The following is a 55,424-nucleotide window of genomic DNA, read 5'->3' as shown; positions in this document are numbered from 1 at the left end:
ACGGGGCGTCGCTCTCCTCGGTGCTGGAGTTCGCCGGTTGCGAGGTCACCCGCGAGTACTACATCAACGACGCAGGCCGGCAGATGGACATCCTCGCGCTGTCGACCTGGCTGCGCTACCTCGCGCAGTTCGGCATCGAGATCGACTTCCCGCCGAACGCCTACCAGGGCGGCTACGTGATCGAGATGGCGAAGGAGCTGCGCGAAGGCCATCAGGACCGCTTCGCCAAGGTTTCCGCCGCGCAGATCCTCGAAGGCGCCCCCGGCCTGCCCGCCGCCGAGCGCAAGGACGACGAGGCGAAGAACCAGCGTGAAGAGCACCTCGACGTGCTGATCGCCAACGCCAAGCGCCTGCTCGGCGAGGACTACCACTGGGTGCACGGCTTCGCGCTCAACGAGCAGCTGGGCGACGGTCGCGAGGACCTCGAAGAGTTCGGCGTGCATTTCGACAAGTGGTTCTCCGAGAAGAGCCTGTTCGACACGGGACTGGTCGAGCGTGCGGTCACCGAGCTCGAAAAGCACGGCCACATCTATATGCAGGACGGCGCCAAGTGGTTCCGCTCGACCGCCTTCGGCGACGAGAAGGACCGCGTCGTGCAGCGCGACAACGGCCTCTACACCTACTTCGCGTCGGACATCGCCTACCACCTGAACAAGTACGAGCGCGGCTTCGACCGCATCATCGACATCTGGGGCGCAGACCACCACGGCTACATCCCGCGCGTGAAGGGTGCGCTCGCCGCGCTCGGCCTGCCGCCCGAGAAGCTCGAAGTGTCGCTGGTGCAATTCGCCGTGCTGTACCGGAACGGCCAGAAGGCGTCGATGTCGACCCGTTCAGGCGAGTTCGTCACGCTGCGCGACCTGCGCCGCGAAGTCGGCAACGATGCCTGTCGCTTCTTCTACGTGCTGCGGAAGAGCGACCAGCATCTCGACTTCGACCTCGATCTCGCCAAGAGCCAGAGCAACGAGAACCCGGTGTATTACGTCCAGTACGCGCATGCCCGCGTGTGTTCGGTGCTGCAGCAATGGGGCGGCGACGTCGCCCAGCTGCCGGCGGCCGATCTCGCCCGCCTCGAGAACGAGCGCGAGCTCGCACTGTGCGCGCGCCTCGGCATCTTCCCGGAACTCATCCAGAACGCTGCCGCCGACTACGCGCCGCATCAGATCGCCTTCTACCTGAAGGATCTCGCCGGCGAGTTCCACAGCTGGTACAACGCCGAGCGCATGCTCGTCGAGGACGAGGGCCTGCGGCTCGCGCGCCTCGCGCTCGCCGCGGCGATCCGCCAGGTGCTCGTCACCGGCCTCGCGCTGCTCGGCGTGTCCGCGCCGCAATCGATGTAATTGCAGTCGCTGTAATTTTCGGAGAATGCCGTGAGTCGTGACCACAAGCCCCGCCAGCAAAGCCGTCAACCCGCGAAGAGCCGCGGCGGCGTTCTCGTGGGGATCTTCATCGGGCTGGTGCTGGGAGCGCTGTTCGCGGCCGCGGCCGCGTGGTACTTCACACGCAAGTCTCCGTTCCAGGTGCCGCAGTCGCCCGCGCCGGTCGCGAGCCGCCCGCAGGCCGTGGAGCCGCCGCCTCCAGCCTCGCTGCCGGGCAAGCCGGGCGATCGCCCGGTCCAGAAGCCGGACTTCGAGTTCTACAAGATCCTGCCGCAGGGCGAGGGCGCGCCGACCGAGTCGCGCCCCGCTCCGCAGGCCGCTCCCGCCGTCGCCGAAAAGCTCTACCTGCAGGTGGGGGCCTTCGAGAACCCGGCGGAGGCGGACAACCTCAAGGCGAAGCTCGCGCTCAACGGCATCGAGGCTAGCGTGCAACGGGCGCAGATCCCCGATGGACGCACGGTGCATCGCGTGCGCGTCGGCCCCTTCACGAAGCCTGAAGACATGAATCCCGTGCGCACGCGGCTCAACGAGGCGGGCGTCACGGCGAGCGTCGTGAAGGCCAATCCTTGATCGTTTGTCATCGCTGCGATATTTATCTGAGCTCGACGGAACCTGCAGCGGCGGCCGCCGTCTGAGTTCCGTCCATACATTCCGGAGCATTGCATGAATCGTCGTGTCGCACTGAAGCAGCTTTCCGCGCTGGCCGCGCTGTCCCTCGTCGGCGGCGTGAGCCATGCCCAGCAAGAGCAGTTCAAGACCCTGTCGGCGAAGATCCCGACCGAAGCGCCGGGCAAGGTCGAGGTGATCGAGTTCTTCTCCTATGGCTGCCCCCACTGCAACGACTTCGAACCGCTGCTGAGCCGCTGGTCGAAGGCGCTGCCGGCCGACGTGAATTTCATGAAGGTGCCGGTCACCTTCAACCGCCAGCAATGGACGGTGCTCGCCCGCCTGTACTACACGCTCGAGGCGATGGGCGAAGCGAACAAGCTGAGCCCGGCCGTGTTCGCCGCGATCCACGAGCAGCACCGCAAGCTCGACCAGGAAGACGGGCTCTTCGAGTGGGTCGGCAGCGTCACCGACGCCAAGCGCTTCACCGAGACCTACAAGTCCTTCGGCGTGCAGTCGCGCCTGCAGCGTGCGACCCAACTCGCCGCGGCCTACCGCGTGGACGGCGTGCCGATGATGGCGGTCGATGGCCGCTTCGTGACCTCTGCGTCGCAGACCGGCGGCTACGACCAGATGCTGAAGGTTGTCGATCAGCTGATCGCCCGCTCGCGCACCGAAAAGGGCCGCAGCTGAGCGGCTCGTCGCGCGCAGGCTCCGGTCTGCGCGTCTTCCTGACCGGCGCCTCCAGCGGCCTGGGCGAAGCCTTCGCCCGGCATTACGCGCAGCGCGGCGCAAGCCTCGGGCTCGTCGCGCGGCGCGGTGACGCGCTCGCCGGGCTCACGGCCTCCCTGCCAGGAGAGCATCTGGCCTTGCCCGCCGACGTCGGCGATGCAGCGGCGCTTGCCGCCGCAGCCGAGGCTTATATCGCGCGCTTCGGCGTGCCCGACATCGTCATCGCCAACGCCGGCGTCTCGGTCGGCACCCTGACCGAATACCCCGAAGACCTCTCCGCCTTCGACCGCGTGCTGCGCACCAACGTCAGCGGCATGGTCGCGAGCTTCCAGCCTTTCGTCGCGGCGATGCGCGAGCGCGGTGCTGGGCGGCTCGTCGGCATCGCGTCGGTCGCGGGCATTCGCGGCCTGCCTGGTGCGGGCGCCTATAGCGCATCGAAGGCCGCCGCGATCGCCTATCTCGAAAGCCTGCGGGTCGAACTGCACGGTACGGGCGTGCGCGTCGTGACGCTCGCGCCCGGCTACATCGAGACGCCGATGACCGCGATCAACCCCTATCCGATGCCCTTCATCCTGCCGGCCGCGGAGGCCGCGCGCCGGATGGCGAAGATCATCGACGCCGGCCGCGGCTACGCTGTCGTGCCGTGGCAGATGGGCGTCGTCGCGCGCTTGCTGCGCGTGCTGCCGAACCCGGTCTTCGACGCCGTGTTCGCACGCGCCGGCCGCAAGCCGCGCGGGCTGCCGCTCTGAGCTGACCGCTCGCCGGCGGCGAGCAGGCCGCTGCGCGTGTCGTGGGCCACCGACAATCGTCGCTGCTCATTTATGATGTGCTCTTCTCTCTGTCGGCTGGAGTCGCATATGAGCGGCGAAAACGAAGTCCTTGAGCGGCGGAAGCGCCAGCGGTTCATCGCACGGCGCGATGGTGCCCCCTGTTTCTGGGTGAGCTTCGGCGGCGAACGTCTGCCGGTGCTCGATCTTTCCCTCGAAGGTTTCGCCGTGCCGGCCGCGACGCCGCCCGAGGCGAACCGCAAGTTCGATTTCGTGCTGCATTGCGACGGCGTCGTCGAAGCCGTGCGCGGGCAGGCGCGTGTCGTCAATTTCCTGGCCTCGGCATCGGGCGGGCAGGCCGGCTGCCTGTTCGACGGCTTCGATGGCGAGGGCGAGGCGCGTCTGCAGGCTTGGCTCAGCGAGCATGTTCAGGCGGTCTCTGCCTTGCCGGTGACCGAGGACGAAGCCGCCGACATCGTCACGGGGCCGTCGCTGGTCTAAGCGCTCCCAAGTCTTCCCGCGCGCCGCCGGATTTGCCTCTTCCGCCGCCGCGTTTATGCGCGTATGTTGTGCCCCATAACATGGGGCAGCGTTTTTCGGCGCTTCCGGGTGTCGTGCGCTTTGCCCGATAACGGCGGAGACAGCCATGACGATACGCCATCCGGTCACGGAAGCCGCGAGCCACGACGCGGTCCTGGAGCTGATCAACACTCGCCTGCCACCCGAGCAGGCGGCGGTCGTCGGGCCGTTCGCGCAGCGCTGGTTCAGCCAGGTCGCGCCCGAGGATCTCGCCGACCGCGCCGTCGACGACCTGTACGGCGCAGTGCTCAGCCACTGGCAGTTCGTACGCAAGCACCGCGGCGGCACGCGCCTGCGCGTGTATAACCCCAAGCTCGAGGAGCACGGCTGGGAATCGACCCATACGGTGGTCGAGATCGTCAATGACGACATGCCTTTCCTCGTCGACTCGATCGCGATGGAGGTCAACCGCCAGGGCCTGACCCTGCACCTGATCATCCATCCGGTGATGTGCATCGTGCGCGATGCCGAGGGGCTGTACCAGCGTCTCGCGGAGGATCCCGGCGATCGCGAAGGGCGTTACGAGTCGATCATCCACGTCGAAGTCGACCGCCGCACCGACGCGGAGGACCTGGAGGCATTGCGCCGCGGGATCGAACACGTGCTCGCCGATGTGCGCGCGGCCGTCACCGACTGGCCGGCGATGCAGCAGCGTGTGGCGGACATCATCGCTGAGATCGAGCAGAACCCGCCGCCCGTGCCTGCCGAGGAAATCGAGGAGACGGCCGACTTCCTGAAGTGGCTGATGGACGACAATCTCGTCCTGCTCGGTTGCCGCGACTACGACCTGACGACCCCGGCCGAAGGCGAGCCCGAGTTGCGCATCCTCCCCGGTTCGGGCCTCGGCCTGCTGCGCGAGAAGCCCGGTGAAGGCCCGTCGCGTTCCTTCGGCGCCTTGCCGGCGCAGCTCAAGACGACCTTGCCGAATCTGCCGGTGCTGCTCACAGTGACGAAGTCGAACACGCGCTCGACCGTGCATCGCGGCGGCTATATCGACCGCTTCAGCATCAAGCGTTTCTGCGCGAACGGCAAGGTGTGCGGCGAGCATCGCGTGATCGGGCTCCTCGCGTCGACCGCCTACAGCACGAGCCCCAAGCTGATCCCCTTCCTGCGCCGCAAGGTGAACGCCGTCATCTCGCGTGCCGGCCTGATGCCGAAGAGCCACGCGGCGAAGGAGCTGCTGACCATCCTTGAACGCTACCCGCGCGACGAGCTCTTCCAGATCGGTGCCGACGAACTCTTCCATCAGGCGATGGGCATCCTGCGCCTTGGAGAGCGCCAGCGCACGCGGCTTTTCGTGCGCTGCGACCCTTTCGCCCGCTTCGTCTCCTGCCTGATCTACGTCCCGCGCGAGCACTACAACACCGACCAGCGGCTGCGCATGCAGGCGGTGCTGATGGAAGCCTTCAACGGTTCCAGCTCGGATTTCGACGTGCAGTTTTCCGAGTCGGCGCTCGCCCGCATCCTGATCATCGTGCGTACCCGCGACTCGGTGATCCCGCCCTTCGAGGTCTATGAGCTCGAACAGCGTCTCGTGCGCGCGACCCGCCGCTGGGAGGACGAGCTGCACCGCGTGCTGCTCGAACACTGCGGCGAGGAACGCGGCATGGAGCTCTTGCGCCGTTATGGCAACGGCTTCCCCGCCGGTTACCGCGAGGAATATTCGCCGCGCGTCGCCGTGTTCGACATCGAGCAGATGGAGTCGATCGTCGACGACCGCCTCGCGATGAGCCTCTACATCCCGCTCGAAGCGCCGCCGGGACGGCTCAACTTCAAGATCTACCGCGTCGGCGCGCCGGTGCCGCTGTCGCAGAGCCTGCCGATGCTCGAACGTATGGGCGTGAAGGTGATCGACGAGCGGCCGTCGGAGATTTCGCGCCAGGACGGGCGCTGCGTGTGGATTCACGATTTCGGGCTGGCCTATGTCGGCGCCGAGGAACTCGACATCGACACGCTGCGGCCGCTCTTCCACGACGCCTTCCTGCGCGCGTGGCGGGGCGAGGTCGAGAGCGACGACTTCAACCGCCTGACGCTGCTCGCGGGGCTGACTTGGCGTCAGATCTCGGTGATCCGCGCCTACGCGAAGTACCTCAAGCAGGCCGCCTTCACCTTCAGCCAGGCCTACATGGAGCAGACGCTCGCGGCCCACCCGCGGCTCGCGCGCCAGTTGATCGAGCTCTTCGAACTGCGCTTCGATCCCGCCCGCGAGGAAGCGCGTTCGGGCCACGCCGCGACACTGATCGCCGGCATCGACGATGCGCTCAACAACGTCGCGAACCTCGACGAGGACCGCATCCTGCGGCAGTTCCTCGCGATGGTGCGGGCGACGCTGCGCACGAACTACTACCAGCGCGACGCGGAAGGGCAGATCAAGCCCTACCTGTCGTTCAAGTTCGACCCGAAGCGCATCCCGAATCTGCCGCAGCCGCTGCCGATGTTCGAGATCTTCGTCTATTCGCCGCGCTTCGAGGGCGTGCATCTGCGCGGCGGCAAGGTCGCCCGCGGCGGCCTGCGCTGGTCGGACCGCATGGAGGATTACCGTACCGAGATCCTCGGGCTCGTGAAGGCGCAGATCGTCAAGAACGCGGTGATCGTGCCGGTGGGCTCGAAGGGCGGCTTCGTCGTCAAGAATCCGCCGCCGGCGATCGACCGCGAAGCGGTGATGGCCGAAGGCATCGCGTGCTACCGGCTCTATCTGCACGGCTTGCTCGATCTCACCGACAACCTCGTGCAGGGGCAGGTCGTGCCGCCCGTCGATGTGGTGCGCCACGACGCCGACGACCCCTACCTCGTCGTCGCCGCCGACAAGGGCACGGCGAGCTTCTCCGACTACGCCAATGCGGTCGCCGCCGAATACGGCTTCTGGCTCGGCGACGCCTTCGCGTCAGGCGGCTCGGCCGGCTACGACCACAAGAAGATGGCGATCACCGCGCGCGGCGCCTGGGAGTCCGTCAAGCGCCACTTCCGCGAGATGGGGCACGACACGCAGACGAAGCCCTTCACCGTCGTCGGCGTCGGCGACATGTCGGGCGACGTGTTCGGAAACGGCATGCTGCAGTCGCGTCAGATCCGGCTGCTCGCGGCCTTCGATCACCGCCACATCTTCATCGACCCCGATCCCGACCCGGAAGTCTCCTTCCGCGAGCGCGAGCGCCTCTTCGCGCTGCCGCGCTCGTCGTGGAACGACTACGACAAGAGCCTGATCTCGGAAGGGGGCGGTGTGTGGCCGCGCAGCGCGAAGTCGATCGCGGTGTCGTCGCAGGCGCGCGCGATGCTGGGCATCGAGAGCGAGTCGCTGCCGCCGTCCGAGCTGATGCACGCGATCCTGTGCGCATCGGTCGATCTGCTCTACAACGGCGGTATCGGCACCTACGTCAAAGCGACGAACGAGACCGATGCCGCGGTCGGCGACCGCGCCAACGACGCGTTGCGCGTCAACGGCGCCGAGCTGCGCTGCCGCGTCGTCGCCGAAGGCGGGAACCTCGGCCTGACGCAGCTCGGGCGCATCGAATACGCGTTGAAGGGCGGCCGGGTCAACACCGACGCGATCGACAACTCGGGCGGCGTCGATTGCTCGGACCACGAGGTCAACATCAAGATCCTGTTGAACAGCGTGATCGCCGAGGGAGAGCTCACCGGCAAGCAGCGCGACGCGCTGCTCGTCGAGATGACCGACGAGGTCGCGGCGCTCGTGTTGCGGGACAACTACGCGCAGACCCAGGTGTTGTCCGTGACCCGCGCGCGCGGCGCGGCGCTGCTCGACGAGCAGGCGGACTTCATCCGTCGCCTCAGTATCGCCGGCCGCCTCAACCGCAAACTCGAATTCCTGCCGATGGACGACGAGATCGCTCATCGCGCGGCCGCGAAGATCGGCCTCGTCACGCCGGAACTCGCGGTGCTGCTCGCCTACAGCAAGATCGAGCTCTTCGACGAGGTGCTCGCCTCGGACGTGCCGGAAGATCCGTACATCTGCACGGCGCTGTCGCGCTACTTCCCGCAGCCGCTGCGCGAGCGCTTTGCCGCCCATATAGCGCAGCACGCGCTCCGCCGGGAGATCATCTCGACGCACGTCATCAACAGCATGATCAACCGCGTCGGCCCGACCTTCGTCAGCCGTCTGCAGAGCGAGGCAGGCGCATCCCCGGCGGATATCGTGCGCGCCTACATGGCGACGCGCGAAGTCTTCGGGCTGGTGCCGACCTGGCGCGCGATCGAGGCGCTCGACAATCTCGTCGAGGACAGCGTGCAGACGGCGATGATCAACGACTGCAACCGTCTCGTAGTGCGCGGTACGTTCTGGTTCCTGCGCCATCGCGAATGGATCGCCGACCTGCAGGCGACGCTCGCCTACTTCTCGCCGGGCGTCACGGCGCTGTCCGAGCACCTGCATCGGCTGGTGTCGGACGACTACCGCGCGCAGCTGGATGCGATGGCGGGGCGCTACGTCGAACGCGGGGTGCCGGAGGCGCTCGCGCGGCGCATCGCGTCGCTGGACGAGTTGTACTCGGCGCTCGATCTCGTCGAAATCGTGGCCGACACCGGGCGGCCCGAAGCGACCGTCGCGGCGGTGTATTTCACCCTCGGCGGGCATCTCGACCTCTACTGGCTCGGCGCCCAGATCGCGGCCCTGCCGGCCGACACGCGCTGGCAGGCGCTCGCGCGCGGGGCGCTGCGGGTCGACCTGTCGCACCTCGCGCGCGAACTGGCCGCCAACACGCTCAAGCTCTCGCCCTCGCTCACCGAGCCCGAGGCGCTGCTGACGGCGTGGGAGGCAAGCCGAGCGTTGCAGATCGACCGCTACCGCCACCTGCTCGCCGACGTGAAGTCAGCGCCGACGATCGAGATGTCGATGCTGTCGGTGCTGTTGCGCGAGCTGCGAGGAATGGCCTGAGCGAAGCGCCCGCGCGTCAGCGGGCGTCTTCGCTTGTAGCGGGACTGCATTCGAGACTGCAGTCGCAACCGCTGCCGGCCGAAATCCAGCGCCGCGCGAGCCGCCCGAAGAGCCCCGTCCCGCTCGCGGGCGCGCAGCGATAGCGCCGCGCGCCCGCATCCCAGCGCAAGGACGGGCAAGGGCCGCGGCGGCGCCGGTGCAGCAGCAGCCCCACGGGGCAGAGCGAATACGCACAGCACACCCCACAGCCGTTGCAAGCCGTTCCGAGCTCGGGTTTGAGCGGCGCTTCGGCGTGGAGATGGATGACGTGCTGTGGCATCGGTAGCGGATCAGTGGCGGAGCCGTGCGCGGCAGGGCATAGGAGAATTCTCCTATGCCCTTTGCCTGTCGTCTGTTTCTTGTCGTGTCGTAATACACGAATTCTACTGAGGATTTTCCCTAGACTGGCCTCGCGTCACAGAGCACGGAGCCCGGCGTGAGGCTTCGGCGTGAAACGCAATGCCGGAGGGGGAGCAATGAAAACAAGCCGAATCATCACTTCTGCAGCGCTTCTGACAGCGCTGATCTCCGGTCACGCCGCTGCGGCTCCAGTCACCGTGACGCTCACCGATGGCTCGTGGGACCTCGGCAGCGGCTGGGGCGCCGCCTGCGCGAGCGCAGCCTGCGACGGCTCGCATACCCAGCTGAACGTAGACTGGAGCGTCGACAGCGCCCTGGCCGGCACGAGCTTCCTTCTGAATCAGGTCGGCGACAAGCAGACACTGCGCTTCGGCGGCTCGCTCTTCGCCGAAGAAGACGGTTCCATCGCGGGCTCGGAAATCGACAACCTCGGACTCGCGGCCTTCCTGCACTTCAGCTCGCCGACGCTGGGCCTGACCAACAACACCGCCATCGTTTCGGCGACCGTGGGCCTTCTCAAGGACACGGGGCGGCTGAACCAGGACCTCGAAATCAGCTTCAACTCCGTCTTGCTCAATTTCGCCTCGGGCGGCGAGATCGGCATCGACTTCTCGCCGATCACCTGGAATTGCCAGGGGACGGCTCACTGCACATACAGCAAGCCCGTCGCTCAGTGGATCGACGCGACCTTCACGCTGCTGCGCGACGCGCAGCCCGTGTCGGGGACGGTCGATACGCCCGCCCAGCTGCCGACCTCGGTTCCCGAGCCGTCTTCCGTCGCGCTGCTTGCCGCGGGGCTCGTCGGGCTCGGGTTGAGCCGGCGCAAGATGCTAATCACCGTCCCGCGCTTCGCCTGAAGCGCGCCTGATCCGCCGCTCCGAGCGGCCTGGGGAGAGCCCTCGCGGCGGATCAGGCAAGGGCGGGCCAGAACGCCTATCATCCGGTTTTGCCCATCCCCCACGTTGCGCCCGATGTCCCTCGCCTCATCGCTCGAACTCCTCGCCCCCGCACGCAACCTCGAATCCGGCATCGCCGCGATCGAACACGGTGCGGACGCCGTCTACATCGGCGGCCCGTCCTTCGGCGCACGGGCGGCCGCGGGCAACAGCATCGCCGATATCGCGGCACTCGCCGAACACGCCCACCGCTACTCCGCGCGCGTGCTGCTCGCGCTCAACACTATCCTGCGCGACGACGAACTGGAGGGCGCGCGCCGCCTCGTGTGGCAGGCCTTTGAAGCCGGTGTCGATGCGCTGATCGTGCAGGACATGGGCCTGCTCGAACTCGACTTGCCGCCGATCCAGTTGCACGCGAGCACCCAATGCGACATCCGCACGCCGCAGAAGGCGCGCTTCCTGCAGGACGTCGGCTTCTCGCAGATCGTGCTCGCGCGCGAACTCGACCTCGCGGAGATCAGCGCAGTGGCCGCCGCGACCGATCGCGAGCGCTGCGCCCTCGAATTCTTCGTCCACGGTGCGCTGTGCGTGAGTTTCTCCGGCCAATGCACGATCAGCCACGCCTTCACCGGTCGCAGCGCGAACCGCGGCGAATGCTCGCAGATGTGCCGCCTGCCGTGGACGCTGAAGGACCCGGCGGGCAACACGCTCTCCGAGCGACGCCACCTGTTGTCGATGAAGGACAACGACCAGAGCGCGAACCTCGAGGCGTTGATCGACGCCGGCATCGGCTCGTTCAAGATCGAGGGGCGGCTGAAGGATCTCGCCTACGTCAAGAACGTCACCGCGCACTACCGGAAGGAGCTCGACGCGATCCTGGAACGCCGCCCGGAACTCGCGCGCAGCTCGGCCGGGCGCTCGACCTTCAGCTTCGAACCGCGCCCCGAGAAGACCTTCCACCGCGGCAGCACGGACTACTTCGTCAACGGCCGCCACGGCGATATCGGTTCCTTCGAGTCGCCGAAATTCGTCGGCGCGCCGATCGGACGCGTCGTGCGCGCGCAGGGCCGGATTCTCGTCGCCGAAGTCGCCGAGGCACTGGGCAACGGCGACGGCCTCGCGTGGTTCGATGCGGCGGGAGACTTGCAGGGCGGGCGCGTGAATCGTGTCGAGGGTGAGAAGGTGACCTTGTCGGAGTTCGCCAAAGGCCTCGTGCCCGGCGCGACGCTCTACCGCAACCTCGACCACGCCTTCGAGAAGCAGCTCGCGGGCCGCAGCGCCGAGCGCCGCCTGCAACTCCGGATGAGACTGTCGGAGACGGTCGACGGCCTGCAGCTCGACCTCAGCGACGAAAGCGGCGTTTCGGCGAGTGCGCGCATCGCCTGCGACAAGGCCGAGGCGCGCGACCCCGAGCGGGCCGCGACGACGCTGCACGACGCGCTGTGCAAGCTCGGCAACACGATGTTCGCGTGCGAGCCCCATGACGTCGAACTCGCGACGGCGCAAGCGTGGTTCGTGCCGATGGCGCAGCTCAATGCGCTGCGCCGGGCAGGCGTCGACGCGCTTCTCGTCGCGCGCATCGCGGCCTGGCAGCGCCCGCCGCGGGCCGTGCCGGTCGAGCCGCCCGCAGCTTATCCCGATACCACGCTGAACTACCTCGGCAACGTCTTCAACGACGCCGCGCGGGCCTTCTATCGCCGCCATGGCGTCGAACTCATCGAAGACGCCTTCGAGGCCAACCGCGAGAGCGGGCTCGTGTCGCTGATGATCACGAAGCACTGCGTGCGCTACAGCTTCAACCTGTGCCCGAAGCAGGTCAAAGGCATCCGTCCCGAGCCGATGACGCTGTGGCAGGAGCGCACGGAGGAGGGCACGGTCGTGCGCGAGCCGCTGACGCTGCGCTTCGATTGCAAGCGCTGCGAGATGCACGTGGTTGGCCGCCGCGTCGGGGGCCGGGGGCGCAAGGCTCCGCGCCCCTGAACGTCCTGCCGGACGCCTCTTACAGCTCGACCTGCGTGCCGAGCTCGACGACGCGGTTCGGCGGCAGGTGGAAGTAATCCGCTGCGCTGCCCGCGTTGCGGAACATGAACATGAAGAGCTTCTCACGCCAGCGCGGCAGCGAGCGGCTCGTGCGCGACACGATCGATTCGCGGCCGAGGAAGAAGGACGTCTCCATCAGATTGAACGGCAGCCCCTGCGCCTTGCATAGTTCGAGGGCGGCCGGGATGTCGGGGTCGTCGGTGAAGCCGAACGTCACGCGGACGCGGTAGAAGCCATAGTCGAGTTCCTCGACCTTCACCCGGTCCCGCTCGGGCACGCGCGACACGTCGGCCGTCTCGGCCTTCACCAGCACGACGCGTTCGTGCAGGACCTTGTTGTGCACGAGGTTGTGCAGCAGCGCGCGCGGCACCCCGTCCAGCCAGGTCGTCATGAAGACCGAGGTGCCCTGTACGCGCGGCGGCGGGCTTGTGAACATCGACCGAATGAAGAGGTTCAGCGGCATCGTGTCGATGCGGATGCGCGCATTGACCAACCCCCGTCCGCGCTTCCAGGTGGTCAGCAAGGTGAAGATGATGCCGCCGATCATCAACGGGAACCAGCCGCCGGCGACGATCTTGACGGTCGTCGCCGAGAAGAAGGCGAGGTCCACGGTCAGGAACACGACGAGGAACAACGCCGCCTTGCCGAGCGGCCAGTTCCACAGCCCGCGGATCACGACGAAGGCGAGCACGGTGTCGATCATCATCGTCATCGTTACCGCGATGCCGTAGGCCGAGGCCAGCGCGCTCGACGAGCGGAAGCCCGCGACCAGCGCGATCACCGCGCCGAGCAGCATCCAGTTGATGCCCGGCACGTAGATCTGGCCCATCTCGCGCTCGGAGGTGAAGATCGTGTGCATCCGCGGCGAGTAGCCGAGCTGCATCGCCTGACGCGTCAGCGAGAAGGCGCCCGAGATCACGGCCTGGCTCGCGATGATCGTCGCGAGCGTCGCCATGCCGACCATCGGATAGACGAGTTCGTCCGGCACCAGCATGTAGAAGGGGTTGCGGATGTTGTCCGGATGGTCGAGGATCAGCGCGCCCTGGCCGAGGTAGTTCAGGTACAGCGACGGGAACACGACCGCGAACCACGCGAGCTTGATCGGACGGCGGCCGAAGTGGCCCATGTCCGCGTAGAGCGCCTCGCCGCCGGTGATCGCGAGCACGACGGCGCCGAGCGCGAGCCAGCCGATCAGCGGGTTGCCCGTGAAGAAGCGCAGCGCCCACACCGGGTTCAGCGCGCCGAGAATCTCGGGGTGCAGGCGGATGCCGGAGATGCCCAGCACGGCGAGCAGCAGGAACCAGCACACCATCACGGGTCCGAAGATCGCGCCGACCTTGCTCGTGCCGTGCCGCTGCATCATGAAGAGGCCGACCAGCACGGTCATCGCGACCGGCAACACGTAGGGCTGGAAGGCCGGCGTCGCCACTTCGAGACCTTCGACCGCCGACAGCACCGAGATCGCCGGCGTGATCATCCCGTCGCCGTAGAAGAGCGCGGCGCCGAAGACGCCCAGCGAGGACAGCAGCCACGCGCTACGCCCCTCGGGCACGACCCGCAGCGCGAGCGACGTGAGCGCCATGATGCCGCCCTCGCCGCGGTTGTCCGCGCGGGTGATGAAGATCACGTACTTCGCCGACACGACCAGCATCAGCGCCCAGAACACCAGCGACAGGATCCCGTAGACGTTTGCCGGGGTGACCGGCACCGCATGGGGACCGCTGAAGACCTCCTTCAGCGTGTAGAGCGGGCTGGTACCGATGTCGCCGTAGACCACGCCGATTGCCGCCATTGCCATTGTGGTGAGACTGGCGGGCGCGTGGGCCGAAATTTCCGAGCTAGAGTGATTCGCACGTTCCGCGCTGTGCACGAATGCTCCCGGGTGATCGATGCGGGCCGCTAGCTTACTGCAGTGCAACAGATCGCAACACAAGAATTTAACTTTAGTCGTATCCCCTTGCACACCTTGCATCGGATTCTCGGCGAAGCTGCGCACGGGGGCGGCGCACAGCCTAAAATCGCCTTCCGACCATCATGACGCGTTTGCCCATGGACCGCCCCATCTTGCCCGAAGCCGCCGCCGATGCCGCCATCACCGATGCCGCCGGCAACCAGCATCGCCGTGCCGAAGGCGAGGTCCGTATCGTCAGTCTCGTTCCCTCGTTGACCGAGCTGCTGTGCGAGCTTGGGCTCGCCGAGCGCCTCGTCGGGCGCACGGGTTTCTGCATCCATCCGCGCGAGACGCTGAAGCCGATCCGGAAAATCGGCGGTACCAAGGACGTGAAGCGCGATGTCGTGCGCGACCTCGCGCCGACGCACCTGATCGTGAATATCGACGAAAACCGGCGCGAAACCGTCGAGGAGTTCGCTGCCTTCATCCCCAACATCATCGTCACCCATCCCTGCCGCCCTGAGGATAACTTCGAGCTGTTCCGGCTCTTCGGTCATGTATTCGGCTGCGAAGAGGCGGCGTCGCGCCTTGCGGCCGAGCTGGAAGCGTCCCTCGCCGCCGCTGCGACCGTCGCCCGCGCGCTGCCGCCCGAACGGGTGCTCTACCTCATCTGGCGTGCGCCCTGGATGAGCGTGTCGCGCGACACCTACATCTCGGCGATGCTGCGTGCGGTGGGCTGGGAAACGTTGCCTGCCGATGCGGCGTCGCGCTACCCGGAGATCGACTGGTCGGCACGCTGGATCGGAGAGGTCGCGCGCGTCTTCCTGTCGAGCGAACCCTACGCCTTCCGCGAGCGCCATCTCGACGAGGTGGCAGCGCTTTCCGGCCGGCCAGCTGCGCTGATCGACGGCGAGATGGCGTCCTGGTATGGCAGCCGGGCAACAGCGGGCTTGCGTTATCTTGCCGAGCTGCGCGTGCGCCTCGCTGGGGCTAGCGCGACAGTGGGTTCATAGGGCGCATTGGGCGAGAACCGTAACGCCCGAACACGCGCGATCTAGCCGGCGATCTGCAACGCGACTGCGTGCGGCTGCGCCGTCAGGCTGGCGTTGAGGGTTTCCGGCGTCAGGATTGCGAACAGTGGTCGCACGAGCCGATGGCGGTTCAGGCGCAGCAGTGCCTTGTCGCGGCTGACGAGGTGGGTCGCGCGCCCGTCGCGGGCGATTTCGAGGAATTTCTGGTCGTCCCGATCGCGGCAGGTGGGCAGCGCGGAGATGTCCTCTGCATCCGTGGCCGGGGTCGCGTCGCCACCCATCGCGTCGGTCGTCGTCACTCGCGCGGAATAGGCGGCGAGCAGCTCCGCCTGCCGTGCGGGCTCGATGCCGAACTGGCGATAGGCCAGCACGTGGCGCAACTCGTCGAGCGCATCGGCACGCGCGACCAGCGTCGGCCGCATGTCCTCGATCATGCGGCGCAGCGACTCAAGCCGCGGGTCCTCGAAGAACCACAAGGCCATCACCGTGTTGGTGTCGAGTACGAGGCGCAGGGAAGACGGAGGAACGGTCATGAAGAGAGCAGGGCAAGGTGGAGGAGGGAGCGTCAACGCAAACGAGGGGGCAGGGCCCCCTCGTTCTCAGTCTGCCGGAACGGCGATCAGGCCGCTGCCGACGTCGTATCCAGACGCATCTTGACGAAGGAGCCCGGCGCCTCTTCGAGGACCTTCAGCTTGCCCTTGGCGGGATCGCGTGCGTCGACCTGCTCGGGATCGTGGGCGGTGACCCACTGCTGCCAGTCGGTCCACCACGAACCGGCTTGCTGCTGGGCGCCTTCGAACCACTTGTCGGCGCTGTCCGGCAGCTTCGCGGCCGGGTTGAGCCAGTAGCCGTACTTGTTCGCGGCCGGCGGGTTGACGATGCCGGCGATGTGGCCCGAGCCGCCGAGCACGAAGCGCACCGGACCGCCGAAGTTGGTCGCGCCGATGTAGGTGCTCTTCCACGGGGCGATGTGGTCTTCGAGCGTCGAGATGAAGTAGCACGGAACCTTGATCTTGCCGAGGTCGATCGGCACGCCGTCGATCTCGATGCCGCCCGGCTGGGCCAGCAGGTTCTGCATGTACAGCGCGCGCAGGTAGAAGCTGTGCATCTTCGCCGGCATGCGCGTGGAGTCGGAGTTCCAGTACAGCAGATCGAACGGGAACGGGTCCTTGCCCATCAGGTAGTTGTTCACCACGAAGGACCAGATCAGGTCGTTGGCGCGCAGCATGTTGAAGGTGCCGGCCATCTCCGAGCCTTCCAGGTAGCCGCGCTCGAACATTTTCTTCTCGAGGCTGGTGACCTGGCCTTCGTCGATGAAGACGCCCAGTTCGCCCGGCTCCGAGAAATCCGTCATCGTCGTGAAGAAGGTCGCTGCGGCGATCCGCTTCTGCTTCTTGCCTGCGAGGTAGGCGAGCGTCGTCGCGAGCAGCGTGCCGCCGAGGCAGTAGCCGCAGGCGTTCACTTCCTTCTCGCCGGTCTGCTTCTCGATCGCGTCGAGCGCAGCGACCACGCCTTCGGTCACATAAGAGTCGAAGGTCTTCTCGGCCTGGCGCTCGTCGGGGTTCACCCACGAGATCACGAACACCGTATGGCCCTGGTCCACGCACCACTTGATGTAAGAGTTCTTCTCGCGCAGGTCGAGGATGTAGAACTTGTTGATCCACGGCGGAACGATCAGCAGCGGACGCTTGAGCGCCTTGCCGGTCGTCGGCGTGTACTGGACCAGCTGCATCATGTCGGTCTGGAACACGACCTTGCCCGGAGTCGTCGCGACGTTGCGGCCGAGCTCGAAGGCGGTCGTGTCGGTCATCTTGACGCGCAGCTGACCACCGCCGTCTTCCATGTCGCGCAGCAGGTTGTTGAGACCCTTGATCAGGTTTTGGCCGTTGCTCTTGACCGTCTCGCGGAACACTTCCGGGTTGGTCAGCGCAAAGTTCGACGGCGACAGCGCGTCGATGTACTGGCGGGTGTAGAAGTTGACCTTCTTCTGCGTCTGCTCGTCGAGGCCGTCGACGCAGCACACGGTGTCATGCACGTGGCGCGCGGCGATCAGGTAGGACTGCTTGACGAAGTCGAACAGGAAGTGTTCTTCCCACTGTTCGTCCTTGAAGCGCTTGTCGCTCTTCTCCGGTTCGGCGATGGGCGTGCCGTGCATGCCCATCACGCGCAGCATCGAATGCTGCCATAGCGAGAAGTAGTCCCAGACGAGGTTCATCTGCGACTGGGCGAGCTTGTAGGGGTTCGCGAGCAGCTTGGCCATCATGTCCATGAAGGCCTGGGCGATGCCCAGCTCGTCGCTAGGGGTCGCGACACCCTTCTTCAGCTGGCGTTGCACGTGATCGCTGATCAGGTGGGAGGCGCGCTGTGCAACTTCGGCGTAAGTCTTCGCGACTTCCTGGGGGTCGGGCAGTTCCGGGAACACGGTCTCGGGGGTGGGTGCAGCCATTTTGTAACTAGCTCCTGTTATTCAAGCGGATCTTCGTGCAAATCGGATGATGCCGTCCTGTCCCGCCACCTTGCGCGCTTCGTCGCGTGCAACGAGGTAGTTCAGGTGGGCAATCGCCTCTCCCATGGCGAACATCACCTGGTGCGTGTCCAGTTCGCGGGGGAACAGCGTCGATAGCAGCTCTCCCGCGCTGCGCGGGGTGCCAATCTCACCCAGCAACGCGTCACAACGTTCACGGTGGTGCGCTTCGAGTTGTGCAATGCGCGCACGAATGCCCCGGAACGGATGACCATGCGATGGTAGCACGAGCGTGTCGTCGGGCAAGTCCTTGAAGCGTTGTAATGAATCAAGAAACCAGCCCAGCGGGTCGTCATTCGGCGTTGCAGCATAAACGCTAACATTGGTCGAGATCCGCGGCAGCAGCATGTCGCCCGAAATGAGTACTCCAAGCGTCTCGCAATACAGGCTTGCATGCTCGGGTGCATGGCCGTATCCGACGATCACGCGCCAATCGTTGCCGCCGATGCGCAGCACGCTGCCGTCGAAGAGGCGGTGGTAGGTCGATGGCAGCGCCGGCACGCCGCGCCGGTAGCCGTTGCCGCGCTCATGGAGCGCTTCGAGGCGCGTGTCGTCCAGTCCGTTGGAGCGGAACTGCTCGATCATGTCTGCGACCCCGCTGCCAGGCATCTGGTTCCAGATCGCGTGGCCTGCCAGGAATTCCCCCTGGGTCATGGTGATCGGCGCGTCGTCGCGCTTCGCGAGCCAGCTTGCGAGTCCAAGGTGGTCCGGGTGGCAGTGGGTGACGACGATGCGCGACAGCGGACGGGTGTCGCGGACGAGGATCGTTTCCCAGTGCGCGCGGACCGGATCGAGACCGAAGCCGGTGTCGACGACGGTGCGGGCTTCGCCGTCGTCGAGCAGCCAGAGGTTGATGTGGTCGAGCGCGAACGGCAGGGGCATGCGGATCCAGCCGACGCCCGGCGCGACGGAACGGACCTCACCGCCCGCGGGCACGCCGTCGAAGGGGTAGGTGAGCGTGTTGGGGGCTGCTGCGGAAGCTTGTGTCATCTATCGCCTCGTTGGGGAAGGGCGGTTCGGGCAATTGGGACGATTGCCCAAAACCTGCAATTCTGTTTAACTTTTTGGTCCGGTCGGCGCTAACGCCGGCGATCATTGGTTGGACAACAACGGTTTTACTTCGAGCATCAGGCAATGGCAAGCGAACAAACCTATTCGATCACCCAGCTCGCGCGCGAGTTCGACGTCACCCCGCGCGCGATCCGCTTCTACGAGGACCAGGGGCTGCTCAAGCCCGCGCGCTCCGGGCGGACGCGGGTGTATTCCAAGGCCGACCGCACCCGCCTGAAACTCACGCTGCGCGGCAAGCGCCTCGGGCTGTCGCTGGCGCAGATCAAGGAGCTGCTCGAAATGCACGGCGGCGTGCGCAACTCGGCCCCGCAGCTGCGGCAGTTCCTGCTCGTGCTGGCCGAGCGGCGCGCGGCGCTGGAGCAGCAGCGCGAAGACATCGTCGGCCTGCTGTCGGAGATCGATTCCCTTGAAAAGCAATGTTCCGAACTCCTCGGGCATGACCCCGGGCGGGCAGCCGAGGAACGCGCGGAAGTCGTCCGTCAGGCCCGAACGGGGGCTTGATTTTTTTGCTCGTTAGTTTACGTTGACGTAAACGTAATCAAAATCAAAAATACGTGCAACAGGAGACGCGATGAGACACGAAGAGCCGGTTTTCCAGCCGCGTGACGAGGGCTACGCCGAGCGCGTGCGGGCGAGCTTCGACCTGCAGCAGGCGATGACGCTGATCGAGGCGGAACTGGCAGTCGTGGATCCGGGCTACGTGGAAATCCATCTGCCGTACAAGTCGCAGATCACCCAGCAGCACGGGTTCATCCACGGCGGCGTGGTCGGGATGATCGCGGATTCGGCGGCCGGTTACGCGGCCAATACGCTGACGCCCGCGGACGCGAGCGTGCTGACGGTCGAGTACAAGCTCAACCTGCTCGCACCGGCCGACGGCGAGCGGCTCGTCGCCCGCGGCGAGGTGATCAAACCGGGGCGCACGCTGCTGATCACGCGTGCGGAGGTGTTCGCGGTGAAGCACGAGCAATGGACGCTATGCGCCGTGATGCAGCAGACGATCATGGCGATGCACGGGAAGAAGGAACGAGTCGGTTGAGGGCTGGCGGCAGAGCCGGCGGTCGGTGAAGCGCGCGAAGGAGCAAGGAGCGGAATGGTCGGGATCAGGGGACGGCGGACGGAGTCGCGAACGCGAGTCGTCGCCGTCGGGCGTGGCTGTGGCACGATGCAGGGTTGCGCGCGTGAGTCCTTCGCGCCGGCGCGGCCGCTGGCAGAGTGGCCGCGCGATACATATAACCCTGCGGGCCGCGGATTCACGCGGCGCGCACCTTGTTCCCGGGAGAGAAGATGGCAGTGAAGCTTCGCGTACTGAGTGCCGACGATCAGGTCGAACTGGATCATGTCCGCCAGTTTTTCCGCAACTACGCAGCGTGGCTGGGCGTCGATCTGTGCTTTCAGGGCTTCGGCGACGAAATGGCCTCGCTGCCCGGTGCCTATTCGGCGCCTGAAGGTCGTCTCTTCTACGCTGAGCACGAAGGCCGGCCCGCCGGCTGCGTGGGGCTTCGCCCCTTCTCCGAAGGTGTGTGCGAAATGAAGCGTCTGTACGTCGAACCTGCGATGCGCGGGCTCGGCATCGGGCGCGAACTGGTGCTGGCGGCGATCCGCACGGCGAAGGACCTCGGCTACCGCCGCATCCTGCTCGACACGCTGCCGGCGATGCGCATCGCAGTGAAGCTGTATCGCGAGATGGGCTTCAAGGAAGCGCCGGCCTACTACCCGACGCCGATCGAAGGGACGATGTTCCTGGCGCTGGACCTGGAGAACTGGTCCGAGGAAGAGGTCGCCAGCGAAAACCTTTTCCATCTTTTCGATTACAACCGCGCCTGGGCGCAGCAGATGCGCCAGGTCGATCCGGGCTTCTTCGAGAAGCTGTCGAAGCTGCAGTCCCCCGAGTACCTGTGGATCGGCTGCTCGGATTCGCGGGTGCCGGCGAACCAGATCATCGGCCTGCTGCCGGGCGAGGTCTTCGTGCATCGCAACGTCGCGAACGTTGTCGTACATACGGATCTCAACTGTCTGTCGGTGATGCAGTTCGCCGTCGACGTGCTGAAGGTCAAGCACATCATGGTCGTCGGCCACTACGGCTGCGGCGGCGTGAAGGCGGCGCTGACGCACGAGCGCGTAGGGCTGGTCGATCTGTGGCTGCGTCACGTGCAGGACGTGCATGTGAAGCATCGCAAGCGCGTCGAAGCGCTGCCGTTCGAGCAGGCGCACGACCGCCTGTGCGAGCTGAACTCGCTGGAGCAGGTCGTGAACGTGTGTCAGAGCGTGGTCGTGCAGGACGCGTGGCGTCGCGGCCAGCCGCTGACGGTGCACGCCTGGATTTATGGATTGAAGGACGGACTGGTGCGTGATCTGGGTCTGAACGTGCGCCGTCCCGAGGATTTGATACCGCGCTATGTCGCGGCACTTGAAGCACTGGCCTGAGAGCCGGATCTATGGGTAGTTTCTAGGAGAGAAGCATGAGTGATCCCGTCGTTATCGTTTCCGCCGCACGTACCCCGATGGGCGGTTTCCAGGGCGAGCTGTCCGGCCTGACCGGCCCGCAGCTTGGCGCTGTCGCAATCAAGGCCGCCGTCGAGCGCGCCGGGATCACTCCCGAGCAGGTTCAGGAAGTGCTGATGGGCTGCGTGCTGCCCGCGGGCGTCGGCCAGGCGCCGGCCCGCCAAGCGGCGCTCGGTGCGGGGCTGCCGCTCGCGGCCGGCTGCACGACGATCAGCAAGGTGTGCGGCTCGGGCATGAAGGCGACGATGCTCGCGCACGACCTGCTCGTGGCGGGCACCAACGACGTGGTGGTCGCGGGCGGCATGGAGTCGATGTCGAACGCGCCCTACATGCTGCCGAAGGCGCGCAGCGGCTATCGCCTCGGCCACGGCCAGCTCGTCGACCATATGTTTTACGACGGTCTCGAGGACAGCTACAAGAAGGAAACCAAGGGCCGACTGATGGGCACCTTCGCCGAGGACTGCGCGAGCCACTTCGACTTCACCCGTAGCGCTCAGGACGAGTTTGCGATCGCCTCGACGACGCGTGCGCAGGCCGCGATCAAGGACGGCGGCTTCGCGTGGGAAGTCGCGCCGGTGACCGTCTCGGGCCGCAAGGGCGACGTCGTCATCGACAAGGATGAGCAGCCGCCGAAGGCGCAGATCGACAAGATCGCCGGCCTCAAGCCCGCGTTCGCGAAGGACGGCACCGTGACCGCTGCGAACTCCAGCTCGATCTCGGACGGCGCGGCAGCCCTCGTGATGATGCGCCGCTCGACCGCCGACAAGCTGGGCCTCAAGCCGCTCGCGACCATCGTCGGCCACGCGACGCACGCGCAGGAACCCGCGTGGTTCACGACCGCCCCCGTCGGCGCGATGCAGAAGGTGCTGGCGAAGGCCGGCTGGACCAAGGATCAGGTCGACCTGTGGGAGATCAACGAGGCCTTCGCAGTCGTTACGATGGCGGCGATGAAGGAACTCGATCTGCCGCACGACAAGGTCAACGTGCATGGCGGCGCCTGCGCGCTGGGCCATCCGATCGGCGCTTCGGGCGCGCGCATCATCGTCACGCTGCTGGGCGCACTGAAGAAGTACGGCAAGAAGCGCGGCGTCGCGAGCCTGTGCATCGGCGGCGGCGAGGCGACGGCGGTTGCGGTGGAGCTCGCGTAAATGATCCTCACGCAAGAACAGGAAATGATCCGCGACTCCCTGCGCGCTTTCGCGCAGGAGCGCCTGGCGCCCTTCGCTGCCGAATGGGACCGCAACCACACCTTCCCGCGCGAAGCGCTGAAGGAGCTTGCAGAGCTGGGCGCGCTGGGCATGGTCGTGCCCGAGCAGTGGGGCGGCGCGGGGATGGACTACGTGAGCCTCGTGCTCGCGCTCGAAGAGATCGCCGCCGGCGACGGCGCGACCTCGACCATCGTCAGCGTGCAGAACTCACTCGCTTGCGGCATCCCGAACCGCTACGGCAACGACGCGCAGAAGGACGAGTGGCTGAAGCCGCTCGCCCGAGGCGAGAAGCTCGGCTGCTTCTGCCTGACGGAGCCGCACGTGGGTTCGGACGCCGCGGCGCTGAAGACGACGGCGGTGCGTGACGGCGACTCGTGGGTCATCAACGGCGTGAAGCAGTTCATCACGACCGGCCGCGAAGCGGATGTCGCGATCGTGTTCGCGGTGACCGACAAGAACGCAGGCAAGAAGGGCATCTCGTGCTTCCTCGTGCCGACGAACACGCCGGGCTACATCGTCGCGCGCATCGAAGAGAAGATGGGCCAGAAGGCCTCCGACACCGCGCAGATCCTCTTCGAGAACTGCCGCGTACCGGCCGGTGCGCTGCTGGGCGCCGAAGGCGAAGGCTACAAGATCGCGCTGTCGAACCTCGAAGCGGGCCGCATCGGCATCGCCGCGCAGTGTCTCGGCATGGCGCGTGCGGCGCTCGAAGCCGCGGTGAAGTACGCCCATGAGCGGGAAACCTTCGGCAAGCCGATCTTCGAGCACCAGGCCGTCAACTTCCGCCTCGCGGACATGGCAACCCAGCTCGAAGCGGCGCGCCAGCTAGTCTGGCACGCGGCGAGCCTGAAGGACGCCGGCCGGCCCTGCCTGAAGGAAGCGTCGATGGCGAAGCTCTTCGCTTCCGAGATGGCCGAGAAGGTCTGCTCGGACGCGATTCAGATCCACGGCGGCTACGGCTACGTCAGCGACTTCCCGGTCGAGCGCATCTACCGCGACGTGCGGGTGTGCCAGATCTACGAAGGTGCGAGCGACATCCAGCGCCTGGTCATCGGCCGCTCGCTGGCGATCTGATCGCGCGTTTTTCGTTTTACGGTCCTGCGGGAGCAGTCGCGGCGGGCAATCTCCCTGCAGCCTCCCTCTCGATTTCTGCCGTGTTCCGCAGGACCTCTTTATCCCGGCAAGGGGCCGCAAGAGCCCCACGCCTTCAGAACTCGATCAGGAGACAAGATTGAATTACGAAACCCTCGAAATCACGCTCGAACAGGGCGTGGCGACGGTCTGGATGAATCGTCCGGACGTCCATAACGCTTTCAACGCGCAGCTCATCGCCGATATCACGGCGGCCTGCCGCCAGCTCGACGCGGACGACGCCGGGCGCGTCGTTGTGCTCGCCGGGCGCGGCAAGAGCTTTTCCGCCGGCGCGGATCTGAACTGGATGAAGGCCGCGGGCGAAGCGAGTGTCGAGGAAAACCTCGCCGACGCGCGCAAGCTCGCCGGCATGCTGCGTACGCTGTCCGAGATGCGCAAACCGACCATCGCGCGTGTGCAGGGCGCGGCCCTCGGCGGCGGCATGGGGCTCGCGTCCGCGTGTGATATCTGTGTCGCGTCCGACAAGGCGGTGTTCGCGACCTCCGAGGTCAAGTTCGGCATCATCCCGTCGGCGATCAGCCCCTATGTGATCCGCGCGATCGGCGAGCGCCAGTCCTACCGCTATTTCCAATCTGCCGAGCGGATTTCGGCCGAGCGTGCCGGCGAGATCGGCCTCGCACACGAAGTCGTTGCGGCCGACGAACTCGACGCGAAGGTGCATGAGATCGTGATGGCGCTGCTGCAGGGCGGGCCGAAGGCGCAGGCGGCGGCGAAGGATCTGATCCGCGCGGTCGCGAACCGACCGGTGTCGGACGAGCTCGTCGAGGACACCGCGCGGCGGATCTCCGGTCTGCGCGCCACGCCGGAAGCGAAGGAGGGTCTCGACGCCTTCCTGGCTAAGCGTCCGGCCGCGTGGGTTCCGGCCCAGTAATAACTTCGGGCAAACACACCCGAACGGTATTCGACTGCTGAGCGAGTCCGGCCAGCAAGACGACGAGGAGAACCGTATGAAATTGCCGCAAAACGTCCGCATCGTCGACGTCGGCCCGCGCGACGGGTTGCAGAACGAGAAGCAGGTCGTCGCGACCGAAACCAAGGTCGAACTCATTGCGCGGCTCGCCGAAGCCGGGCTGAAGACGATCGAGGCGACGTCCTTCGTGTCGCCGAAATGGGTGCCGCAGATGGGCGACAACGCCGAAGTGATGGCGCGCATCGCCCGCCGGCCGGGCGTCGCCTACCCGGTGCTAACGCCGAATCTGAAGGGTTTCGAGGCGGCGCTCGCCGCCGGCGCGGAGGAGGTTGCGGTGTTCGGCGCCGCTTCCGAGTCCTTCAGCCAGAAGAACATCAACTGCTCGATCGCCGAATCGCTGGAGCGCTTCCGTCCGGTGACCGAGGCCGCACGGGCAGCCGGCGTGAAGGTGCGCGGCTACGTGTCCTGCGTCGCGGGCTGCCCGTATGAAGGGGCGGTTGCGCCGGAGAAGGTCGCCGAGGTCGCCGCGACCTTGATGGAGATGGGCTGCTACGAAGTGTCGCTCGGCGACACGATCGGCAGTGGCAATCCGGCGAACATCGCGCGCATGCTCGAAGCGGTCCTGAAGCGTGTGCCGGTCGATCGGGTCGCGGGCCACTACCACGACACCTACGGCATGGCGGCGGCGAACATCTACGCGTCGCTCGAGATGGGCGTTTCGGTGTTCGATGCTTCGGTCGGCGGGCTGGGGGGCTGTCCTTACGCCGCGGGCGCGTCCGGCAACGTTGCGACCGAGGACGTCGTCTGGCTCCTGAACGGCCTCGGCATCGAGACCGGCATCGATCTCGAACGCCTCGTCGACATCGCAGCGTGGATCAGCGGCGTGCTCGGGCGTGAACCGGCCTCCCGCGTCGCACGCGCGGTGCTCGCAAAGCGTACGAAGGCAGCGTGCGGGACCTAGGTGTTGAGTGCCGCCACCTAGGCATGCGCTGAATTTTGAACTCCGTCGGGCGGCGGCAGACCAATTCATCAAACAAAGCAATAGCCGCTCCCGACCCTGACAATCCCCCGACCCCAACATGAATGTTGCTTCACCCTGCATTAATATCTGCCGCATGAACGGCGAAACCGGCCTGTGCGAAGGCTGTTTCCGTACGCTCGACGAGATCGCCGGCTGGAGCCGCCAAGGCGACGACGAGAGGTCGCGCATCCTGGCGCTGGTCGCCCAACGGCGTTCGGCGCGAGTGACTCCGCTCGGCGCCGTGGCGCCGCCGCTGTCTTCGACGGAGGAAGCATGAGCGATGCCTTGTGCGTGGGCGTGTGCATGATCGACTGGGATTCCGGCGTCTGTCTGGGCTGCGGGCGCACGCCGGATGAGATCAACGGTGTGCCGGTCCCGCCGCCGGCAGAACCGGCACCGGCGGCCGTCCCGCTACCGCAAAACGTCGCAGAACAGGTCGGCGCCGGCTCCGAATGAGCGGGGGAGCCTCCTTGCCCGACAGCCTGCGGGTGCTCGAGCGCGGCTGGCTGTCCGCGAACAACGTCGTGCTCTTCGACGGCGCCGACGCGACCGTCATCGACAGCGGCTATCTGAGCCACGTCCACCAGACGGTCGCGCTGCTGCGCGAGACGCTGGACGGGCGGCGGCTTGCGCATCTCGTGAACACCCATTCGCACTCCGATCACATCGGCGGCAACGCACGGGTACAGCGCACCTTCGGTTGCGAGATCAGTGTGCCCGCCGGCATGGTGTCGACGGTAGCGGCATGGGATGAGGATGCCCTGCTGCTGACCACCGCCGCCCAGTCCGGCGAACGCTTCCACGCCGATCACGCGCTGCATGCGGGCGACACGCTCGGCATGGGTGGGCTTGAATGGAAGGCGATTGCCGCGCCGGGCCACGACATGGACGCGTTGGTTTTCCATAACGCCGACCGTCGCATCCTGATCTCGGGCGACGCGCTATGGCGCGACGGCTTCGGCATCCTCTTCGCCGAGGTGCTCGGCACCGGCGACGGCATCGGCGCCGCGCGACGCACGCTCGAAGCGATCGCGCGGCTCTCGATCGACGTCGTCATCCCTGGGCACGGCGCGCCTTTCGTCGAGGTCGATGACGCGCTCGCACGGGCCTTCGGCCGGCTGCGGGCCTTCGAGGAGGACGGGGCCCGCATGGCGCGCAATGCGATCCGCGCCTGCATGACCTTTTCGCTGCTGGACACTCGCGCTATCGCTGTCGCTGATCTGGCGGAACATCTGCAGACGGTGCCGCTCTACCGGGAAGCCAATGCGCGTTTTCTGGGACTCTCGCCGGAGGCGCTGGCCGACTGGCTGGTCGTGGAACTGACACGTGCGGGTGTCGCGCGCCGGGACGGGGAGCGGCTCGTCGCGGCGTGAAGGTGGCCGGCGGCTCATACTTTGGCGATAATCGGCCTCCCACGTGGAGTGATTGGTCATGCAGGTCGTGCTGATTAGCGGACTCTCCGGGTCCGGCAAGAGTGTCGCGCTGAAGGTGCTCGAGGATGCGGGTTACTACGCCATCGATAACCTACCGGGGAATCTGCTGCCTCAACTCGTCACAGAGCTGCGCGGCACCGGTTACCGACGCCTCGCGGTTGCGGTCGATGTGCGCTCGGGCGCGAGCATCGAGGCGCTGCCGGAGCAGGTCGACGCGCTGCGCAAGACGGGCCATGACTTGCGCGTGATCTTCCTCGATGCGCGGGACGACACGCTGATCGCGCGCTTCTCGGAAACGCGCCGTCGCCATCCGCTCGCCAACGAGGACGTCTCGCTCGCCGAGGCGATCCAGAAGGAGCGCGACGCGCTCGCCGGCATCGCCGAACTCGGCCATCGCATCGACACCAGCGACCTGCAGGCGAATACGTTGCGCGGCTGGATCAAGGATTTCATGGGCATCGACGCGACCGAAGGCCTGACGCTGATGTTCCAGTCCTTCGGCTTCAAGTACGGCATCCCGCTCGACGCCGACCTCGTGTTCGACGTGCGCTGCCTGCCCAACCCGCACTACGACCCGGTGCTGAAGCCCTTTACGGGCAAGGACCAGCCCGTCATCGAATTCCTCGAACGCCAGCCCGAAGTGGCGCGCATGAGCGAGGACATCCGCCGATTCGTCGCGGATTGGCTGCCGGCCTATGCGCGCGACAACCGTAGCTACCTGACGGTGGCGATCGGCTGTACCGGGGGGCAGCACCGTTCGGTGTACATGGCCGAATGGCTGGGGCGGCAGTTCGTCGATCGCGTGCGGGTGCTCGTGCGCCACCGCTCCGCGGCGCGCCGGCAGGTGGACGGGCCGAAGGGAACGCCCGATCAGTGAAAGCGTCTCTGGCGGGCTGGCTCGAGCTGCTGCGGCCCGGCGATTACGTGATCCTCGCCGCTGCGCTGACGGCCTGCGTGGCGTCGGCCCTCGTGCTATGGCGCGGCGGGGCGCCGGAAAAGGCCGTCGTGCGTGCGGGGGGCAAGGTGTTCGCCGAGCTCGCGCTCACGCGGGCCCAGAGCGTCGAAGTGCCGGGTCCGCTCGGCACCACCCGTATCGAGATCCAGCCCGGCCGGGCGCGTGTGGCCTCCGATCCCGGTCCGCGCCAGTACTGCGTGCGCCAGGGCTGGCTGACCCGCGCGGGCTCCGTCGCGATCTGCGCGCCCAACCAGGTGAGCCTCAGCTTGAGCGGTGGAGTGGCGGAGTATGACTCCCTCAACTATTGAAATCCTGCCGACCGACGACGACCGGCGCATCGCCCGGCTTGCGGCGGCGGCGATCGCGCTGTCGGTGGCCGAGGCCGCGATCCCGCTGCCGCTGCCCGGCGTGAAGCCCGGGCTTGGCAACATCGTGATCCTGATCGTGCTGCTGCGCTGGGGCTGGCGCGACGCGGTGTGGGTCGGCCTGCTGCGCGTCTTCGCGAGCAGCCTGCTGCTCGGCCAGCTCTTTGCGCCGGGCTTCTTCCTGAGCCTCTCCGGTTCAGTGGTCAGCCTGGCGGTCTTGGGTCTCGCCAAGCACCTGCCGCGGCGCTGGTTCGGTCCGGTGTCCTTGAGCGTGTTCGCCGCCTTCGCGCACATCGGCGGACAACTCGCCGTCGCGCGACTGTGGCTCGTGCCGCACAACGGCGTGTTCTACCTCGTGCCGGTCTTCGCCGTCGCGGCGACGCTGTTCGGGCTCATCAACGGACTGGTCGCGGCGAAGATGCTCGTCCGCCTCGGACCCCTCACATCCCCTGACGCTTGAACCAGTCGAGCATCCGCTGCCAGCCGTCGGTCGCCTCGGCCGGCCGGTAAGTCGAGCGGTAGTCGGCATGGAAGGCATGGCCCGCTTCCGGATAGACGACGATCGAACACTCCTCGTCGGCCAGCGCAAGCCGCGCACGCAGCGTCTCGATGTCCTCAGGCGGGATCTCGCGATCCTTGCCGCCATAGAGGCCCAGCACCGGCACCTTCAGGCGCTCGACCACATCCGCCGGCTGCAGCGGCGTCTCGCGCGTGCGGGACGTGTCGAGCAGCCCGTACCAGACGGTGGCGGCGGCGAGCTTCGAGTTGTGCGTCGCGTACAGCCACACGATGCGACCGCCCCAGTCGAAGCCGGTCGCCGCAATCCGCCTGGGATCGCCGCCATTGCCCACCGCCCACGCAACGCAGGCGTCCAGATCGCTCATCACTTGGGCGTCCGCAATCCGGGAAACGGCACTCGACGACAGCGCCGGGCGATCGCCGATGGGGGCCGGATTGCCCTGGCGGAAGAACAGCTCCGGCGCCACCGCGAGATAGCCGAGCTTCGCGAGCCGGCGGCACACGTCGCGGAGATAGTCGTTCACGCCATAGCTTTCCTCGACGACGAGGATGGTGGGCAGGCTGTCCGCGTCGACGGGTTTCGCGAAAAAAATCGGCATGCTGCCGCCCGTCACCGCGATGTCCGTTGAATCGGTTTCGATCCCCACTTCGTCGGTGAGGATTGCCGTTTGCGCGCGCGCTGGCCGTACGGCAATCGCCACGCCGACTGCCCCGAGCGCGGCGAAGAAACTGCGGCGATCGATGCGCGTCGCGGCTGGCGCGCTCGCGCAGCGTGAGGGTGAACGCATCTTCCGGTCCTCCTGAGAGCCTGCGCATGCCTTGATGACCGGCGCGCCCCCCCAGTGTTCCGCATGCCCGACTTTGCGGGCGGCGCCGGATCAGCGCGTTGCGGGACTCACGAGGATGCGCCCGGCGCGCCGCCGCCGCCCGATCTCGCCCTGTACGCCCATTCCGCCGTGCGCGTGGCAGATCGCGCAGGCAAGCGCGTCGGCCGCATCGGGGCTGGGACTGCCGTCGAGCGCGAGCAGACGCTGCACCATGTGCTGCACCTGGTCCTTGTTCGCCTTGCCATAGCCGACGACGGCCTGCTTTACCTGCAGCGCGGTGTATTCATGCACATCGAGGTCCCTGGAGACCGCGCCACAGATCACCGCGCCGCGCGCCTGCCCGAGCAGCAGCGTCGATTGCGGGTTCACGTTCACGAACACCTTCTCGACCGCCACATGGTCGGGCATGTAGGTCGCGATCACTTCGCGCACGCCGTCGAGCAGGGTTTTCAGCCGTCCCGGCAGTTCGCCGTCGCGCGTGCGAATGCAGCCGCTGGCGACGTAGCGCAGCTCGTTGCCGAGCTTGTCGATGAGGCCGAAGCCGGTGATGCGCAGGCCCGGGTCGAGGCCGAGGATGCGGGTCGAGACGATGCGGGAAGCGGTGGGACCATTCATTCGTGCATTTTACGGGTTCCCGGCGAATCCTGCCGTCCGGGCATACTCCCCGTTTGACCGGCCCGGCCTGTCCGACGATACTTCCACGTCATTCAAGAAACGCTTCCAGGCAATGACAAGGAGTTTGCCCATGATCCGACGTTCCATCCTTGCGGCCGCGATTGCTGCCTTCTGCAGCGCCGGTGCGCAAGCGGCCGACTTCAGCGCCACCTATTTCTTCGGCGACAGCCTCAGCGACGCCGGCAGCTTCTCCGCCTTCCTGCCCTCGGGGACCGGCCGTTTTACGACCAACCCCGGCCCGGTGTGGGCCGAGGATCTCGCCGCCGCACTCGGCACGCGCGCGGTTCCGGCGCTCGCCGGCGGTACCGACTTCGCGCAGGGCGGAGCGCGCGTGACGCAACTGCCCGGCGTGCCCGAGACCAACATCCTGACGGCGAACGCGACGCCGATCGCCGATCAGGTCGCCGGCTATCTCGCCCTCGCCGGGCATGCGCGCAGCAATGCCCTCTATTCGGTGTGGGGCGGCGCCAACGATCTCTTCCGTGCCATCGACCCGACGAAACCCGAATCCGCGGACCCGGTCGGCTACATGCTGACGACGGCGGGCGAGACCGTCGCCACCGTTTCCGCTCTGAAGGCGGCCGGCGCGCGCTACATCCTCGTGCCGACCTTGCCCGATGTCGGCGCGACGCCTTTCGGCGGCTCGCTCGATCCGGCGAGCGCGGCGGGCGTCAGCGCCCTGTCTTCGCTGTATAACCAGGCCGTATTCGGCGGCCTCGCCGCGGGCGGCGTGCGCGTCATTCCGCTCGACATTTTCTCGCTGCTCAACGAGGCGATCGCCTCGCCCGCGCAGTTCGGCTTCGTCAACGTGACGCTGCCCGCCTGCGGCGCCACTCCGGCGCTGTTGTGCGCGCAGGCCGACCTGATCGCCCCGGGTGCCGACCAGACCTTCCTCTTCGCCGACGGCGTACATCCGACGACTGCCGGGCACCGGATCATTGCGGATTATGCGCTCTCCGTGCTGCGCGCCCCAGGCGTGATCTCGCAACTCGCCGAATCGCCCGTGCATACGCGCGAGATGCTCGTCACCACCATCGGCGACCAAGCAGCGCTCGGCCTGTGGTCCCGCACCCAGCCCGGCTTCGGCGCCTGGGCGAGCCTCGGCGCGAGCCACCTCAAGCAAGCCTCGAGTGACAGCGCGCCGGGCGCGGACGGCAATCCCTACGACGTCACGGTCGGCATCGATACGCATCTCTCCTCCAACATGGTCGTCGGCGCTGCCTTCGGTGCAGGCTCGCTCGATGCCGACTTCTCGGGCGACGCCGGCAGCTATCGGCAGGACGAGCAGACGCTCGCGCTTTACGCCGGTTACCGCAGCGGCCCCTTGCGCGCGACAGTCGTTGCCGCGGCCGGCGACATCGACTTCGACACCCGCCGTGCTGCCGACCTCGGACCTGCCCGCCACGTGATGAAGGGCGATACCTCCGGTACGAGCCTGTCGTTCGGCGCCGAGGCCTCCTACGACCTCTCCGAAGGCAAGCTTCGCCACGGCCCGCTGCTCGGCGCCGACTGGCAGCAAGTACGCGTCGAGAGCTTCCGCGAACGCGGCAACACCTCGACGACGATGGCGTTCGGCTCGCAACAGCGCGACTCGCTGGTCGGGCGCATCGGCTACCAGCTGCGCTACGAGCAGGGACGTTGCCAGCCCTATGCGCGGATTGCGTTCAACCACGAATTCGCGGACCAGGACCGTGACGTGCGCGCCAGTCTGGCGACGCTTCCGGACAACAGCTTCGCGCTGCCCGCCTTCGCCGCCGAGCGCAACTACGGGACCGCAACGGTCGGCGTCGCGGCGAAGTTCTCGCCGACGGTCAGCGCCAACGTCGCCCTCACCGGCCGCTTCGCGCCCGACGACGTGACCTGGTACGGGCTGCAGGCCGGTATCCAGATCGCCTTCTGACCTGCGGGCGGCGGCGGGCGGCCTGTCTCGCCGCCCCTGCCGCATGCCCCGGATGGGCGCAAAGACCGCTCTGTTGGAATGGCTAATCGGCTACACTTCTCCTGATGACGTCCGGATTGTCCGCGTGGGCTTCGGGCGCCACAGCCGCAATCGCAAGGGGAGAAGAACCATGAAGAACAGAACATCCATCGGTCTCGCCGCCGCCATGCTGGCTGCCGCGGGTTTCATCATGCAGGCGGATGCCTTCGCGCAGCAGACCTCGGCGCGCGTCACCGCCGGCGCCGAGGCACGGCAGAAGGACGAATTCACCCGCCTGCTCGACAGCACCAAGGTGCTCAACCAGGCGCTCAAGCGCGTCAGCGAACAAAAGAAGGTCGACAACGCGGCGCTGGTGCAGGCGAACGACAAGAAGATCCACGACGCTGAAAGCGCCGCCGCCGACGGCCGCATCGCCACCGCCCGCATCCTGGTCGACGACGCCTATCTGAACTGCAAGCTCGCGCTCGCCGAGCTCGCGCAGAAATCGCCGTCCGCCGCCCAACCGGCGCCCGCCGCCGACGCGCCGAACCCGCGCGTGCAGAAGGAATACGCGGCGCGGATGGATTCGACGAAGGCGCTGCGTGACGCGCTGGAGCGCATCGCCACCGAAAAGAACGACGACGCCGGCAGGCAGGAAGTCGTCCTCATCGACAAGCTGATGCGCGACGCCGATGCCCAGGTCGCGCAGAACAACGCCAGGCGCGGCCGCGCGATCCTCGACCACGCCTACCTGCGCGCGAAGGTGCAGATCGAGCGCCTGCGCGGCGGCGAGACCCTGGTGCGTGAACTCAAGTTCGACACGAGGGAAGACGAATACCACTACGAACTCGACCGCAACGACACCTACGGCATGCTGATGAAGCTGCTGGTGCAGCCGGGCGGGGCGAAGGAGGTCGAGCTGAAGGCCCACGTCGAGCGCGCCGCGCGCCTGCGCAAGGACGCGGAAGCGACTGCGGCGAAGAAGGGCTTCGACGACGCCGTGAAGACCATGGAGGAATCCACCGGCGAGTATCAGCGCGCGCTGCGCACGGCCGGCGTCATGATTCCGGGCTGATCCGGCACGTTCCCGTCGCTGCAAACGCAAATCGGCCCGCGAGCGCAAAAATCGCGGGCCGATTCATTGACGCCGTCGGTGCCGGAACGGCCCCGACGGCGTTGCGGATCAGGCGCGAGCGCCGGCGATCGCAGGTGTGACGTCCATGTGGGCTTCCTGCGCGTCGAGCACGACTTCCGGCTCGTCGGCTTCCTCCTCGGTCTCGTTGTTGAGGTGGCGCTGCAGCGCGACCGTATCGAGGTCATTGCACCACTTCGCCACGACGATCGTCGCGACACTGTTGCCGATCAGGTTGGTCAGCGCGCGCGCTTCGGACATGAAGCGGTCGATGCCGAGGATCAGCGCGAGGCCGGCCACCGGCACGCCCCCCACTGCCGACAGCGTCGCCGCGAGCACGATGAAGCCGCTGCCGGTGACCCCGGCCGCGCCCTTTGACGTGAGCAGCAGCACCGCGAGCAGCGTGATCTGCTGCGTGATGTCGAGTGGGGTGTTGGTCGCCTGCGCGATGAACACCGCGGCCATCGTCAGGTAGATCGAGGTGCCATCAAGGTTGAACGAGTAGCCGGTCGGGACCACGAGGCCGACGGTCGACTTCTTGACGCCGAGGTTTTCCATCTTCGCCATCAGGCGCGGCAGGGCCGATTCCGACGACGAGGTGCCGAGCACGATCAGCAGCTCTTCCTTGATGTAGGCGATCAGCTTGACGACCGAGAAGCCATGCGCGCGCGCGATCAGGCCGAGCACGCCGAAGATGAAGATCAGGCAGGTCGCGTAGAAGGAGCCCATCAGCATCCCGAGCTGAGCGAGCGCGGCCACGCCGTGCTTGCCGATCGTGAAGGCCATCGCGCCGAACGCGCCGATCGGGGCGACCTTCATGATGTAGCCGACGATGCCGAACAGCACGTGCGAGAATTTCTCGATGAAGTCGAACACCAGCGTGCCGCGACCGCCGAACTTGTGCAGCGCGAAGCCGAACAGCACGGAGAACAGCAGTACCTGCAGGATCTCGCCCTTCGCGAAGGCATCGACGATGGTGCTCGGAATGATCGCCATCAGGAAGTCGACGGTCGACTGCATTTTCGACGGATCCGTGTAGGCGGCAATCGCCTTGGTGTCGAGCATGCTCGGGTCGATGTTCATGCCCGCGCCCGGCTTGACGACGTTGACGATGATCAGGCCGATGATCAGCGCGATCGTGCTGACAACCTCGAAGTACAGCAGTGCCAGGCCGCCGGTCTTGCCGACCTTCTTCATGTCCTCCATGCCGGCGATGCCGACGACGACGGTACAGAAGATGATCGGGGCGATGATCATCTTGATCAGCTTGATGAAGCCATCACCCAGCGGCTTCATCGCCGCGCCGGTCTGCGGGTAGAAATGCCCGAGAAGCACGCCGATGACGATGGCGACAATGACCTGGAAGTACAGTGAACGGTAGAACGGTTTCTTTCCCATATCCCTCTCCTTTGGATTTTTTCGCGCGTTGGCGATTATTCCGACGAGGGTGAGGGCTGTGCAGTGTGAACTTCCGCATTGTGGATACCACGTACGCCACAGGGTTACACGGTGGCGGGAGCCTCGTCGGCGGCGTATCTACCGCCTGAGACTGGGAAAGGGAGCGGTCTCCGTCAACGACGGATGTGCGTGACGGGCTGTCTCAGACCTTGCGAGCGAGCCACACGCCCATGACTGCCACCGCCATGCCGGTGAGCGCGAGTCCGGTCAGCGTCTCGCCGAAGAGCAGCCAGGCCATCAGCGCCGTCGTCGGCGGCGTGAGATAGAAGAGGCTCGCGACGTTGACGGCGCTGCCGTTGCGGATCAGCAGGTTCAGCAGGCTGATTGCCCCGAGCGAGAGCACCAGCACCAGCCACATCAGCGCGAAGACGAACTGGCCGCTCCACACGATGTGCATCGTTTCGCTGCGGCTCGCGAGAAAGCCGGTGACGATCAGGCTCGGCACGAACTGGACAACGGCGCCGGTGCGCAGGTCGAAGCTCGGGCAGAAGCGCTTCTGGTACAGCGTGCCGCCCGTGATGCCGACGAGCGCCGCCAGCGCGGGCGTGAGCATCCAGCCGAGCTCCGCCATGCCGTTGCCGACGGTGACCTTGTTGCTGACAACCAGTGTCACGCCGACGAAGCCGAGCGCGAGGCCGGCCCACTGCCGCCGCGTGACGCGTTCGCCGAGCAGCCACCCGGCGCCCAGCGCGGTGAGCAGCGGCTGCATGCCGACCACCAGGGCCGTGACGCCAGCCGGCAGGCCGCGATGGATCGCCATGAACACGCCGCCGAGGTAGGTCGCCTGCAGCAGCAAGCCGGCGATGCTGATATGCGCCACCTGCCGCCAGTCCTTCGGCCACGGTGCGCGCATCAGCAGCGCGAGCCCGCCCATCAGCGCGATCACCAGCACGTAGCGGGTGGCGAGGAAGGTGAGCGGTTCCGCATAAGGCAGGCCGAACTTGGCGCCGATGAAGCCGGTGCTCCACAGCAGCACGAAGAGCAGCGGCGCGAATGCGGTCAGACGTCGGGGCAAGTTGGACATGGACGGAGAAGGCGGGTCGCAACGCGGCCAGGAGTGATGAAGACAGACATCTTAGCGGCACGGCGACGGGGGGCAAGGCCGTTGCTTGCGGCTGGAATTCCGGGATTATGCCGATTGGAATTGCCCCTGATCCGAGCGAGGATTACACTGTCGCCGATCGCCGTTACGGTAATCGCGGTATCTGCTCACAAGCCCGGCACGCGGATGAGCGCCAGCCGGTCCAGACGTTTTCCGAAGTCTTTCTGCTGCTTCCTAAGGGAAGGGAGGGGACGAGCGTGGAAGCTTTCAAGGTGGATGTGGCGATTGTCGGCGCCGGCGGGGCGGGGCTGCGGGCGGCGATCGCGGTCGCGGAGGCCGATCCGAGCCTCAGCATCGCACTGATCTCCAAGGTCTACCCGATGCGCAGCCACACCGTGGCCGCGGAGGGCGGGTCGGCCGGCGTGGTTCAGGCGCACGACAGTCTCGAGCATCACTTCCACGATACCGTCGCCGGCGGCGACTGGCTATGCGAGCAGGACGTCGTCGACGACTTCGTCTCGCGCTGCACCGGGGAGATGGTCCAGCTCGAACACTGGGGCTGCCCTTGGAGCCGCAAGGCCGACGGGCACATCAACGTGCGCGCCTTCGGCGGCATGAAGATCGAGCGCACGTGGTTCGCCGCCGACAAGACTGGCTTCCACATGCTGCACACGCTATTCCAGACCTCGATCAAGTATCCGTCGATCCGACGCTTCGACGAGTACTTCTGCGTCGACCTCGTCGTCGAGGATGGCCGCGCGCAGGGGCTCGTCGCGGTGCGGATCGCGTCGCGCGAGTTCACGCTGATCGAGGCGCGCGCGGTGATCATCGCCACCGGCGGTGCCGGCCGCGTCTTCCGCGAGAACACCAACGGCGGCATCGTCACCGGCGACGGCATGGCGCTCGCCTACCGCCACGGCGTGCCGCTGCGCGACATGGAGTTCGTCCAGTATCACCCCACCTGCATGCCGGGCACCGGCCTGCTGTTCACGGAGGCCTGCCGGGGCGAGGGCGGCTTCCTGCTCAATAAGGACGGCTATCGCTACCTGCAGGACTACGGGCTCGGGCCCGCCGAGCCGACGCCGCGCAACAAGGCGATGGAGCTCGGCCCGCGCGATCGCCTGAGCCAGGCGTTCTGGTATGAACAGCAGAAAGGGCGCACGATCGACAGTCCGCAGGGGCCGGTCGTGCATCTGGACCTGCGTCACCTTGGCGAGGCCAAGCTGCGCGAGCGCCTGCCGCAGATCTACGAGCTCGCCGAGGAGTTCCTCGGCATCGATCCCGCGCAGACGCCGATCCCCGTGCGCCCGGCCGTGCATTACACGATGGGCGGAATCCTCGTCGATGGCCGCTGCGCGTCGCCCCTGCCCGGGCTCTTCGCGGCGGGCGAGTGTTCGAGCGTCGGCATCCACGGGGCGAACCGGCTCGGCTCGAATTCGCTCGCGGAGCTATGCGTGTTCGGCAAGACGGCCGGGCTCGAAGCGGCCGTATTCGCGCGCAACGCACCGCCCGGCGATTCGGCGACGCTGGCAAGGCAGGCCGAATCGGTCGAGCAACGGGTGCTCGCGCTCGTGACGCATCCGTCGGGCAGCGAACGCATCGCCTCCCTGCGCAAGGAGATGGCCGAAGCGATGGAAAACGGCTGCGGCATCTATCGTGACGCCGCCACGATGCAGGCGACCTGCGACAAGCTTGCGGAGCTCAAGCACCGCTTCCACAGGGTCCGCGTCGAGGACCAGTCGCGCGTGTGGAACACCGAGTGGCTGCTGGCGGTCGAGCTCGGCTACCAGCTCGACGTCGCCGAGGCGATGGCGCATTCCGCGCTCAACCGCCGCGAGTCGCGCGGCGCGCACCAGCGCCTCGACGGTTTCACGACGCGCGACGATGTGAACTTCCTCAAGCACTCGCAGGCGCATTACGCCGCGGACGGCCCACCGCGGATCGATTACGGCGACGTAAAGATCACGCGTTCGCCGCCGGGCACGCGGGCCTACGGGGCGGCGGGCGAGAAGGCCGAACAAGAAAGGGAGGCACATCGTGCGTGACGATCCCGTGGCCATGAAGCTGATCGAGATCGAGGTCCTGCGCTATCGGCCCGAGCAGGACGTCGAGCCGGTGCCGCAGGTCTACGACGTGCCCTTCACCGACGACATGTCGGTGCTGCAGGGCCTGCAATACATCAAGGACTATCTGGACGGCACGCTGAGCTTCCGCTGGTCGTGCCGCATGGCGATCTGCGGCAGCTGCGGCATGATGATCGACGGCGTGCCGCGGCTCTCGTGCAAGACCTTCCTGCGGGACTTCCATCCTCGTCGGCTTCGCGTCGAAGCGCTCGCGCACTTCCCGATCGAGCGCGACCTGGTCGTCGTGATCGACGACTTCATCGGGAAGCTCGAGCGCATCCAGCCCTACATCGTGCCGAAGACGCCGCGCACGCTCGCCGAAGGCGAGTATCTGCAGACGCCGGCTCAACTCGACGTGTACGAGCAGTTCAGCTCCTGCATCAACTGCCTGCTGTGCTACGCGGCCTGCCCGCAGTACGGGCTCAATCCCGAATTCGTCGGACCCGGCATCATGGCGCTGCTGCACCGCTACAACGTCGACTCGCGCGACGGCGCCGCTTCCCAGCGCATGGAGATCGCCGGCTCCGAGGCCGGCGCCTTCAACTGCACGGCGGTCGGCTACTGCTCCGAGGTGTGTCCGAAACACGTCGACCCGGCCAATGCCGTCAATCAGAACAAGACCCTCGCCGCGAAGGATTACTTCCTGCGCGGGGCGAAGCCCAAGGGAGGCAAGCGATGAGCATCCCTGATCCCCGTCGTCCCTATATGCGCCCGATGACCGGCTGGTGGCGCCGCAACCCCTTCTTCATCGAGTACATGATCCACGAGGGCATGGCGCTCTTCGTCGCCGCCTACGCGATCGTGCTGCTGGTCGGCCTGCTGCGGCTCGCGCAGGGGGAGGCCGCGTGGAACGGTTGGCTCGATGCGCTGAGAAGCCCGTTGTCGGTCGCCTTCCACGTCGTGCTGCTTGCCGCGATCGGCTACCACGCCTGGACCTGGTTCCGGATCATGCCCAAGACGATGCCGCCCGTCGTGATTGGCGGGCGCCGGCTGCGGCCCTCGGAGATCACCGCTGCGGGTGTCGGGGCTGCGATCCTCGCGAGCATCGTGTTGCTCGGGGTGGCCTGGGGACTCATGAGATGAAGGCGATCGAAAAACGCTCGAATGCGCCGATCTTCTGGGCGCTCTTCGGTGCCGGCGGCATGCTCGCGGCCCTGCTCGGACCTGCGCTGGTGTTCCTCACGGGGATCGCACTTCCGCTGGAGCTGATCTTCCCGCCGGATGCGCTGAGCTGGCCCCACGCGCTCGCGTTCGCGCGGCACTGGGCCGGCAAGGCCTTCCTGTTCGCGGTCATCGCGCTCTTCCTGTGGCACGCCGCCCATCGCATCTTCCATAGCCTGCACGACCTTGGCGCCCATGCAGGCATCGGCGCGAAGCTCGTCTGCTACGGCTTCGCAGCGGCCGGTTCGCTGCTCGCGGCCGGCGCCTTGTTGTCGCTCGGTTTCTGATTGGCGCGGCCTCACCAGGGCCGCGGGCGTATTGGAGCCGTGCCGATGCTGTCCCTTCCGGGACGGTGTCGCCGGCATGTGTGACATGACAACAACTAGAAGGGGAATCATCATGAAAAAGACAGCACTGGTCGTCGGGCTGGCGGCCCTCGGCATCGGCGCGGCGCAGGCCGCCGATCCCGCCAAGATCAATTGGGCGAAGATTCCGGCGGCGACCCTCACGCTCTTCTATCCGGGGCAGTCCTCCTACGAATGGCTGCGCAGCGACGCGCACAAGGGGGCGTCGAAGGAAGTGAAGCGGGGCGACTCCTGTACCTCCTGCCACGACGAAGAGGACGCCGAAAAGGATCTGGGCGAGAAGCTCGTGAAGGGCGGGCCGCTCGAGCCGAGCCCCGTGAAAGGCAAGTCCGGGTACAAGGATGTGAAGGTGCAGGCGGCCTACGACAGCAAGAACGCCTACCTGCGCTTCCAGTGGAAGACCGACAACGCCTTCCCGGGCACCGAGCACCAGTACCTGCGTTTCGACGGTCATGAATGGAAGGTGTTCGGTTATCCCAAGCTCGACAAGCCGGTGCAGGACGGCGCCGAGATGGGCATCTACGAGGACCGCATGTCGGTGATGATCGACGACGGCAAGGTGCCGGGCTTCGCGCAGCAGGGGTGCTGGCTCACCTGCCACAACGGTCAGCGCGACATGCCGAAGCAGTTCACGAAGGACGAGGTCGCGGCGAACGCGCTGCTGCAGGAAATCAAGAAGAATGACGTGCGCAAGTACCTCCCTGAAACCCGCACCGATCCGTCCGACTGGAAGACCGGCAAGAGCGTCGCGGAAGTCGAGAAGATCAAGGCGGCCGGCGGTTTTCTCGACCTGATCCAGTGGCGCGCCCACCGCAGCAACCCGGTCGGCATGGCGGACGATGGCTATGTGCTCGAGTTCCGTCTCGGCGATGCCGGCAAGGACATGTTCAGCGGCAACGCCGATCCGAAGACGCACCAGCCCAAGTACATGTGGGATGCGGCCAAGGTGGGCTACAAGTCGATCACCGTCGACAAGCTGCACCAAGCCGACCACTTCCTGATCCGCGAGAAGAATGCCGTGCCTTTCGATCCGAACGCCGGCTGGAAGGAAGGCGACATGGTGCCGGACTACCTCGTGAGCCGCGCCGACGCGTCGGGCTCAGCGGCGGACAACAATGCGATCGCGAGCTGGAAGGACGGGGTGTGGACGGTCGTCATGATCCGTCCGCTCGCGCTGACCAACGCGGACGACAAGGCGCTCAAGCCCGGAACCGTCTACAACGTCGGCTTTGCTGTCCATGACGACAACATCACGACGCGCGGGCACCAGGTGTCCTTCGTGAAGACGCTCAGCCTCGGTGCGAAGGGCAAGGCCGACATCAAGGCGGTGAAGCTGCCGTAAGGGATGACTGCCCGCGGGAAGCGGGCGTCGATGAAGTGCGCGGCCCGGCCGGGAAGCCGGGCCCGCGCGGGCAATCGTGCGACGACGGCCTGCTTACTCTTCGTCCATCACAGCCGAGCTGTAGACGTCCTGCACGTCGTCGAGCGATTCGAGCGCGTCGAGCAGCTTCTGCATGCGCAGCGCGTCGTCGCCCGAGAGTTCGGTCTCGTTGAGCGGCTTCATCGTCACTTCGCCGAATTCGGCCTTGAAGCCGGCCTTTTCGAGCGCTTCCTTGACGGTCGTAAACTCGTACGGGGCGGTCAGCACTTCGATCGAGCCGTCGTCGTTCGTGACGACGTCTTCGGCGCCGGCTTCGAGCGCGGCTTCCATCAGCGCATCCTCGTTCGTGCCGGGTGCGAACAGCATCTGGCCGCAGTGCTTGAACTGGAACGCGACGCAGCCGTCGGTCCCCATGTTGCCGCCGAACTTCGAGAAGGCGTGGCGGACGTCGGCGACGGTGCGGGTCTTGTTGTCGGTGAGGCAGTCGACCATCACCGCGGCGCCGGCGATGCCGTAGCCTTCGTAGCGCGCTTCCTCGTAGGTCACGCCTTCCAGTTGGCCGGTGCCCCGCTTGATCGCGTTGTCGATGTTGTCCTTGGGCATCGACTCGGCCTTGGCCTTTTCCATCGCCAGGCGCAGGCGCGGGTTCATGTTCGGGTCACCCCCGCCCATGCGCGCGGCGACGGTGATTTCCTTGATCAGCTTGGTGAAGACCTTGCCCCGCTTGGCGTCCTGGCGCCCCTTGCGGTGCTGGATGTTGGCCCATTTCGAATGACCAGCCATAGATTCCTCGATGCTGCCAATTGGCGGTTTAAAAAGTGGCAGAGATTATACAGGGCGCGGCGATTCCCCGTCCTCCCTTCCCGTCCGCTGCCGGAACGCCGTCGCCTCTGTTAGATTGTTGTCATCTTCCCGGGCGCGTGGCGGGCTTCGCCAGCGCGTCGCCGTGTATTCTCCGAGAAGGAGCTCATCGATGGAAACCCGTATCCTGCTGGCGGCGCTATCGGCTGCACTGTTGATGTCGTCCGCGCATGCGGCGGACGTGCAGGTTACCTACGAGGGATGTACTGATGCCGTCGGACGGCCCGTGCCTGCAGTCTCCGATCCGACGATCGACAAAGTCGTCGAGTCGCGCAGCGACGCGAGCGGCGCCGACATCCGCTACAACCCGGAGGTGCTGCCGCGCTTGCTTCCGGAAACACGACTCTTCCTGTTCGCGCACGAATGTGCGCGGCACAATCTCGGCTACCCGGCAGCTGCCGCGCTCGACGTCCTGGAGGCCGCGCGTGCCGATTGTGTCGCGGTCGATGCGCTGCTGCGTTCGCACCTCCTGGCCCCTGAGCAGATCGAGACCGTGCAGCGCGATCTGCAGCTGTCTCCGGGCGAGTGGGCGTTCGTACCCGGCCCGGCGCGCCGCGTTGCGCTGAAGGCCTGCATCGCGCAGAACGCGCGCCGACATGCGCTGACTCAGCCTTCGGCGAATCAGCCGAACTGGAACGCGTGCGTGCGCAGCTGCGGCGACCGCCGGCGCGTCTGTCAGTCACAGGGCACTGGCTGCGATGATACCTACGAGCGTTGCGTCAGCCTCTGCGACTTCCGCTCGGCACCGTGAGGCGGCCGTCCGCCGCTGATAAACTCGTCCTGCTCCCAACCCGCTGAAGGCATTGCTCATGGTCGAACCCCTGCTCATCGCGAAGAACGCCGCCAAGGAAATCCACCTGCTGCCTCGGCTCGCCAACCGCCACGGACTGATCACCGGCGCGACCGGGACCGGTAAGACGGTGACTTTGCAGAAGATGGCGGAGTCCTTTTCCGCGATCGGCGTGCCGGTCTTCATGGCCGACGTGAAGGGCGATCTATCGGGCATCGGTGCCGCGGGCGTTGCGTCCGAGAAGCTGCTGCAGCGGCTCGCTGCGATCGGCATCGAGGACTTTACGCCGCGCGCGAACCCGGTCGTATTCTGGGACGTGTTCGGCGCCGCCGGCCACCCGGTGCGCGCGACGATCTCGGACATGGGGCCGCTGCTGCTGGCGCGTCTGCTGAACCTCAACGAAACGCAGTCGGGCGTGCTGCAGCTTGTGTTCAAGATCGCCGACGACAATGGCCTGCTGCTCCTGGATCTCAAGGACCTGCGGGCGATGGTGCAGCATGTCGGCGACAACGCGAAGACGTTCACGACCGAATACGGCAACGTGTCGGCCGCGTCGATCGGCGCGATCCAGCGCGGGCTGCTTGCGCTGGAACAGCAGGGCGGCGACCAGTTCTTCGGCGAGCCGATGCTTGATCTCGCCGACCTGATGCAGACCGACGCGGATGGGCGCGGCGTCGTCAACGTCCTCGCCGCCGACAAGCTCTACCAGTCGCCGAAGCTCTATTCGACCTTCCTGTTATGGATGCTCGCCGAGCTCTTCGAGCAGCTGCCCGAAGTCGGCGACGTCGACAAGCCCAAGCTCGTGTTCTTCTTCGACGAGGCGCATCTGCTCTTCAACGACGCCCCGCAGGCGCTGGTCGAGAAGGTCGAGCAGGTCGTACGCCTGATCCGCTCGAAGGGCGTCGGGGTGTATTTCGTGACGCAGAACCCGCTCGACGTGCCGGACACGGTGCTCGGGCAGCTCGGCAACCGCGTCCAGCATGCGCTGCGCGCCTTCACGCCGCGCGACCAGAAGGCGGTGAAGACCGCCGCCGAGACGATGCGGCCGAATCCGGCTTTCGACGCCGCGGCCGCGATCACCGAGCTCGGCGTCGGCGAGGCGCTGATTTCCTTCCTCGACGACAAGGGGCGGCCGGAGATGGTCGAGCGCGCCGTCGTCGTCGCGCCGGCTTCCCGTCTCGGTCCGCTGAGCGCCGACGAGCGTAATGCGGCGATCCGCGCCTCGGTGCTCTACGGCCATTACGAGCAGTTGCTCGATCGCGAGTCGGCCTACGAGAAGCTGCGCGGCAAGCCCGCAGCGGCCGGGACCGATGCGACGGACGGGCAGGCGACAGGGGGAACGGCGGGCGGAGCACCGGCCCGGCAGGGCGGCGGCATGCTGGGCGGCATGAGCGACATCCTCTTCGGCTCGACCGGGCCGCGCGGCGGGCGTAACGAGGGGCTCGTCGAGGTCGCCGCGAGGACCGTTGTGCGCACGATCGGCAGTTCGATCGGGCGGGAGATCGTGCGCGGCGTGCTCGGCTCACTGCTGGGCGGCGGGAGTAGCCGACGACGCTGAGCGGTCGCGAACTCCATGAGCGCAACACCCACAGCCCAGGCGGGCCAGGGGACGGGATTGCTGTTCGCGGTGCTTGGCGCCGTCGGCTTCTCCTTCAAGGCGATCCTCGTCAAGCTCGCCTACCAGTACCGCGTCGATGCGGAGACGCTGCTCGCGCTGCGCATGGGTCTGTCGCTACCCTTCTTCGTCACGATGGGCGTCGTCGCCGACCGCCGCGCCCGGCATCGGCTGGAGGGGCGCGACTGGTTGTGGATGTCCGGACTCGGCTTCTGCGGCTACTACCTCGCGAGCTATCTGGACTTCCTCGGCCTGCGCTACATCAGCGCGGCGCTCGAGCGCCTCATCCTCTTCCTGTACCCGACGCTCGTGATCGTGCTGTCGGCGCTCTTCCTCGGCAAGCCGGTCGGCCGACGGGCGTTGTTGGCGCTCGGCCTGTGCTATCTCGGCATCGGCCTCGCCGTTGGGCATGACCTGCATCTCGCAGGCCAAGCGGCGGATGTGCTGCTGGGCTTCGCGCTGGTGTTCGGCAGCGCCTTGTCCTATGCGCTGTACCTGATGGGCAACGGCGAGGTCGTCGGACGCCTGGGCTCGCTGCGTGTGACCGCCTTCGCGACGATGATCGCCTGCGTGCTGTGCATCGGCCAGTTTCTCGTGCTGCGTCCCTTGTCCGCGCTCGATCTGCCGTGGCAGGTGTATGCGCTGGGGCTCGCGATGGCGCTCTTTTCGACGGTCGCGCCGGTGTGGCTCGTGTCGGAGGCGATCAGCCGCCTCGGTGCAGGCCCGGTGTCGCTCACCGGCACGCTCGGGCCGGTGATCACGATCTTCCTCGGCTGGCTGCTGCTCGACGAGACAATCGGCAGCGGCCAGATCATGGGCGCGATGCTGGTGATCGCCGGCGTGCTGGTGATGGCGCGCCGTAACTGAACGGGGTGGGCACTCCCCGGGCACTGCGCCTGTCCAAGTCCGCATGACACAACGGGAGCCTGCCATGACCCCAGAGTCCGTTGAATCGCTGATGGCCGAAATCGACGCCGAAGACCAGCCGGATTTCGGCGGGATCGGCATCGGCGAAGTGGAGGCGCGCCGCCTCATGGCGAACCACTTCTGCGAAATCGATAGCCGCCTCGCCGAGCACGGGATGAGCGCCGAGGCGCGGCTGGAAATCATGGCCGCCATCGCCGCCCACACGATGGTCGAGAACATGCTGCTCTACGTGGAGCGGCTGCGCAGCGTGCCTGCCCAGGCGGATTTCCGCGACTGGATGCAGCGGCACGGACTCGCTTAGCGCGGACGGCTACCGCGAGCGCTCACTGCCACGACCACGCGTGGTCGAACGCGATCGCCGTCCCCCACGCGATCAGCGCCACGCCAAGCGGCTCCCCGAGCAGGCGTCCGCGCGCGTGATTCTTCTCGATCGCCATGATCGTGCCGAGCGCAAGCATCCATCCGATGTTGCCCGTGCCGACCGCGAACATCAGCAGCATCAGCGCCCAGCAGCAGCCGACGCAGAAGAGACCGTGGTGTGCCCCGATCGCGAAGGACTGGGTACTTGCGCGCCCTCCGCGCCAGTGCTGGAAGATGAAGCCGACCGGCGCGCGGCAGCGGTCGAGGCAGCGGTATTTCAGCTCCGAGAACTGGAACAGCCCGGCGAGCAGCAGCGGCGCTGCGCCGAATACCCAAGGATTCGCCTGCAGCCAGGCGACGTGCTCGAAGAGTTCGTGCAGACCGAAGTCGAAGAGGTGGGCGGCGACGCCGAAGACCAGCCAGACGCCGAGGTAGCCGGCGACGAGCAGTGCCACCAGCCGGCGGCGGTCATCGCGTTGCGCAGTCATGCGCTCGAAGGCCTGGATCAGCGGGACGGCTGTCGGCAGCATCATCGCGCAGGTCATCAGCAGCCAGCCGCCGATATAGAGCGCCGCCTGCTCGAGCACCGCTTCGAGTTCGTTTCCCTCGACGAATCCCGCCAGCTCGCCATGATGCAGATAGCGGCCGTAGGGGGAACGCTCCCACGCCCATAGCGCAAACCACGCCAGCGCGATCAACAGACCGATGCTGAGCGTGGTCGCGTTGCGATGAAGGCTGCGTGGCATGGGCACGGTGCCGGTGGCCGGAACCGTGCCGTCGCTCCCGCCCGGCGGAGAGGCCAGTACGCGCGGACGTAAAGCGGCGGCACGCCGGCGTCTCAGGCCTCGAATACGAAGCTGCCCTGGACGGCGTTATGGCCCGTCAGCTCGACATTGATGCCGAGCGCGTCGGACTTGGCCTTGTAGCTCGGCGCCCGGCCCACGTAAGCGGGCGAGCCGGGGATCGTGGAGAAGATCGTGTCGTGCAAGGTCGTCGGTGTGCCGTCCGATCCGCGTGCGACTTCGAGGTCCGCCGCAACCGCTTCGCCGATCCGTAGCCGTCCCGTGCCGGTCTCGACGTCGAAGCCGATCGGCACGCGTTGTACGCCGACAACCTCGCCGATGAGCTGCGCCATGTCGGCGATCGGCCCGCCGAGCTTGCCGGTGAAGACCGAGAGCAAGGCGTCTTCCTGACCCGGGGTGGCGCGATCGTCAACGAAGGCCTGCGCCTTCCAGTTCCCCTCCAGAATGTTGCCCGGGATATGGGCGAGCATCGCGAAGGTGAGCCCGGAAACGTCCGTGCCCCCGACCATGCCCTTGTCGATATGCCATGCCAGCGTGCCTTCGCAGGTTCCGCCGTCCGGGTCGTCACCGATCCAGCATGGGCAGAGAGTATTGCAGGTGCATACCTCGAGCAGCCGGCCTTCAATCCTGTAAGCCATGTCTTTCCTCCTTGTGACGTGACGCAAAACAAGGGGCGGGCGGCCATTTCGGTCGTCGGATGCGTGCGCGGCAGACCCTGCTTTGGAGCCGCTCCTGCCTGTGGGCGGATTGCGTCTCATTTGTATTTATAGTCCCGTTTGGGCGGCAATCAATGACAAGTGGGCCGCCCGGCCGAGCGCATTCGGGAGGCTGTCGCCGCCGTTGTCGAATATGCTTAAAGTCGTACCAAATTTGCCGATAATAGGGGTCGGATACCGATGATCGGTGGCAGCATCCGGTCGATGGGCGGAAGCTGTGCATACCCCAAAGGGAGAATCGCAATGGGATGGTTTGGAGGCGGCGCCGAGCTGGCGACGCTGAAGCAGGAGCTGGCGGCGAGCAACGAAGCGCTGATGCGAGAACGGGAGCGCGTGTCGGCGCTGGAGGCGCAACTGGCCGCACAGCAAGCCGCGGCGGAAGAGGCGGCGCGGCGCGCGACGATGCTCGAAGCGCTGTTCGCGAACTTCCGCACCTACGGCGACACCCTGGTGTCCGTGCAGGGCACGTTCGGGCGGCTTGCCGACGGGCTCAGCGGACAGCAGGAATCGGCGCAGCGCTCGACCGACTCGGCGAGCCAGAGTGCCGAAGCGATCGAGGCGATCTCGGCGAGCCTGGATCATCTCGCGGACGAGACGCGCAGCACCGTCGATTCGGTGCATCGCCTCAACGAACGCGCCGGCCAGATCGACGGCATCGTACGTCTGATCCGCGAGATTGCCGACCAGACCAACCTCCTCGCGCTCAACGCCGCGATCGAGGCCGCGCGGGCCGGTGAGCAGGGGCGGGGCTTCGCGGTCGTCGCGGACGAGGTGCGCAAGCTCGCCGAGCGCACGGCCACCGCGACGAACGAGATCTCGAGCCTCGTCGGCGCGATCCAGGGCGAAACGGGGCAGGCGAAGGACGTGATCCAGTCGCTCGCAGGCAAGGCTTCCGATGCCGCCGCTCAGGGCCGCGACGCGCGGAGCAGCATGACCGAGCTGTGTGCGCTCGCACGCGGACTCGCCGACATCATGCAGGATGCGTCGATCCGGAGCTTCGTCGAGCTCGCGAAGATGGACCATCTGATCTACAAGATGGAGGTCTACAAGGTCGCCTCCGGCCACTCCGAGAAGCGCCCGGACGACTTTTCGAGCCATCACAAGTGCCGGCTCGGCAAGTGGTATTACGAAGGCGGCGGAAAGCGCTTTGCGGGGCTGCCGGCCTATCGGCGTCTCGAAGCACCGCACGCGCGCGTGCACGAGAGCGGCCGGCGCGCGCTGGAACGACTGCAGTCCGGGCAGATCGATTCCGGCTTGCAGGACATCGCCACAATGGAAGCGGCAAGCATCGAGGTGCTCGACTGCCTGCAGGCGATCGCGGACGGCGCCGGATCGGCATAAGGAGACGGCGCGCAGGACGGGGCTGGATCCCGCCTGCGCGCCCGCGGCGCTCAGCTGCCGAGCTTGAGTCGCTCGCAGATCGCGGTCGTGAGACCGGCCTGGTTCATGCTGTAGAAGTGCAGCCCCGGCGCGCCGGCGGCGATCAGACGTTCGCATAGCTCGGTCACGACGTCCAGACCGAAGGCGCGGATCGAGTCCGCGTCATCGCCGAAGGACTCGAACTTCTTGCGCATCCAGCGCGGCAGCTCGGCGCCGCACGCATCGGAGAAGCGTGCGAGCTTCGAGAAGCTCACGATCGGCATGATGCCGGGCACGATCGGCAGTTCGACGCCCATCGCGCGCACCGAGTCGACGAAGTGCGCGTAGGCGTCGAAGTTGTAGAAGTACTGCGTGATCGCCGAGTTCGCGCCCGCGTCGGCTTTGCGCTTGAAGGCGAGCAGATCGTCCTTCGGGCTTCTCGCCTGCGGATGCCATTCCGGGTAGGCCGCCACCTCGATGCGGAAGCGGTCGCCGGTCTCATTGCGGATGAATTCCACCAGCTCGTTGGCGTAGCGGAACTCGCCGGCGTCGCCGACGCCCGAGGGCAGGTCGCCGCGCAGTGCGACGATGCGGCGGATGCCGGCCGCGCTGTAGTCGGCGAGGATCTCGCGGATGCTCGCGCGCGTCGAGCCGATGCACGACAGGTGCGGCGCGGCCTCGAAGCCGTCGGCGGCGATTTCCTTGACGGTCGAGAAGGTGCGCTCACGCGTCGAGCCGCCCGCACCGTAAGTCACCGAGAAGAAACTCGGCTTCAGCGCGGAGAGCTTGTGGCAGGTGTTGCGCAGTTTTTCCGCACCTTCAGGCGTCTGTGGCGGGAAGAACTCGATCGAAAGTTCAGGCTTGTGCATGGCGCACTCCGATCAATAACGGTAGTGGTCGGCCTTGTACGGGCCTTCGATCGGGACGCCAATGTAGGCGGCCTGGTCCGGACGCAGCACAGTGAGCTGCACGTTGAGCTTCTTCAGCTGCAGACGCGCGACCTTCTCATCGAGGTGCTTCGGGAGCGTGTAGACGCCGACCGGATAGTCCGCGGTTCGCGTGTAGAGCTCGATCTGCGCGATCGTCTGGTTCGCGAACGAGGACGACATCACGTAGGACGGGTGGCCGGTGGCGCAGCCGAGGTTCACAAGGCGGCCCTTGGCGAGCAGGATGATGCGCTTGCCGTCCGGGAAGATCACGTGATCGACCTGCGGCTTGATCTCTTCCCATTCGTATTTTTCAAGCGACGCGACGTCGATCTCGTTGTCGAAGTGGCCGATATTGCAGACGATCGCCTGGTCCTTCATCTTGACCATGTGATCGTGCGTGATGACGTGGAAGTTGCCAGTCGTGGTGACGAAGATGTCCGCATGTTCGGCGGCGTATTCCATCGTGACGACGCGGTAGCCTTCCATCGCCGCCTGCAGCGCGCAGATCGGATCGATCTCGGTCACCCACACCTGGGCCGACAGCGCGCGCAGCGCCTGTGCCGAACCCTTGCCGACATCGCCGTAGCCGCACACGACCGCGACCTTGCCGGCGATCATCACGTCGGTCGCGCGCTTGATGCCGTCGACGAGCGACTCGCGGCAGCCGTAGAGGTTGTCGAACTTGGACTTGGTGACCGAATCGTTCACGTTGATCGCCGGGAACTTCAGATCGGCACGCGCATGCATCTGGTACAGGCGATGCACGCCGGTCGTGGTCTCTTCGGTCACGCCCTTGATCTGCGCGAGGCGCGTCGAGTACCACTTCGGATCGGTCGCGAGCTTCGCCTTGATCGCGGCGAAGAGGATTGTCTCTTCTTCCGAGCTCGGCTTCGCCAGCACGGCGATGTCCTGCTCGGCCTTCGCGCCGAGGTGCAGCAGCAGCGTCGCGTCGCCACCGTCGTCGAGGATCATGTTCGAGTAACCGCCATCCTTCCATTCGAAGATGCGGTGGGTGTAGTCCCAGTAATCGACCAGCGACTCGCCCTTCACGGCGAAGACCGGGATGCCCTGCGCGGCGATCGCCGCGGCGGCGTGGTCCTGCGTCGAGAAAATGTTGCACGAAGCCCAGCGGACCTGGGCGCCGAGCGCGGTCAGCGTTTCGATCAGCACCGCGGTCTGGATCGTCATGTGCAGCGAGCCGGTGATACGCGCGCCCTTCAGGGGCTGGGTGGCGGCGAATTCCTCGCGGATCGCCATCAGGCCCGGCATTTCGGTTTCCGCGATGCGGATTTCCTTGCGGCCCCAGTCGGCAAGCTTGAGGTCGGCAACAACGAAGTCGGTGAAGTTTTCAGCCACAGTGTTCATGCGAACTCCTGAACGTGTGGCCGGGAAGGGGTGCTGCGGGTGAGCTCACCTCGTCACCCCGTGCCCGGCACGGGTTAAGGTGAGCGCAGTTGTACATTTTCTGAATCGGCCGAGCCTGGGACAGGGGTCTCGCAGCGCTCCTCGGCAGACGAATATTATAGCCGCGAAATCTTTTTGGTTGCCAAATGGACGAATACAGTCCACAGTGTGTGTAGCGATCTTCAAGAAGCAAGTTGTTGTACGGACCAGTATCTGCTGTTTCTGCGGTATTTCCCACATCACCGTAGCGTCTTGAGCTTCGCCCGCAACCTCAGGGCAAGTCCCTATTTTTTATTCAGGATATTCAAGACATGGCAAACGGTACCGTCAAGTGGTTCAATGACTCCAAGGGCTTCGGCTTCATCACCCCGGAAAATGGCGGCGACGACCTGTTCGCGCACTTCTCGGCCATTCAGGGCTCCGGCTTCAAGACGCTGGCTGAAGGCCAGCGCGTCACCTTCGACGTGACCACCGGCCCGAAGGGTCAGCAAGCCTCGAACATCCGTTCGGCTGAGTAAGTGCTGACTGGGGGATTCCCCGGCCACACCGAAGAGGCCCGGCTCTTGCCGGGCCTTTTTCTTTTTGTCCCTCTGGAGAAACTGTCATAGCCAAGGAAGATCTCATCGAAATGAGCGGTGTCGTGGATGAAGTGCTGCCCGACGCTCGATTCCGCGTGACCCTCGACAACGGTCACTGTCTCATCGCCTATTCCGCGGGCAAGATGCGCAAGCATCACATTCGCATCCTGTGCGGCGACAAGGTTTCACTCGAACTTTCCCCTTACGACCTCACCAAGGGTCGTATCACGTTCCGCCATCTCGAAACTCGCGGACCCGCGGGGCCGCAGGTAAGACGGCGTCGCTGAGCCGCCAGGTGCGGGCAAGCGCAGCGGTGCGCTGCGTCCCGCTCACTCACCCAGCATCGATTCGATCAACGCAAAGAGCCGGTGGTAGAAATCCGGATCGGAGATGGTCTCCTCCCCGGTCTTGACCATGGCTTCCTTGTCCGCGGTCCAGGGCAGCGAAATCGAACCGATGCCGGCAACGCCGACGCCGGCGCTCGTCGCCGCGGACTTCAGCTCATAGCGCGTCTGTAGAGCATTTGCGTACATCGCGGTTCCCAGATTGCTCGGTAGGCACTCCAGCGTTATCCCCAGCGTCATGCTGTAGCTCGGCTGCGGCAAAAAATGCTTGTCGCCGCGGATGCGCGTCGGATTGGTGCTGTCGACCTGATAGCCCTGGGAGAGCAGCGCGCGGCGACCGACTTCGCACGCGGCCGCCGGATCTCGCTGGCTCCACGTGACGAAAGGCGACTCGGCCTTGAAGCTTTCGGCCCGATAGGCGGGGGCGGGCGTGTGGGAGCAGCCGGCAAGCAGCAGGCCGCCGACCAGCAGGGCAAGGGCGCGGCGCGCAAGATGAAACATGGGGAAAATCCGGCACATAGCGATGCAAAGAAGCAGTTTAGAGCATCGCGGGTGCTGCAGGTTCAAGCGAGATGATCGGTAACCGACGTCTGCTGGCCTCAACTGAGCTCACGGAATAAAACGTATCGACGGGCTGTTGTTTTGAAAGCGCCGACCGCGAAGGCTCACCGCGCCGGCGCGCCGAAAATGTCCCCAACGACGTGGAATTCCGATGACAAAAAAAGTCCTGATCCTTGCGGCGTCCCTCGCCGCGTTCTCCGGCTGCGGTCTTGCGGCCGATCCCGCTCCGAACGGCATCATGCTGCCCGAAGGTTTTCGCCAATGGCAGGTGTTGTCGGTGCACCACCGCTCGGACAACAACACCTTGCGCGTCGTACTCGGCAACGAGGCGGCGCAGCAGGCCGTGCGCGAAGGCAAGACGAACCCGTGGCCGGACGGTGCCGTGCTCGGCAAGCTGGTATGGAAGGGCGTCCAGCACGACCGATGGGCGACGGCGACCGAGCCGGGCGCCTTCATTCACGCCGAGTTCATGAGCAAGGATGCGGCGAAATACGCCGCAACCGGCGGCTGGGGCTATGCGCGCTGGGTCGGGAAGGAGCTCAAGCCCTATGGCAAGGATGAGAACTTCGTGCAGGAGTGCCTGGGCTGCCACACGCCGCTGAAGGATCGCGACTACGTGTTCACGCATCCGGCGATGCCGTAAGCCAGGACGTCGTCGTTCAGCGCGTCCCGGCCAGGGCGCGCCGACGGTGTTTGCCATCGGCGGCCTTGCGGGTGGGACGATTACAGCCCGGCGTCGGCGCGCAGCGCGGCGGCCTTGTCGGTGTTTTCCCAGCTGAATTCCGGCTCGTCGCGGCCGAAGTGGCCGTAGGCGGCGGTCTTGCTGTAGATCGGACGCAGGAGGTTCAACTCCTGGATGATCGCCTTCGGACGCAGGTCGAAGTGGCGCTGCATGAGCTCGATGATCTTCTCGTCGGCGATCTTGCCGGTGCCGAAGGTCTCGACCATCATCGACACGGGCTTAGCGACACCGATCGCGTAGGCGACCTGCACTTCGCAGCGGTCGGCCAGTCCTGCCGCGACGATGTTCTTCGCGACCCAGCGGCCGGCGTAGGCGGCCGAGCGGTCGACCTTCGACGGATCCTTGCCCGAGAAAGCGCCGCCGCCGTGGTGGGCCGCGCCGCCATAGGTGTCGACGATGATCTTGCGGCCGGTGAGGCCGCAGTCGCCGTGCGGGCCGCCGATGACGAAACGGCCGGTCGGGTTGATGAGGTAGCGCACCTCGCCCTGCATTAGCTCTTTCGGCAGCACCGGCTTGACGATCTCCTCGATCACCAGTTCGGAGAGCTGGGCGTGCGAGACGTCCGGGCTGTGCTGGGTCGAAACGACGACGGTGTCGATCGCGACCGGCTTGCCGTCGACGTACTTCACGGTGAGCTGGCTCTTCGCGTCCGGGCGCAGCCAGTTGAGGCGGCCGTCCTTACGCAATTCGGCCTGGCGCTGCATGATGCGGTGCGCGTAGTAGATCGGCAGCGGCATCAGCGAGGGCGTCTCGTTGCACGCGTAGCCGAACATCAGGCCCTGGTCGCCTGCGCCCTGGTCGAGGTCGATGCCTTCGCCTTCATTGACGCCCTGGGCGATGTCGGAGGACTGGCGGTTGATCGCGGTGAGGATCGCGCACGACTTGTAGTCGAAGCCGATCTCGGAGTTGTCGTAGCCGATGCGGCGGATGACCTCCTGCGCGATTTCCTTGTAGTTCGGGTGCGCGTGGGTCGTGATTTCGCCCGAGATGACGACGAGGCCGGTCGACACGAGGGTTTCGCAGGCGACGCGGGCGTGCGGATCGTCGGTGAGGATTGCGTCGAGGACACCGTCCGAGACCTGGTCCGCGACCTTGTCGGGATGGCCTTCCGAGACGGACTCCGAGGTGAAGAGGAATTCCTTGCTCACTGTGCTGCTCCTGAAAACAAAAATCCCCGGTGCTGTCCGGCGTTGCCGGCTCCGGGGATTTCGTCGAGCAGGCGACGCTTTAGCAGTACTTGTTTGTTGCGACCGGTTTGGTGCGTTCGCAACGCCGCCCTGCAAGTTGTCGTATTAACTCGGCGGCTAAGCGATAATTATAGCTTCCGTATTCAGTCGGTCAATTGCGAGTCGTCCGTGGGCCCGCAAAGGGGCCGACGCCAGTGACCGTGACCGTCGATTTCCTTTTCCGCGTTTTGTCCCGCTTTTCGCTCGCCTGGCTGCACCGCTTGGGCGGCGTTGCCGGCTGGCTGACCTGGCGCTTCTCGCCAACCTACGCCCGCCGTCTCGAGGAAAACCTGACCCGTGCGCTGGGTCGTAAGGATCCCGCGATCCTGCGCGCCGCAATCCGCGAAGCCGGCCGCCAAGCCCTCGAATTGCCTTACGTGTGGCTGCGTCCGCAGGATGAGGTGCTGTCGCGCATCGTCCGCGTCGAAGGCGCCGAGCTGCTCGCGCAGGCGCGTGCCGACGGTGCCAGCGTGCTGCTGCTGACGCCGCATCTGGGCTGCTTCGAGATGTGCGCCCAGTACTGTTCGACGCATGGCCCGATCACGGTGCTGTTCCGTGAGCCGCGCAAGGCGGCGCTGGGGCCCCTGATGGAGGCGGGGCGCAAGCGCGGCAACATCAATGTGGCGCCGGCCGACGTCTCGGGCGTGCGCCGTCTCGTGAAGGCGCTGCGCGGCGGCGAGATGGTCGGCATGCTGCCGGACCAGGCCCCGGGGCAGGGCGAGGGCGTGTGGGCGCCGTTCTTCGGCAAGCTCGCGTGGACGATGACGCTCGCCGCGCGCCTGTCGGAAGTGAAGGGTGTGCGCGTGATCATGCTGTGGACCGAACGCCTGCCGCGCGGCGAAGGCTACGTGCTGCGCCTGTCGGAGCCCGTCGAGCCGATCGCGGGTTCGCTCGAGGAGCGCTGTGTCGCGATCAACCGCGAGATCGAGCGCCTGATCCTCGCGTGCCCGCAGCAGTACCTGTGGGGCTACAACCGCTACAAGCGTCCCTCCGGCGTCGAGCCGCCGCCGGCCGAGGGGGGCGCGCAATGAGAATCCTGAGCTATCTCGCGGTCGCCGTCTTCTGGCTGCTGCACTGGCTGCCCCTGCCGGTGCTGGCCGTTTTGGGCGAGTGCCTGGGCGAACTGCTGTTCCTGTTCGGGCGCCATCGCCGCCACGTCGTCACCGTCAATCTGCGTCTGTGCTTTCCGGAGCTCGACGACGCGGCCCGGCGGCGCCTCGCGCGTGCGCATTTCCGCGCGCTCGGCCGCAGCC

55 protein-coding genes, 1 pseudogene and 1 riboswitch (1 of these 57 running past the window's edge) are annotated in these 55,424 nt (G+C 66.4%); of the genes and pseudogenes, 40 read left to right on the top strand and 16 right to left on the bottom strand.

Annotation, left to right across the window (positions count from 1 at the left end; genetic code table 11):
• From argS to VJ673_RS12640, 6 genes are all read left to right on the top strand, one after another.
• Positions 1 to 1,340, top strand: the 3' portion of a protein-coding gene (argS, locus tag VJ673_RS12665; protein ID WP_324126467.1) for an arginine--tRNA ligase. Its footprint begins 424 nt before the window's first position; the window shows 1,340 of its 1,764 coding nt (coding positions 425-1,764); the start codon falls outside the window, past its left edge; the stop codon is at positions 1,338 to 1,340.
• Between the two features lie 30 nt (positions 1,341 to 1,370).
• Entirely contained in the window at positions 1,371 to 1,949 is a 579-nt protein-coding gene (locus VJ673_RS12660) for an SPOR domain-containing protein (protein WP_324126466.1), read from the top strand.
• 93 nt (positions 1,950 to 2,042) lie between these two features.
• Positions 2,043 to 2,678 (top strand): thiol:disulfide interchange protein DsbA/DsbL, encoded by a 636-nt coding sequence (locus VJ673_RS12655; RefSeq protein ID WP_324126465.1) that lies wholly within the window; start codon positions 2,043 to 2,045, stop codon positions 2,676 to 2,678.
• Positions 2,675 to 3,466 (top strand): SDR family oxidoreductase, encoded by a 792-nt coding sequence (locus VJ673_RS12650; RefSeq protein WP_324126519.1) that lies wholly within the window; start codon positions 2,675 to 2,677, stop codon positions 3,464 to 3,466. The genes VJ673_RS12655 and VJ673_RS12650 overlap by 4 nt, the downstream gene beginning before the upstream one ends.
• Positions 3,467 to 3,574: 108 nt before the next feature.
• Positions 3,575 to 3,985, top strand: a complete 411-nt coding sequence (locus tag VJ673_RS12645; RefSeq protein WP_324126464.1) for a PilZ domain-containing protein — start codon at positions 3,575 to 3,577, stop codon at positions 3,983 to 3,985.
• 145 nt (positions 3,986 to 4,130) lie between these two features.
• Complete coding sequence (locus tag VJ673_RS12640) at positions 4,131 to 8,954, top strand: NAD-glutamate dehydrogenase (protein ID WP_324126463.1); 4,824 nt, start codon at positions 4,131 to 4,133, stop codon at positions 8,952 to 8,954.
• 16 nt (positions 8,955 to 8,970) lie between these two features.
• Here VJ673_RS12640 and VJ673_RS12635 read toward each other — a convergent pair whose 3' ends face one another.
• Entirely contained in the window at positions 8,971 to 9,273 is a 303-nt protein-coding gene (locus VJ673_RS12635; RefSeq protein ID WP_324126462.1) for a hypothetical protein, read from the bottom strand.
• A gap of 196 nt (positions 9,274 to 9,469) precedes the next feature.
• Between VJ673_RS12635 and VJ673_RS12630 the strand changes: the two genes are divergently transcribed.
• Together VJ673_RS12630 and VJ673_RS12625 are read left to right on the top strand one after the other, a co-directional pair.
• Positions 9,470 to 10,210 (top strand): PEP-CTERM sorting domain-containing protein, encoded by a 741-nt coding sequence (locus VJ673_RS12630; protein ID WP_324126461.1) that lies wholly within the window; start codon positions 9,470 to 9,472, stop codon positions 10,208 to 10,210.
• A gap of 114 nt (positions 10,211 to 10,324) precedes the next feature.
• On the top strand, positions 10,325 to 12,229 hold the full coding sequence (locus VJ673_RS12625; protein ID WP_324126460.1) for a peptidase U32 family protein: 1,905 nt from the start codon (positions 10,325 to 10,327) through the stop codon (positions 12,227 to 12,229).
• 19 nt (positions 12,230 to 12,248) lie between these two features.
• Here VJ673_RS12625 and VJ673_RS12620 read toward each other — a convergent pair whose 3' ends face one another.
• Positions 12,249 to 14,087 carry a potassium transporter Kup gene (locus tag VJ673_RS12620; RefSeq protein WP_324126459.1) on the bottom strand — a complete coding sequence of 613 codons (1,839 nt, stop codon included), beginning with the start codon at positions 14,085 to 14,087 and terminating at the stop codon, positions 12,249 to 12,251.
• A gap of 251 nt (positions 14,088 to 14,338) precedes the next feature.
• Between VJ673_RS12620 and VJ673_RS12615 the strand changes: the two genes are divergently transcribed.
• A complete protein-coding gene (locus tag VJ673_RS12615; RefSeq protein WP_324126458.1) occupies positions 14,339 to 15,193 on the top strand; it encodes a helical backbone metal receptor in 855 nt (284 codons plus the stop codon).
• 41 nt (positions 15,194 to 15,234) lie between these two features.
• Here VJ673_RS12615 and VJ673_RS12610 read toward each other — a convergent pair whose 3' ends face one another.
• The 3 genes from VJ673_RS12610 to VJ673_RS12600 form a co-directional block, all read right to left on the bottom strand.
• Positions 15,235 to 15,744, bottom strand: a complete 510-nt coding sequence (locus VJ673_RS12610) for a putative toxin-antitoxin system toxin component, PIN family (RefSeq protein WP_324126457.1) — start codon at positions 15,742 to 15,744, stop codon at positions 15,235 to 15,237.
• Positions 15,745 to 15,830: 86 nt separating this feature from the next.
• A complete protein-coding gene (locus tag VJ673_RS12605; RefSeq protein WP_324126456.1) occupies positions 15,831 to 17,657 on the bottom strand; it encodes a PHA/PHB synthase family protein in 1,827 nt (608 codons plus the stop codon).
• Between the two features lie 21 nt (positions 17,658 to 17,678).
• Entirely contained in the window at positions 17,679 to 18,725 is a 1,047-nt protein-coding gene (locus VJ673_RS12600; protein WP_324126455.1) for an MBL fold metallo-hydrolase, read from the bottom strand.
• 144 nt (positions 18,726 to 18,869) lie between these two features.
• On the opposite strand from VJ673_RS12600, the gene VJ673_RS12595 reads away from it, so the two are divergent.
• The 13 genes from VJ673_RS12595 (at position 18,870) to VJ673_RS12535 (ending at position 28,815) form a co-directional block, all read left to right on the top strand.
• Positions 18,870 to 19,307 carry a MerR family transcriptional regulator gene (locus VJ673_RS12595; protein ID WP_324126454.1) on the top strand — a complete coding sequence of 146 codons (438 nt, stop codon included), beginning with the start codon at positions 18,870 to 18,872 and terminating at the stop codon, positions 19,305 to 19,307.
• Between the two features lie 70 nt (positions 19,308 to 19,377).
• The gene (locus tag VJ673_RS12590; protein WP_324126453.1) at positions 19,378 to 19,845 is read left to right on the top strand and encodes a PaaI family thioesterase; all 468 of its coding nucleotides are present in this window, start codon (positions 19,378 to 19,380) and stop codon (positions 19,843 to 19,845) included.
• A 248-nt stretch (positions 19,846 to 20,093) separates the two neighbouring features.
• Positions 20,094 to 21,233, top strand: a complete 1,140-nt coding sequence (can, locus tag VJ673_RS12585) for a carbonate dehydratase (RefSeq protein ID WP_324126452.1) — start codon at positions 20,094 to 20,096, stop codon at positions 21,231 to 21,233.
• A gap of 35 nt (positions 21,234 to 21,268) precedes the next feature.
• Positions 21,269 to 22,459, top strand: a complete 1,191-nt coding sequence (locus tag VJ673_RS12580; protein WP_324126451.1) for an acetyl-CoA C-acetyltransferase — start codon at positions 21,269 to 21,271, stop codon at positions 22,457 to 22,459.
• Positions 22,460 to 23,593, top strand: a complete 1,134-nt coding sequence (locus VJ673_RS12575; protein ID WP_324126450.1) for an acyl-CoA dehydrogenase — start codon at positions 22,460 to 22,462, stop codon at positions 23,591 to 23,593.
• Between the two features lie 157 nt (positions 23,594 to 23,750).
• Positions 23,751 to 24,542 carry an enoyl-CoA hydratase/isomerase family protein gene (locus tag VJ673_RS12570; RefSeq protein WP_324126449.1) on the top strand — a complete coding sequence of 264 codons (792 nt, stop codon included), beginning with the start codon at positions 23,751 to 23,753 and terminating at the stop codon, positions 24,540 to 24,542.
• A gap of 76 nt (positions 24,543 to 24,618) precedes the next feature.
• Positions 24,619 to 25,542, top strand: coding sequence for a hydroxymethylglutaryl-CoA lyase (locus VJ673_RS12565; RefSeq protein WP_324126448.1), 924 nt, complete (start codon positions 24,619 to 24,621; stop codon positions 25,540 to 25,542).
• A gap of 118 nt (positions 25,543 to 25,660) precedes the next feature.
• Positions 25,661 to 25,879 carry a DUF1289 domain-containing protein gene (locus tag VJ673_RS12560; RefSeq protein ID WP_324126447.1) on the top strand — a complete coding sequence of 73 codons (219 nt, stop codon included), beginning with the start codon at positions 25,661 to 25,663 and terminating at the stop codon, positions 25,877 to 25,879.
• Positions 25,876 to 26,058, top strand: a complete 183-nt coding sequence (locus tag VJ673_RS12555) for a DUF1289 domain-containing protein (protein WP_324126446.1) — start codon at positions 25,876 to 25,878, stop codon at positions 26,056 to 26,058. The genes VJ673_RS12560 and VJ673_RS12555 overlap by 4 nt, the downstream gene beginning before the upstream one ends.
• Complete coding sequence (locus tag VJ673_RS12550) at positions 26,055 to 26,975, top strand: MBL fold metallo-hydrolase (RefSeq protein WP_324126445.1); 921 nt, start codon at positions 26,055 to 26,057, stop codon at positions 26,973 to 26,975. Before VJ673_RS12555 ends, VJ673_RS12550 begins: the two co-directional genes overlap by 4 nt.
• A 58-nt stretch (positions 26,976 to 27,033) precedes the next feature.
• A complete protein-coding gene (gene rapZ, locus VJ673_RS12545) occupies positions 27,034 to 27,912 on the top strand; it encodes an RNase adapter RapZ (protein ID WP_324126444.1) in 879 nt (292 codons plus the stop codon).
• A complete protein-coding gene (locus VJ673_RS12540; RefSeq protein WP_324126443.1) occupies positions 27,909 to 28,298 on the top strand; it encodes a NusG domain II-containing protein in 390 nt (129 codons plus the stop codon). Before rapZ ends, VJ673_RS12540 begins: the two co-directional genes overlap by 4 nt.
• Complete coding sequence (locus VJ673_RS12535) at positions 28,279 to 28,815, top strand: Gx transporter family protein (RefSeq protein ID WP_324126442.1); 537 nt, start codon at positions 28,279 to 28,281, stop codon at positions 28,813 to 28,815. The genes VJ673_RS12540 and VJ673_RS12535 overlap by 20 nt, the downstream gene beginning before the upstream one ends.
• On the opposite strand, the gene VJ673_RS12530 is transcribed toward VJ673_RS12535, so the two are convergent.
• The gene (locus VJ673_RS12530; RefSeq protein ID WP_324126441.1) at positions 28,796 to 29,662 is read right to left on the bottom strand and encodes a dienelactone hydrolase family protein; all 867 of its coding nucleotides are present in this window, start codon (positions 29,660 to 29,662) and stop codon (positions 28,796 to 28,798) included. The two genes, VJ673_RS12535 and VJ673_RS12530, sit on opposite strands and share 20 nt — an antisense overlap.
• A gap of 90 nt (positions 29,663 to 29,752) precedes the next feature.
• Entirely contained in the window at positions 29,753 to 30,316 is a 564-nt protein-coding gene (ruvC, locus tag VJ673_RS12525; RefSeq protein WP_324126440.1) for a crossover junction endodeoxyribonuclease RuvC, read from the bottom strand.
• 130 nt (positions 30,317 to 30,446) lie between these two features.
• Here ruvC and VJ673_RS12520 point away from each other — a divergent pair, with 130 nt between their 5' ends.
• The gene (locus VJ673_RS12520; RefSeq protein WP_324126439.1) at positions 30,447 to 32,276 is read left to right on the top strand and encodes an autotransporter domain-containing protein; all 1,830 of its coding nucleotides are present in this window, start codon (positions 30,447 to 30,449) and stop codon (positions 32,274 to 32,276) included.
• A 169-nt stretch (positions 32,277 to 32,445) separates the two neighbouring features.
• Positions 32,446 to 33,369: a hypothetical protein gene (locus VJ673_RS12515; protein WP_324126438.1), complete on the top strand. Its 924-nt coding sequence runs from the start codon at positions 32,446 to 32,448 to the stop codon at positions 33,367 to 33,369.
• 108 nt (positions 33,370 to 33,477) lie between these two features.
• On the opposite strand, the gene VJ673_RS12510 is transcribed toward VJ673_RS12515, so the two are convergent.
• Together VJ673_RS12510 and VJ673_RS12505 are read right to left on the bottom strand one after the other, a co-directional pair.
• Positions 33,478 to 34,824: a dicarboxylate/amino acid:cation symporter gene (locus VJ673_RS12510; protein ID WP_324126437.1), complete on the bottom strand. Its 1,347-nt coding sequence runs from the start codon at positions 34,822 to 34,824 to the stop codon at positions 33,478 to 33,480.
• 202 nt (positions 34,825 to 35,026) lie between these two features.
• Positions 35,027 to 35,908, bottom strand: coding sequence for a DMT family transporter (locus tag VJ673_RS12505; protein ID WP_324126436.1), 882 nt, complete (start codon positions 35,906 to 35,908; stop codon positions 35,027 to 35,029).
• A gap of 275 nt (positions 35,909 to 36,183) precedes the next feature.
• On the opposite strand from VJ673_RS12505, the gene frdA reads away from it, so the two are divergent.
• The 5 genes from frdA to VJ673_RS12480 all read left to right on the top strand — a co-directional run bounded on the left by frdA (position 36,184) and on the right by VJ673_RS12480 (position 40,917).
• Positions 36,184 to 37,971 (top strand): fumarate reductase (quinol) flavoprotein subunit, encoded by a 1,788-nt coding sequence (frdA, locus tag VJ673_RS12500; RefSeq protein WP_324126435.1) that lies wholly within the window; start codon positions 36,184 to 36,186, stop codon positions 37,969 to 37,971.
• Positions 37,964 to 38,728, top strand: a complete 765-nt coding sequence (locus VJ673_RS12495) for a succinate dehydrogenase/fumarate reductase iron-sulfur subunit (protein ID WP_324126434.1) — start codon at positions 37,964 to 37,966, stop codon at positions 38,726 to 38,728. The genes frdA and VJ673_RS12495 overlap by 8 nt, the downstream gene beginning before the upstream one ends.
• Positions 38,725 to 39,132, top strand: coding sequence for a fumarate reductase subunit C (locus tag VJ673_RS12490; RefSeq protein WP_324126433.1), 408 nt, complete (start codon positions 38,725 to 38,727; stop codon positions 39,130 to 39,132). The genes VJ673_RS12495 and VJ673_RS12490 overlap by 4 nt, the downstream gene beginning before the upstream one ends.
• Positions 39,129 to 39,497 (top strand): fumarate reductase subunit FrdD, encoded by a 369-nt coding sequence (frdD, locus tag VJ673_RS12485; protein WP_324126432.1) that lies wholly within the window; start codon positions 39,129 to 39,131, stop codon positions 39,495 to 39,497. The genes VJ673_RS12490 and frdD overlap by 4 nt, the downstream gene beginning before the upstream one ends.
• A gap of 112 nt (positions 39,498 to 39,609) precedes the next feature.
• Positions 39,610 to 40,917: an ethylbenzene dehydrogenase-related protein gene (locus VJ673_RS12480; protein ID WP_324126430.1), complete on the top strand. Its 1,308-nt coding sequence runs from the start codon at positions 39,610 to 39,612 to the stop codon at positions 40,915 to 40,917.
• A 93-nt stretch (positions 40,918 to 41,010) separates the two neighbouring features.
• Here the strand turns inward: VJ673_RS12480 and VJ673_RS12475 are convergent, their stop codons facing one another.
• Positions 41,011 to 41,739: a YebC/PmpR family DNA-binding transcriptional regulator gene (locus VJ673_RS12475; protein ID WP_324126428.1), complete on the bottom strand. Its 729-nt coding sequence runs from the start codon at positions 41,737 to 41,739 to the stop codon at positions 41,011 to 41,013.
• A gap of 190 nt (positions 41,740 to 41,929) precedes the next feature.
• On the opposite strand from VJ673_RS12475, the gene VJ673_RS12470 reads away from it, so the two are divergent.
• The 4 genes from VJ673_RS12470 (at position 41,930) to VJ673_RS12455 (ending at position 45,450) form a co-directional block, all read left to right on the top strand.
• Positions 41,930 to 42,568: a hypothetical protein gene (locus VJ673_RS12470; RefSeq protein WP_324126426.1), complete on the top strand. Its 639-nt coding sequence runs from the start codon at positions 41,930 to 41,932 to the stop codon at positions 42,566 to 42,568.
• A 58-nt stretch (positions 42,569 to 42,626) separates the two neighbouring features.
• Positions 42,627 to 44,165 carry a helicase HerA-like C-terminal domain-containing protein gene (locus tag VJ673_RS12465; RefSeq protein WP_324126425.1) on the top strand — a complete coding sequence of 513 codons (1,539 nt, stop codon included), beginning with the start codon at positions 42,627 to 42,629 and terminating at the stop codon, positions 44,163 to 44,165.
• Positions 44,166 to 44,180: 15 nt separating this feature from the next.
• The gene (locus VJ673_RS12460) at positions 44,181 to 45,089 is read left to right on the top strand and encodes a DMT family transporter (protein ID WP_324126423.1); all 909 of its coding nucleotides are present in this window, start codon (positions 44,181 to 44,183) and stop codon (positions 45,087 to 45,089) included.
• Positions 45,090 to 45,153: 64 nt separating this feature from the next.
• Positions 45,154 to 45,450, top strand: a complete 297-nt coding sequence (locus VJ673_RS12455) for a hypothetical protein (protein WP_324126422.1) — start codon at positions 45,154 to 45,156, stop codon at positions 45,448 to 45,450.
• Between the two features lie 22 nt (positions 45,451 to 45,472).
• Here VJ673_RS12455 and VJ673_RS12450 read toward each other — a convergent pair whose 3' ends face one another.
• Positions 45,473 to 46,255, bottom strand: coding sequence for a DUF2182 domain-containing protein (locus tag VJ673_RS12450; protein WP_324126421.1), 783 nt, complete (start codon positions 46,253 to 46,255; stop codon positions 45,473 to 45,475).
• 92 nt (positions 46,256 to 46,347) lie between these two features.
• Entirely contained in the window at positions 46,348 to 46,950 is a 603-nt protein-coding gene (locus tag VJ673_RS12445) for a DUF1326 domain-containing protein (RefSeq protein WP_324126419.1), read from the bottom strand.
• 711 nt (positions 46,951 to 47,661) lie between these two features.
• On the opposite strand from VJ673_RS12445, the pseudogene VJ673_RS24645 reads away from it, so the two are divergent.
• Both VJ673_RS24645 and VJ673_RS24640 read left to right on the top strand, forming a co-directional pair.
• A pseudogene (locus tag VJ673_RS24645) lies at positions 47,662 to 47,955 on the top strand (methyl-accepting chemotaxis protein); the annotation flags it as partial.
• 3 nt (positions 47,956 to 47,958) lie between these two features.
• Complete coding sequence (locus tag VJ673_RS24640) at positions 47,959 to 48,369, top strand: CZB domain-containing protein (protein WP_414635653.1); 411 nt, start codon at positions 47,959 to 47,961, stop codon at positions 48,367 to 48,369.
• Between the two features lie 50 nt (positions 48,370 to 48,419).
• Here the strand turns inward: VJ673_RS24640 and metF are convergent, their stop codons facing one another.
• Positions 48,420 to 49,256 carry a methylenetetrahydrofolate reductase [NAD(P)H] gene (gene metF / locus VJ673_RS12435; RefSeq protein WP_324126417.1) on the bottom strand — a complete coding sequence of 279 codons (837 nt, stop codon included), beginning with the start codon at positions 49,254 to 49,256 and terminating at the stop codon, positions 48,420 to 48,422.
• A gap of 12 nt (positions 49,257 to 49,268) precedes the next feature.
• A complete protein-coding gene (gene ahcY / locus VJ673_RS12430) occupies positions 49,269 to 50,681 on the bottom strand; it encodes an adenosylhomocysteinase (protein WP_324126416.1) in 1,413 nt (470 codons plus the stop codon).
• A gap of 74 nt (positions 50,682 to 50,755) precedes the next feature.
• Positions 50,756 to 50,830: riboswitch (S-adenosyl-L-homocysteine riboswitch) on the bottom strand.
• 201 nt (positions 50,831 to 51,031) lie between these two features.
• On the opposite strand from ahcY, the gene VJ673_RS12425 reads away from it, so the two are divergent.
• Positions 51,032 to 51,238, top strand: coding sequence for a cold-shock protein (locus tag VJ673_RS12425; RefSeq protein ID WP_324126415.1), 207 nt, complete (start codon positions 51,032 to 51,034; stop codon positions 51,236 to 51,238).
• A gap of 86 nt (positions 51,239 to 51,324) precedes the next feature.
• Positions 51,325 to 51,585, top strand: coding sequence for a translation initiation factor IF-1 (gene infA, locus VJ673_RS12420; protein WP_324126518.1), 261 nt, complete (start codon positions 51,325 to 51,327; stop codon positions 51,583 to 51,585).
• A gap of 42 nt (positions 51,586 to 51,627) precedes the next feature.
• Here the strand turns inward: infA and VJ673_RS12415 are convergent, their stop codons facing one another.
• Entirely contained in the window at positions 51,628 to 52,143 is a 516-nt protein-coding gene (locus VJ673_RS12415) for a DUF2242 domain-containing protein (RefSeq protein ID WP_324126414.1), read from the bottom strand.
• 211 nt (positions 52,144 to 52,354) lie between these two features.
• Here VJ673_RS12415 and VJ673_RS12410 point away from each other — a divergent pair, with 211 nt between their 5' ends.
• Positions 52,355 to 52,846 carry a cytochrome P460 family protein gene (locus VJ673_RS12410; RefSeq protein WP_324126413.1) on the top strand — a complete coding sequence of 164 codons (492 nt, stop codon included), beginning with the start codon at positions 52,355 to 52,357 and terminating at the stop codon, positions 52,844 to 52,846.
• An 80-nt stretch (positions 52,847 to 52,926) separates the two neighbouring features.
• On the opposite strand, the gene metK is transcribed toward VJ673_RS12410, so the two are convergent.
• A complete protein-coding gene (metK, locus tag VJ673_RS12405) occupies positions 52,927 to 54,093 on the bottom strand; it encodes a methionine adenosyltransferase (RefSeq protein ID WP_324126412.1) in 1,167 nt (388 codons plus the stop codon).
• 239 nt (positions 54,094 to 54,332) lie between these two features.
• Between metK and VJ673_RS12400 the strand changes: the two genes are divergently transcribed.
• On the top strand, positions 54,333 to 55,202 hold the full coding sequence (locus VJ673_RS12400) for a lysophospholipid acyltransferase family protein (protein ID WP_414635652.1): 870 nt from the start codon (positions 54,333 to 54,335) through the stop codon (positions 55,200 to 55,202).
• On the top strand, positions 55,199 to 55,424 hold a 226-nt coding region (locus VJ673_RS12395), incomplete at its 3' end, for an LpxL/LpxP family acyltransferase (protein ID WP_491700806.1). The genes VJ673_RS12400 and VJ673_RS12395, both read left to right, overlap by 4 nt.

The organism is Aromatoleum sp. (genome assembly GCF_035254505.1).
Taxonomy (GTDB): domain Bacteria; phylum Pseudomonadota; class Gammaproteobacteria; order Burkholderiales; family Rhodocyclaceae; genus Aromatoleum.
This window is presented reverse-complemented; position numbering and strand designations above follow the sequence as displayed.

What these genes read in the sequence shown, in the direction of transcription:
- can (WP_324126452.1), top strand. Translation starts at nt 20,094, where the DNA reads ATGGCAGTGAAGCTTCGCGTACTGAGTGCCGACGATCAGGTCGAACTG.
- VJ673_RS12605 (WP_324126456.1), bottom strand. Translation starts at nt 17,657, where the DNA reads ATGGCTGCACCCACCCCCGAGACCGTGTTCCCGGAACTGCCCGACCCC.
- VJ673_RS12515 (WP_324126438.1), top strand. Translation starts at nt 32,446, where the DNA reads ATGAAGAACAGAACATCCATCGGTCTCGCCGCCGCCATGCTGGCTGCC.
- VJ673_RS12640 (WP_324126463.1), top strand. Translation starts at nt 4,131, where the DNA reads ATGACGATACGCCATCCGGTCACGGAAGCCGCGAGCCACGACGCGGTC.
- VJ673_RS12615 (WP_324126458.1), top strand. Translation starts at nt 14,339, where the DNA reads ATGGACCGCCCCATCTTGCCCGAAGCCGCCGCCGATGCCGCCATCACC.
- VJ673_RS12475 (WP_324126428.1), bottom strand. Translation starts at nt 41,739, where the DNA reads ATGGCTGGTCATTCGAAATGGGCCAACATCCAGCACCGCAAGGGGCGC.
- VJ673_RS12620 (WP_324126459.1), bottom strand. Translation starts at nt 14,087, where the DNA reads ATGGCAATGGCGGCAATCGGCGTGGTCTACGGCGACATCGGTACCAGC.
- VJ673_RS12450 (WP_324126421.1), bottom strand. Translation starts at nt 46,255, where the DNA reads ATGCCACGCAGCCTTCATCGCAACGCGACCACGCTCAGCATCGGTCTG.
- VJ673_RS12610 (WP_324126457.1), bottom strand. Translation starts at nt 15,744, where the DNA reads ATGACCGTTCCTCCGTCTTCCCTGCGCCTCGTACTCGACACCAACACG.
- VJ673_RS12415 (WP_324126414.1), bottom strand. Translation starts at nt 52,143, where the DNA reads ATGTTTCATCTTGCGCGCCGCGCCCTTGCCCTGCTGGTCGGCGGCCTG.
- metF (WP_324126417.1), bottom strand. Translation starts at nt 49,256, where the DNA reads ATGCACAAGCCTGAACTTTCGATCGAGTTCTTCCCGCCACAGACGCCT.
- VJ673_RS12565 (WP_324126448.1), top strand. Translation starts at nt 24,619, where the DNA reads ATGAAATTGCCGCAAAACGTCCGCATCGTCGACGTCGGCCCGCGCGAC.
- VJ673_RS12575 (WP_324126450.1), top strand. Translation starts at nt 22,460, where the DNA reads ATGATCCTCACGCAAGAACAGGAAATGATCCGCGACTCCCTGCGCGCT.
- VJ673_RS12520 (WP_324126439.1), top strand. Translation starts at nt 30,447, where the DNA reads ATGATCCGACGTTCCATCCTTGCGGCCGCGATTGCTGCCTTCTGCAGC.
- VJ673_RS12550 (WP_324126445.1), top strand. Translation starts at nt 26,055, where the DNA reads ATGAGCGGGGGAGCCTCCTTGCCCGACAGCCTGCGGGTGCTCGAGCGC.
- VJ673_RS12580 (WP_324126451.1), top strand. Translation starts at nt 21,269, where the DNA reads ATGAGTGATCCCGTCGTTATCGTTTCCGCCGCACGTACCCCGATGGGC.
- ruvC (WP_324126440.1), bottom strand. Translation starts at nt 30,316, where the DNA reads ATGAATGGTCCCACCGCTTCCCGCATCGTCTCGACCCGCATCCTCGGC.
- VJ673_RS12510 (WP_324126437.1), bottom strand. Translation starts at nt 34,824, where the DNA reads ATGGGAAAGAAACCGTTCTACCGTTCACTGTACTTCCAGGTCATTGTC.
- VJ673_RS12535 (WP_324126442.1), top strand. Translation starts at nt 28,279, where the DNA reads ATGACTCCCTCAACTATTGAAATCCTGCCGACCGACGACGACCGGCGC.
- VJ673_RS12410 (WP_324126413.1), top strand. Translation starts at nt 52,355, where the DNA reads ATGACAAAAAAAGTCCTGATCCTTGCGGCGTCCCTCGCCGCGTTCTCC.
- VJ673_RS12530 (WP_324126441.1), bottom strand. Translation starts at nt 29,662, where the DNA reads ATGCGTTCACCCTCACGCTGCGCGAGCGCGCCAGCCGCGACGCGCATC.
- VJ673_RS12425 (WP_324126415.1), top strand. Translation starts at nt 51,032, where the DNA reads ATGGCAAACGGTACCGTCAAGTGGTTCAATGACTCCAAGGGCTTCGGC.
- VJ673_RS12490 (WP_324126433.1), top strand. Translation starts at nt 38,725, where the DNA reads ATGAGCATCCCTGATCCCCGTCGTCCCTATATGCGCCCGATGACCGGC.
- VJ673_RS12460 (WP_324126423.1), top strand. Translation starts at nt 44,181, where the DNA reads ATGAGCGCAACACCCACAGCCCAGGCGGGCCAGGGGACGGGATTGCTG.
- VJ673_RS12505 (WP_324126436.1), bottom strand. Translation starts at nt 35,908, where the DNA reads ATGTCCAACTTGCCCCGACGTCTGACCGCATTCGCGCCGCTGCTCTTC.
- VJ673_RS12645 (WP_324126464.1), top strand. Translation starts at nt 3,575, where the DNA reads ATGAGCGGCGAAAACGAAGTCCTTGAGCGGCGGAAGCGCCAGCGGTTC.
- VJ673_RS12455 (WP_324126422.1), top strand. Translation starts at nt 45,154, where the DNA reads ATGACCCCAGAGTCCGTTGAATCGCTGATGGCCGAAATCGACGCCGAA.
- VJ673_RS12555 (WP_324126446.1), top strand. Translation starts at nt 25,876, where the DNA reads ATGAGCGATGCCTTGTGCGTGGGCGTGTGCATGATCGACTGGGATTCC.
- VJ673_RS12600 (WP_324126455.1), bottom strand. Translation starts at nt 18,725, where the DNA reads ATGACACAAGCTTCCGCAGCAGCCCCCAACACGCTCACCTACCCCTTC.
- VJ673_RS12625 (WP_324126460.1), top strand. Translation starts at nt 10,325, where the DNA reads ATGTCCCTCGCCTCATCGCTCGAACTCCTCGCCCCCGCACGCAACCTC.
- VJ673_RS12470 (WP_324126426.1), top strand. Translation starts at nt 41,930, where the DNA reads ATGGAAACCCGTATCCTGCTGGCGGCGCTATCGGCTGCACTGTTGATG.
- VJ673_RS12480 (WP_324126430.1), top strand. Translation starts at nt 39,610, where the DNA reads ATGAAAAAGACAGCACTGGTCGTCGGGCTGGCGGCCCTCGGCATCGGC.
- VJ673_RS12560 (WP_324126447.1), top strand. Translation starts at nt 25,661, where the DNA reads ATGAATGTTGCTTCACCCTGCATTAATATCTGCCGCATGAACGGCGAA.
- VJ673_RS12445 (WP_324126419.1), bottom strand. Translation starts at nt 46,950, where the DNA reads ATGGCTTACAGGATTGAAGGCCGGCTGCTCGAGGTATGCACCTGCAAT.
- VJ673_RS12590 (WP_324126453.1), top strand. Translation starts at nt 19,378, where the DNA reads ATGAGACACGAAGAGCCGGTTTTCCAGCCGCGTGACGAGGGCTACGCC.
- VJ673_RS12635 (WP_324126462.1), bottom strand. Translation starts at nt 9,273, where the DNA reads ATGCCACAGCACGTCATCCATCTCCACGCCGAAGCGCCGCTCAAACCC.
- rapZ (WP_324126444.1), top strand. Translation starts at nt 27,034, where the DNA reads ATGCAGGTCGTGCTGATTAGCGGACTCTCCGGGTCCGGCAAGAGTGTC.
- VJ673_RS24640 (WP_414635653.1), top strand. Translation starts at nt 47,959, where the DNA reads ATGACCGAGCTGTGTGCGCTCGCACGCGGACTCGCCGACATCATGCAG.
- frdD (WP_324126432.1), top strand. Translation starts at nt 39,129, where the DNA reads ATGAAGGCGATCGAAAAACGCTCGAATGCGCCGATCTTCTGGGCGCTC.
- VJ673_RS12630 (WP_324126461.1), top strand. Translation starts at nt 9,470, where the DNA reads ATGAAAACAAGCCGAATCATCACTTCTGCAGCGCTTCTGACAGCGCTG.
- VJ673_RS12655 (WP_324126465.1), top strand. Translation starts at nt 2,043, where the DNA reads ATGAATCGTCGTGTCGCACTGAAGCAGCTTTCCGCGCTGGCCGCGCTG.
- VJ673_RS12595 (WP_324126454.1), top strand. Translation starts at nt 18,870, where the DNA reads ATGGCAAGCGAACAAACCTATTCGATCACCCAGCTCGCGCGCGAGTTC.
- VJ673_RS12465 (WP_324126425.1), top strand. Translation starts at nt 42,627, where the DNA reads ATGGTCGAACCCCTGCTCATCGCGAAGAACGCCGCCAAGGAAATCCAC.
- ahcY (WP_324126416.1), bottom strand. Translation starts at nt 50,681, where the DNA reads ATGAACACTGTGGCTGAAAACTTCACCGACTTCGTTGTTGCCGACCTC.